Below are 57,671 nucleotides of genomic sequence, written 5' to 3' on the forward strand. Positions count from 1 at the left end.
GAATTTATGGGGATGAATATGGTTACTATGAGGTGGGGAAATGGCAGCACTAATCGTCAGATGCGATGTTCATTCTCGGTTAGGATCCTAACTTGGAATTTATGGGGATGAATATGGTTACTATGAGGTGGGGAAATGGCAGCACTAATCGTCAGATGCGATGTTCATTCTCAGTTAGGATCCTAACTCAGAAATCATGATGATGAATATGATTATTTTGAGTTAGGGGAATGGTAACAATAATAGCCATAATCGGATCTTTTTCACTTTGGGGGAAGAGTGAATTTAATTACTATTTCTCTAATTTAATAATTAAAAAAACAAACGATTTATATTTAATAATTGAATTTTAATGTGATTTCTAAAATAGTGGTTAAAGGTCCTTTACAAAGAGAATATTACTTGATAAATATAATAGTCATTGAATTTATCTATATATATCAATAGGGTTGTCGATATGTCTCAAGTTTTGGTTTATTCTAAACGTAATCGTGAAATGAGTTATCTATCTACAAAAGAAGAACGTGAAACTAAGCTCAATAATTTTAAAGTGATCTACAATGAAATTTCAGATGAAGAAGCATTACGCAGAGCAAATTCTATTAATTTAGATGAAAAGAACAATGTTCCAAAAGTTCGTTTGAAAAGAAAAGATATTAAAGAAAAGAAAGAATGCCGAGTGCCAGGCTTATATGGCTGCAACCGCTATAAGTCAAGAAAAAATGAGACATTCAACGTATTCTAACGCTGTTCTTTTTTTGCACAAATCTAAAGCCAGTGGACTTTTATCAGACAAATGATGAAAGCCTTAAAAATTCCGTCATCAAACCTCGTGGCAAGAGAATTTGCCAAGACTGGCAAGCAATGTGCCACTACTGGCATTGAAAGTGCCAGTAGTGGCAGAAGAATTTCTGCAATAATTTAGACTTATTTGGGGTTAACCTTCATTTTTGTAAAAGCTAACCTTATATTAGAATTATAACTTTATAATAGTTATAACAGTTATAATAGTTATAACATAAAAAATTAAGTAAATAAAATTTAATTTTTTATGTTGAATTTTAATGTCAAGGTTTTTTAACTGAGTTTGTTTTTATTATATATAAATAAATTTAGAGTAATGATTTTTATCTATGCGTAATAATTTATTTACTCGATTTTTATTAAGGCAAAGGTGGTTTGCCTTAATTATCGACTTAACTAGTCAACTTTAGCGAGATGTAAACACCCCTGTAGTATCAACAAACACCATTTTCTGATACCAGACGGGAATGAAGTGTTTGCGGTCTCATAAAGTAGGGTTCGGATTTTTATGACACCTAACAGGTTGATGATACCAATTGTGATGCCAAAAGGAGTGAGTAGTGAATAGTATTGGACGGACATTCGCTTATTGTCGTGTATCGACTAGCGAGCAAACTGTGTCAAATCAGATCTTAGCTATCAGAAATGCTGGCTACGATGTTCAAGAACACCGAATTGTACATGAAACAGTTTCTGGTAGTGTGCCTGCAACTGAACGACGTGAGTTCAAAATGTTGATTGAGCATAAACTAGAGCCAGGGGACAAACTAGTTGTATTAAAGCTTGATCGACTTGGAAGAGATAACATCGATGTTCAGCATACGATCAGTATGCTGTTAGAAAAAGGTGTTACGCCAATTTCTCTGGATCTGCCGACCGCTGATCTAAGCTCGGCGGAGGGACGATTGATGCTGCAAATGTTCTCAGCATTTGCTGAATTTGAGCGAAACCGTATTCGAGAGCGGACGCTAGAGGGGCAGGCTAGGGCTAAGTCTGAAGGTAAGCGTATTGGTAGACCAGAAGCACTAACCACAACTCAAAAAGTCCAAGAATGTAGGGCAAGAGGGCTGAGCCAATCCAAAACAGCTCATGCTCTAGGCATCTCCGTCCCTACGGTCAAGCGGCATTGGAACAAGCGGTTAACTGAAAGTATTCAATGAAGAACAATGTTCTATGATACCGAGAGGCGGAGATCTACCAGTAGTAGTTATTAGCTAAGAGGTTTTAACGATATTGCAAGAACCTTGTTCTTGCTTAGAGCAAGGCTACTAAGATATCCCGCTGATATTTGATACAAGAACATTGTTCTGACTGGAAAATCGGATAACCTCTCTGTTAGTAAACGACGCTGATAGAAAGGGATGCTTGTGAGCTTATTCATCAATACTCAAAAACTAACGGTAGCAAAAGAGGATCACTTAACTGAGTTCTTCGCTGCGGCGTTAGGGTCTTCAGAAAGTTTCAGTCGAGCGTTTGTTAGGTTGATTTTTGGAGACGAAGATAACAGATTGATCTGCAAGGTCGAAACCCAAGTTATCTATCCTGGATGCCGACCAGACATGCGTCTGATATTAAGTGATGGTTCAATTGTTCTTTGTGAAAATAAACTCGATGCTGCCGAAACGATCGGTAATGTTGAGAGTGGCAACCTTTTACAATTGGAGCGATATCTGCAATTGCCTGTGGATCATGTGATTTATATTCGCTCTGAGTTACTGCCGCCTTCATACCAAGTTACGAGCCATCCTAAGTATCTATCGCCGATAGAAAGGCCTCATTATTTGTGGCGTGATATTTACCCTTTGTTATGCGAAGACTCCAATCCAATCGCCAAAGAATTACGAGATGGTTTTAAGAGCATGGGATTTGTTCCTGCTCACCCAGTGATTGGCGATCTGACACGTAATGCGCCAAGAGAACAGAGAGAGAATTTCTCTAAGTTTTGGATGCCGACAACGACTGCGGCCATTCAACAAGGTTGGAAAGTAGCAATTGGAGATGTAGTAGAACGATACTTTTACCATGAAACAGCAGAGCTAGCTCGGGAGGTGTTCGTAAGTCCAATAAACCCTACCCGATTTCTGATTCGTTACACACCGCAAATATCTCAATGTGACGCTCTATTAAGTGCACTAGATACCGTTGAAAGTGAAGCCGAAGCACTAGTAGTGGTAACGAAAAAACGGTACCACGAGCGAGTGGAATGGTCACTGTTATAGATGTTGAAACTCCTATGAACAATGTTCTACCAGCTCAACTAAAAACAGTGGAACAGATAGAGTCTAAGCTCAAAGCGTATGTATTGCCTTATCTCACGCTAGCTTTTAAGTAACACCTGTTTTGATTTTATGTGAATAACTATCTCGACAGTGAGATGATGTTTACTTGGAACAATGTTCTTATCGCAATCTTAAAATAGTAAAGATTGGGTATTTGATTAATCAATAAAAAACTGTGGAAGAACAATGTTCCGAATGATAAGTCAGAGAACCTTTCTTTTAATAAGAGAGGCTTCAGAGAGTAGTGCTTGTGGAGTTAATAATTAATACTCAACAACTAGCCTTCTAAAAATATAATTAATTAAAAGTCCTGAAGAGTAGTTTTGCAATTAATAATAAAAAGGCCGAGATAGACTCGACCTTTTTATCCAACGCTTAACCGCCAGTTGGCGCGGAAGTAACTATCTATTAGCGGATAAAATAGTGATACATTTACTTGTATTAAAACTAATTTTTCTTTAAGCCACCAGTGAGGTGGAAGAAATTACTTTTACTTTTAAAGGTTAAGTAATATTAGTTTAAATATATCTTTAAGCCACTTTCTAGATAGAAGCTCTGCTTCTTGTTACGTGATTTAATATAAAAGATTGTTTTTTCTTAATCAAGAGTTTTTTCAACTTGACTCAAAAGTTTTTTATGTATAATAAAAACTATATTTTTCAAGTGGGTGGCTCGTAATTAATATGATTATACTATGAGCTTATTTAGCACAAAGTTGTATTGACTCAAGACTTTATTCAACCCCTGATTATATAGATCACTATAGCAGTGAGATTCTCAACTCAGAACAATGTTCTCTGAGTCGCGAGTGTTGCAAACGGTATTGGTGAGCTTGCTATTGATACTGCGAGAACACTGTTCTCGCTTAAATTATCAAAACCTAAAGATTGCGTATTTGATTAACAAATAAAAAATGCTTCGAGGAGAACGATGTTCTACTCAAAGCTTGTTACTCGCGACTTTGGGTAGCTGAATTAGTCTGCTTTTTCTACAACCATGCCACTTTGCTCTGCAAAGTGAATCAATCGAGTGATATTGCTGAGGCTCCACTGGTTGGTGATGGCTATCACCTCGTCGTTAGGCAGCGTAATCAGCGCGTCCTCATCGCTGTGGAAACGGCTAATTCTACCTTGAGGGATATCATCCGCTAGGATGGCAATGCGTCGTCTTACTGGTTCGTTAAATGCGTTGAGCACATCATTCAGGCTTTGCGGCTGATGCTTCTCAATCCAGTCAGTGACTAACGCTAGGGCTAGGTGACGCTTTTTATAGGTATGACCGTTATAGCGATACTCTGAGTAATCTTTTTCGCCTTTTTGAACGCTTGTGCGCTGCTCGGCACGCTTCTCGCGGAACTTCACCTGGTACTCTTCTACCTCGGGTACAGGGATGATCTGTTCGGCATTGATCAGTACATCTTCTTTGTAGCGATAGGGCGTGAGGCGCACACAACTGATATCTATGCCTTTGTCACGCAGCCACAATACAGAAGTGGTGAGTTCTTTACCGAAATCTGCTGAGGCTAAAACGATTCGAACATCGTTACCAAAGTCATCCAAGCTGTTTTCATCAAGATCGACAAACTCCAGAATGGCTTCACGGGCCTCAATCTCTTGGCCTTCTTTCTTCAGGTATTGGGCATAGTAGTCACACGCTTTATCGAACGTCATGGTAGAGATCATTGCGGCATAGCGTAGAGCTTGAAGTTCCATATGCGCACCGATTTCATCCCGCTTAAGCTCAATGACCACTAAGTTGGCATTTTTATCGATGGCTAACAGGTCAATACGGCGACGGCTGTCTTCCCAGTCTGAAAACTCTTCTGATATCACCAAACAATCAGGAGCGATGGCATCGATACAGCCTTTCAGAGCTTCTTGTAAATCGTGGCGCTCTTGCAGCCCTTCGGCTGCAAAGGTGGTCGGTGTCAGTGCGGTGAGGTTTTTGTTGGCGATATTGTAAAGACTCATAGTTATACTGCTTGTTCGACAATAGCATCAGTTAGATGTAGTTGAGTGGTTTGAGACTGTCTAAGGAGGCATTTTAACTGCTCACAAATCTTAATTAGGTCACTTATTTTATTAACTATGCGTTTCTGTTCCTCGACTGGTGGTAAAGGGTGAATATAGCTGTTTAGCTTTGCCCCAACGAAATGCTTTATTGTCGCACCTGTAAAATAGTTATCTAGAACCCCATTTGTGGCATCTACCGTTAAACAAACTTGTAAGTACTCAGGTAAACATTGACCTAAAGGTCTTGCTCGGTGTAGTGCTTTTTGAAAATAAATTTCTTGTTTTTCATCTTCCCAAATCGCACAACGCCCAGGCTCTCCCCCCTCACAAATCAATAAATCCCCTGGCAATACCAAAAACTCTTCTCTTTCTGAATCCTCGATTTTCATAAGCTTAACATCATCAAGATCAAATTTATGCCATTGCACATTTGTGTTGCGAAGATACGGGAGAGGGGCCCCAACATTCTTGGACTTATCTAGCATTTTTCCTAGTCGTGAGGTAGCTACATTTCCAAACCTACACCATTCCCACCCATTCGGTAGTTCAAACGGCTTTTCATCTTCAGCAATCGGCGGCAGTGCTTTTTGCTTCTTGATTTTCTTATCTTTGAGTAACTGTGCTTTTTCTTCCGCAATTCTTTTCAGTAACTCAGAAGCAGGCTCATCACTTGGATCTTGTGGAACTAGCTTACCCATTACCGCCAGTTGCAGAATAGTTTGCTTAAGCTGGTCGATACTCTCTTCGGTGGTGAATAAGGTATCGAAATGCTCGCTGATTCGCGCCCAGTTTTGCATCAACTCGTCAGCATCAACGGAGTTGGTGAGTGTATCCAACAGGGTTGTTAGCAGCACTTGGTGCGCTTCGATACTGGCTTCGGTTTGTTGTTCTAACTGGTCGCAGAGCGTCATTAGCTCATCGACTTTGGCGACGATGCGGTGTTGTTCATTGCTTGGAGGAAAAGGTAAAGGGTTCTCTGAAAAAAAGTCTTTAGGGACTCGTTTTTGTCCTGCAGAACCTGTCATCTTCGTTTCGCCAACTTTCAGGAATATAGGAGCCTTTAAGTACAACAATACAAATAGTGGGTTAATGCAATCTGATAGAGGACGAGCCACGTGCAACTCGGTAGTTCCCGCACCAACTCCTCCTTCAAGGCCCGAGAATACCGCGGCTTTGCTGTTCTCAAAACATGGTGTGATCTTAGCTAACGCAATGTCACCATCTTGAAAGTGCGTGTAGCCTTTTTTGATTTCTTTCCAAATTCGCTTTTCAGAACCATGTGAACCATCATAGTTAGTCGTAATTAGTGGCATAGGCACAAACGACACTTCAGCATCATCATCGGTTGTGCTATTTCGAGGGCTAATTTCAGCTATTTCAGAAATCCTTGTCCATGCCCAACCAGTTGGTGTATCAAAAAGTTCTTCGTCTTTGGATACTTGCCCTAAAGACTTTTGTTTCTTAATCTTCTTCGCTTTCACCAACTTTGCTTTTTCAGCCGCAATGCGTTCAAGCAACACTGAAGCAGGCTCATCATTAGGATCTTGAGGAACAAGCTTTCCTCGCACAGCTAGCTCTAGAATCAGCTCACGCAGCTTCTTAACGCCATACAGTTCTAGCTTCTTGCTGCTACCGCGACCAGAGGTCGATTTGGCTTTTACTGCCGAAGTCCAAATATCAATATGCTCGGTAATCAGGTTTTCTACAGCCATTATTGTGCTCCACCTTGCTTTTTACCTTGAATGGTAGAGCTAAGAGCATCGCCGAGAATGCCTTTCAGTTGGTCACGCAGTGCTTTGATGTCTTGTTGCTGTTGTTGATAGTTCGCCAGCAACTCTTCAGGGTCATGGCTGACGACTTCGTCCTGATACGGGTTTTTAATATCAAGGTTAAAGTTGCGCTCGATAATATCTTCAATCGATACCTTCCAAGCTTGCTTGGTCTCGATACGGCTAGCGAACCCATCGGCCTGATTACCCCACCAATCGATCTCTTGCTGGAACTCTTCAAACTTCATTGGTTTGGTTTTGCTGTAGTTCTTCACGCCTTCTGGGTAAGGGTGCTCATAGAACCACACTTCTTTGGTAGGCTTACCTTTGGTAAAGAACAGAATGTTGGTCTTAATGCCCGTGTATGGGTTGAACACGCCATTAGGTAAGCGAACAATCGTGTGCAGGTTACACTCTTCTGTTAGCATCTTTTTGATTTTGGTTTTTACACCTTCACCAAACAAGGTGCCATCAGGTAACACTACACCAGCGCGACCCTCTTTATCCAATACTTCGACAATCAGCTGCAAGAACAGATCGGCGGTTTCACGAGTTTGCATTTCGGCAGGAAAGTTCTTTTCAATCCCGTCCTCTTCTGTGCCGCCAAACGGTGGGTTAGTCGCAATCACATTGATATTGCTATCCCAACTTGAAAGCGGCTTATTGAGCGTGTTGCCATGCTTAATCTGCACAGGGACTTCGATGCCGTGGAGCATCATATTGGTGATACACAGCAAATGTGGCAGTTGTTTCTTCTCTACACCATGGATTTGCTTTTGCAGCGTTTGGTGGTCGGCTGCGCTTGTCACGTAGTTCTCTTTAACGTGATCGAATGAGCAAGCCAGGAATCCGCCCGTACCGCAGGCGGGATCCATAATCTGCTCACCTAGTTTAGGGTCAAGACGATTGACGATAAAGCGAGTCACTGCGCGAGGGGTGTAGAACTCACCCGCATTACCTGCACTTTGTAGGTCACGGAGGATTTGCTCGTAGATGTCACCGAACAGGTGGCGTTCTTTAGAGTCAGTAAAGTCGATCTCGTTGAGCTTGTTAATCACTTGGCGCAGCAGTGTGCCATTTTTCATGTAGTTGAAGGCATCACTAAAGGCTTCTTTCACCACGAAACCGCGTGGGTTGGTGTCTTTCGGCGCAGTAAGGTTTTTTAACGTCGGGAATAGGTCATCATTGATGAATTCCAGCAGCTCATCACCTGTAATGCCTTGGTTATCTGCCGCCCAGTTACGCCATAGGTACTTGGCTGGGATGGGTTCGCGGTAATCATCTAACTCGAACTCTAGCTCTTCCTCTTGAGCATCAAACACTTTAAGGAATAAAAGCCACGACATTTGACCTAGACGCTGCGCGTCACCATCAACACCCGCGTCTTTACGCATGATGTCTTGAATAGACTTGATAACTGAACTGATTGACATGGAGTTCTACTGCTAATTGACTGAAAAAATTGGGGCTGATTATAGCAGAAATGGGTCGAAGAAAATGAACTTATCGCTATGAAACTATGTTTGTAATTGTGGTTTAATAATGAATCAGTGATATAAATTAAATAATAAAAAATATAATCAGGTTGTCTAGAAAATGAAGGTTGAGTGTCCCCATTGTCACACTGACAATGTTATTGAATATGCAGAGAATATCTCGTGTGAGAAGTGTGAAAAAAGCTTTAAAGGCTTTAAATTTAGTAAACGGAAACTGGTGTCTGCCAGTACGGCATTGGTCGTGGGCGTGGTTGGTGGTTATAAGGTGAATGGTGCTTTTGATGAAGAGCGTTACCCATTAGAAGTAGAGTATGCCATCGTTGATACCTGCATAAACTCGTCAAAAAATATGGTGTCGGTGAGTTGGTATGAGAGTAAGCGAGAAACGTGTTTATGCGCTCTTTCACAAACGGAAAAGTCTGTGCCGTATTCCGATTACAAATCTGATCAAAACTTGTTTTTGAGTAACTTCAAGCTGAATGCGAGAAGTTGTTCATAATAGAAAAATGAGGCAGCTAGACTGCCTCATTTATATCTAATGTGCTTAGCGTTTAGGTGTGTTGCCACGACCTTTGCCTGAAGGCTTGCCAGTTGTGCTTGGGTAGTTTGGATTACCTTTCGGCGCAGTTTTTGGTGCAGAACTTGGTTTTGCCATGATGGTTACTCCTATTTACCTTGTTTTTGGTTGTTGGCAGCAGCGCGTTGAGCGCGAGCCGCGAATGAATCTTTAGAGACTTGTCCGCCATTTTGTTTTGCTTGATTCGCTTGAATACGAGCAGCGGCTTCAGGGGTCATTGGTGCTTTGTTTTTAGACATAATATTTTCCTTTTCGTTTATGAATGATTGTCTCCGCTGAGACCATTGCATAGTAACTAGTAGGGTAGGGACAAATGGGGACAACCCAAAAACAAAAGCAAATTCGAACTATGTTGGATGCGTTAGGCTGGAGCCATAAGCAACTGGCCGATGTATTATATGAAGAGCTTTATTGCTCTGATTATGAGGAGCTTCATGATGTAGATCCCGAGGCTGTGAGCAAATTTCAACAGACGTTAAAAAAGCAACTTCAACGTCCTTCTACACCAGAAGATAGGCTACAACAGTACGTAAAAATCGTATCAGAACACCCAGAGTTTATTGCTTTGGGATTGGGAGTTGTTGTGCCTAAATACGTAGGACACACATGTTTAAATCAATGCCTTATAGATGGGCTTTCCGAGATCTCCAACACACTAGATAATGAAAATGAATGCATAGATGTTTAATATGTTAAATAATGTTCAAGTTATGAAATTGTTTTAGGTGGGGAATATTAGGGAGACGCTGTGTACAAGGGGCATTGGTACGATGTTGTGGGAAAAGAGAGAACGGATCTTAGAGCTATGAGCCTTGATTTCGACTCATTAAAGTTGGCTATAGATGAAGCAATGAGCGTTTTGCCTGATACAAAATTGATCGTAATTAATGAGAATTTAGGCTGGGGTCTTATCTCTATCGAGGAAACCAAGCGGATGCTAATTTGTAAGGACTAGAAAGTTACCTTGCTATGCAGCTAAAACGAACTTTGTTGCTTTCTTCACTGTTTGATTTATAAGCATCCCGTATCATAAAGCGTCTATGATACTTAAAGAGGTGCTTTGCATGACTTGCAGTTGTTGTAACAAACGTTTGAACGTAGGAATGATACACAAGAGAGATCCCCACACGGGCCAAAAATTTAAGTCCTGCCCCCATTGTTCTGATGCAAATGGAGGAGAGCATGTTTTTCATCCCTATCCATCGTCCTTTGGCAAAACTCCTGCTAGAGTGACGGCTAGGAACCCCGAAGGCTACCAGAGCTACTGTATCGATTGTCGCCGCCTAAATAAAGGTGAGCTATCTCATACATATATGAATGGAAAAACGTGCAGTAGTCTTGTTTAGGAATCGAATGAATTTATCCCAAGATGATGCAGTAAACTGGCTATCAATGCTCGATTCTGCGAGCGTTGATTTGCTAATAACAGATCCTCCTTATGAATCTCTAGAGAAACACCGAAAGATCGGTACGACAACAAGACTTAAAGTCAGTAAGTCCTCAAGCAATCAATGGTTTGAGATATTCCCAAATGCAAGATTTGAAGAGCTACTGCGCGAAGTTTATCGTGTGCTCAAGAAGAATGCGCATTTCTATCTTTTCTGCGATCAAGAAACGATGTTCGTCATTAAACCGATTGCGGAAAAAGTCGGTTTTAGATTCTGGAAACCAATTATTTGGGATAAGGTTAGTATTGGTATGGGTTACCATTACCGTGCTCGACACGAATACATACTGTTTTTTGAAAAGGGCAAGAGAAAGCTTAATGATTTGAGCATACCTGACATACTGACTCATAAACGGGTCTATAGAGGGTATCCAACTGAAAAGCCAGTAAGTCTCTTGGAAGTTCTGGTCGCTCAAAGTAGCAGAGAAGGCGAGCTAGTTGTTGATCCGTTTTTTGGCTCTGGCTCGACCTTGGTTGCAGCTAAGAACTTGAATCGTCAGTGTAAAGGAAACGATATTTCCTCGTCTGCCCATGAGCATATCAGTCAGCGTGCAGATTTTGGTTCCTGATGGCTAACAAAGTGTAACGGCTACCAAAAGGTAGCCTAGTAGCAATGCTAGATTTGTTATTACACAGGCTTTCCCAGCGACGAGATTGGGCATCCTGGTACTTGAGGGAATTGTTCTATAAGGTTATTGACGTCATCAAACCAGCAAGAACTTGGGCCAATTTGTTCAATTAAAAACCACATGACACGGATCACTCCGTAAAGACGAGACAGCGTATTACTGTTTTCCTTTATGTCTTCGAAAAACTCGTGAGATGTTACTTTTAAAACTTTAGAGGATTGTTGGTTCCAGATCCTAGTATGGTGAGCGCATCGGTTACGTAAAATGTTCATTTCCATAAGCCAGGCTCGTAATACATCGGTTTCAGTTTTATCTTCGATTCCTAATCTTGAACAGATGCGCTGGCGATATTGATCTTTGAGCATACCGTAATACTTGGACATTGTTCCAAAGTCCCAAGCTTCGATAACTACCCAAAAGGGCATTTCTTTCTCGTTCTTTTTGTGCCAAACAATACAGTCTTCTTGGCTTCTTTCAATGAGTTTACTGTGTTTGTTTTGCCATTCTTCCCAAAGGCTTGGTCTATGTCCTCGCTTCTTGAGAAATTTGCCATTGATGTAATCAGAATCTTTCCAAGCTAATGGTTCAGGAATATCCTTCCCCGTACCTGGCTGTTTCTTTTTGCCTCGGCCCAACTCATGTGCGATGACTGAACGGACAAATATCTCTATGCGCTCAAGGCCATCAAGCATTGCTAAGCGGAGTTTTTTATCAAAAAGGTAAAGATTGAACACTTGATCAAACTCGGTGCCTTGTTGAAAGTGATTGAGCCGCTTTGGTCGTTTTAAGTGTTCACACTGGATGGGTTGATATGATTCGTCTCGTTCGATAACTCTTGCTGGATACCAAAAACCACTCAGTCGGTAATATCCCACCTGTGCGAGCTTTCTTATGGCTCTTTCACGATTGTCTATCACCATGCCTCTTTCGATGAGAATATCGATGAGTTCCTCATAGTGCTTAAACTGCTTAGGCGGGGTTAGTGGCATCCTGTGTCCTTGATTTTCCTTGCTGTAAAAACGAGAACGCCCAGCCTTGATTCCAAAGTCATCTCGAAAGATAACTTCAGAAACAGGGGACTGGGCACTATTGCGATGAAGTATTGTCTATCTGATGTGTATAGTCAATGTGAAATAGTTCACATAAATCTTCTATATTAAGTAGTGTTTAAACACCAAAATACAATATCTATGTTTTTTATGGTTATTGTTTTCTATATATAGTGTATTGGGCGATTATTCAATTTGTGACGAAAATCTTATGCAGATTGATAAATCTCAGCTTCCAATTCAGAAATCGCTTCTAAGTATTGCTCTTTTCCGCCAAAGCACTTTTTGACGATTTCAGCAGGGCGTCCCATCTCGTCAAAAGGCTTAACTTTGAGTACATGAATATTTTCAATCTCTTGAACGCCTTCGTCTGCGTACTTGTCTAGTAAGTTGTTCAACACCTGCTGAGCCGTTTCACCGTACTTAGTGAAGTAGTTGCGCTTTTTGACGTTGTCAGCGCGTTCTTTTCTGGTGAGTGCTGGTTGGTCATACACAACATGACAAATCATGTCGAATGGGTCGAGATCTTTGCCGACTTCCAGCTCTAATGCTTCCCAGATGATGCCTTCTTCTGCCAGTTCATCGATGATTGCTTGCTTTTTATCGGCATCTTGCCAGCGCTTAACAAAGTCATCCATTGAGGTGAACTGTTTTGCCATCGTCTTGCGGGTATAGTCTTTGAATGATTCAGTTACGAGTTTACCGTCGGCATCGTAGTATTGAACACGCTCGGCAATGGCTTTCACCGTTACACCGTTGACATGGAACTTTCTAACTCGGTTTTCATCCTGCCAATCATCATCGGAATTGCTACCGTTAGAAGGAGATGAACCTGAGTCGTATGGAGCTTCTGGTTCTTGGATGCTTTCAGGGTCGATATCTTCCCCTTCAAATGGATCATCTTGTTCAAGCTCATCCTCACCATCAATGATCTCATCGAGTCCTTCATCGGCATCGAAGTCTTCTGGTTTTGTCTCTTTAACTCGCTCAGGGACACCATCAAAGCGCTCATCAGCGAACAGTTCAGTCGCCTTTTTAAAGTCGAGAATGGTAAACCACAGCTTTCCGTAACGATCATCAATACGAGTACCGCGCCCGATGATCTGCTTAAACTTAGTCATCGACTGAATGCCCTGGTCAAGAACAACCAGTTTACACGTTTTTGCATCGACACCTGTTGTCATAAGTTCTGAGGTGGTTGCGATAACAGGGTAAGCCTTTTTGGGGTTGATGAAGCTATCAAGCTGAGCTTTGCCGATTTCATCATCACCTGTAATTTTCATTACGTATTTTTCATTCTTAGCAACTTGCTCAGGGTTGCAGTTGATTAGTGCTCGGCGCATACGCTCTGCGTGGTCAATGTCATTACAGAACACAATGGTCTTAGCCATAGGATCGGTGCGCTTGAGGTAGCTGGTGATGGTCTGTGCAACAAGTTCTGTTCGCTCATCAATGACCATAGTTCTGTCGAAGTCTTTCTGGTTATAGATCCTGTCTTCGATAACTTCACCATGTTTATCGACTTGTCCTTTGGTTGGTCGCCAACCTTGTAAATCTACATCGATGTCCACACGCACAACTTTGTAAGGGGCTAAGAAACCGTCTTCAATTCCTTGTTTTAGAGAGTAGGTATAAATGGCATCGCCAAAGTACTCGGTGTTAGACACGATATCGGTTTCTTTTGGTGTCGCGGTGAGCCCTATTTGAGTCGCAGAACCGAAATACTCAAGAATCTCGCGCCATGCGCTGTCCTCAGCGGCACTGCCACGATGGCACTCGTCAACGACAATAAGGTCAAAGAAATCAGGATCGACCTGTTTGTATGCTTTTTGGTGCTCTTCTGGGCCAGTCAGAGCTTGATACAGAGCTAGGTGGATTTCGTAAGCGGGATCGACTGTTCGACCAGTGACTTTGGTCATAGCGGTGCCAAACGGCTGGAAGTCGTTGGTCTTAGTTTGATCGACCAGAATGTTTCTGTCCGCTAGAAATAGGATGCGTTTTTTGGCTCGGGACTTCCACAGTCGCCAAATAATCTGGAATGCAGTGTAAGTTTTGCCCGTACCTGTTGCCATAACCAGCAGAACACGGTTTTGTCCTGCTGCGACCGCTTCCACAGTTTTGTTTATCGCCTGTAGCTGATAGTAGCGCGGAGACTTACCGCTACCATCATCATGGTAATCTTGAGTAATGACTGGAAGGTGCTCGGTTTTGTAGCCTTTCCAAACGCAGTACTTGTCCCATAGTTGCTGAGGTGTCGGGAAGTCTTCAAGTCGAATTTCGGTTTCGAGCTGAGTTGGGTTGGTTTTGTCGTGGAAGATAAAACCGTCGCCATTTGAGGCAAAGACAAAAGGGACTTCAAGTAGGCTGGCGTAATCTAGACCTTGTTGCATACCTTTGCCGATTTCATGCTTATTCGCTTTTGCTTCGACAACGGCTAGAGGCATGCTCGGTTTATGGTAAAGGACGATGTCCGCAGACTTAACCTTTTTCCTCGCTGCTGCCTGACCACGAACAATGACCTTACCGTCACGCAGTTTAACCTCTTGACGGATTTGAGACATATCATCCCATCCTGCATCTTTGATAGCGGGAAGAATGAATTTCGTGATGATGTCGGTTTCAGATAGCTTTGATTTATTGATTGTCGATTCCATGCGATTAGCCAGCTCAGTACAAATGCATTTCATGACTATACCAAAGGATGCATAAAAGCAGAAAAGATACTGACTTATCAGTGAAGTGGGTAACGGTATGCATGAAATACCAGATGCTATTCGTGGAAATAGTTATCCCGTTATGCAATAGCATAACGGGAAGTCAGTTAAGCAACGATATCTAGAGACTCGGTACTTAATCTAGTGTAGCTACGCGCCCTTTGAGTCAGAGAGATTTTCGCTTTATTTGTTGTTCCGCTAAATCTACCGATTTCAAAACCCAGAGACTTCATGAGTTGCCCAAAATACAGCATCTTTTTATTTGTCGTGCTGTTTTCGTTGAGTGATAGTGGGATGTGAGTATCTTTGTGCAGTGTCCAATTGACTAAGTCCCGATTTTCGATCATCAGATTAACAAACCCCAAGATCTGCTCCCTATGGATCATGATAGAAGGTGATTGAGAATTAAGCTGGTGTCCGTTGAACAGACCCTCATTGATTAAATTCGCCAAGCGGCGATATGTTGAGTACTTGCTGTTATCTTCGTTTGGCGCTGGAACAGAAAATAGCTTGTCGAAGAGCTTTCTGTTCTTAGAAAACAGGAAATGAAACTCGACATCTTCTTTCGTGACTTCAGTCAAATGATAGTAGCTTTTGATTGTATGCTTCGAGATGGCTGCGTTGTCACTGGCTGTGCGCTTATCAGCCATCATAAGCCGCTTCACGTCATGCTGGGTTAAATCGACAGATTGCATAATGGCGTTGACCAACGCCTCTCTGTAAGCTTTTAAATATTGCTTGTTCGTTTTAGACCCACAGCTCTGTGAGTACACTGAGGATGGTAGCGAATCAACATGAAAGCCGAGTTCCTTCAATGTTAGCCATAGATGTAGCCCCAGAGGTGCGGTGAACTGTGATTTCACGTTACCGAATGCAATCTCTAGGTGGTCTGTTGGCGCTGAGTGAATATTCGCATTGTAGACTCTTGCCCTTGTCGGGCGGCAGAAGAAGTCTTGATGGGCATCTACGGTGAACCAAATCTCCTTTGCTTTACGGAATCGACGTGCGAAGTTAACTAGTTCAAATGGATTTAGTGTTTTGTCACAGAATACGACAACTCTATTGGCAAAGTTTTTGACGATTGAGAAGCCTGACCCTAGACAGGGAGAAGCGATAATCGCTTTGTATTTGGAGATTTCTTCATTCGGGTTAGCCAGAAAAGCACGTTGTGCGTCCATTCCTTTATTCTCCCCGTGAATGACTAGCACACCGTCGTTTAGAGCCGCAGTCTCACTATCTAAACCTTGTTTGTCCTCATAACCAAGTTGTTTAACTACTCCTCGAAGTGTCACGAGCGAGTCAAAGAGAAACACCTTGTCCTCCAACAATTTGGACTTGAGATCATCCTGACTATAAAGATACTGATTTTTATCTGTGATAACTGCTTCAATTCCCAGATATGGGTTTTTGTCGCACTGGATTAAAGTCACGTCACCTCGTAAATCCTTCAAGAAGCCTAAACTAATATCGGAAAGATCAGCATCGCCCACAATGACTTGTGGAATGGAGCGAATAATCTCAGACAAGCAATGAAAGACGCGTTGTTTAGGCATTTGTAGTGAATGCTCCGAACACACGACAGTTGAAATTACTTTCTCAAACTCATCAATAATCAAGGTATCAGCATTGTGGCAATATGCTTGGATATGTGCTTTCCACACACTATTGACGACTAATCCCATCGCTTTCGACTGTTCAAGCTGAGTCAAGTTTTGAGTGGTATAGCTGACCGCATGATTTTGAATGCAGTATTGTTCTACTAAAGCCATCAGGTGAGAAAGATATACCACGGATTTATTGTTTTGCTCAGCTAGCTGAGTAATAGGGCCAAAGACGTGTTTCGTTTTACCAGTCCCTGTTGCAGATTTAATCGCAAGGGTTCGCTCATTGGCTAGCGCTTCACACACTTCTGGACAGTCGAGAGTTGAAGTACGGATTGTTTTCGTCGGCGTTCTAAGCTTCATAAAATCTTGAACTGACGAATGATAGTGGTGTAGCTGTAGTTCAAGGCAATCTAAAACTTTACTTAGGAAATTATTGTCTTTGTGAAGATAGAAACGGTAAGTTCTCAAGCATGATTTAGCATCGGAACAGATCAGAGGAATTGTACGGACTAGTTTTTTAGCTAGCCAGTCAATGATTTCGTCACCCCGCATGCCGCAATTCGTCAACTGATAGCAAAGAGATAGATACTGGATTGTATCGTTGTAGTCTTTCAGACAGTAGTGTCTCTTTGACGCTAAATCATAAAGATCACACCTAGCGTGGCGATAATTAATCATCATGAAATCTACAGCTTGATCAGGGAGCTTTTTTGAATCAATGATTAACTTGATGCTATTGAAGCCAGCATCACGGTAATAGCGGATAACTTCAGCCAGGTTGTTTTTGTCGTTGCGAACAGCAACGACCCTGTACTTGTCATGATCGAAGCTTAGAGACTCGCCGCTAAGAATAGCGACTGAGCAGGACTCTGTTGAACGAACCAGTGTATGTTCTGAGGCTTGAGATTGCGCGATAACGTTCATTTATTCTTATTTCCAGTGAGAACGTAAAAGTGCAAAGTTTCTAAGTAATATATATAACTAAAGAACTCTGCACTTTTACCAGCATGCTAAAGCATGCAGTAAACAATTGATTTATTTGTGCTTAGTGAGAGTTTTTAGTTATGCGGCTAGTGCATAGAGACTGTTGTCGAAAAGAGACTGTCTTTGCTCAACAAGATGAGAAACGGTTTGCTGTAGATCTTTGCCCAATGCCATGGCTGCGATAATTGCATCGACTTCATGAGATAAGAAACCAACAGAGTTTGCACCAAGTGGAATTGAAGGTGGGAATGTTCCATCATTGATTTTGCGATGGAGAGTCGCTCTTGAGAATGGAACGCGCTGTAGAACGTCAGATTTACGTACGATTTTTAGAAGAGGAGTTGTATTTACAGACATAACGATAACCTACATTAATTCATGTCTAGTACTAACTTTATATTCCAATACTTACACTGATCCACGGAAGTTTATTATCAGTGAAGGAACACCTAGATGGGACTGAAGCCTATTGGGTTACAGACTCATTCCTTAACAATTAAAGGAAGGTATTCGTATGTAATGGAATAGTGAAGACTTCAAAAAAGGCTCCGAAAGTTAAGTTAATACCAAAACAATAAACAAATAGTTAAACCGAAGTTTAACGGGAATAAGTTACGTCGCCGCGTAGCGGACTTTAAATGTCTGTTTCCTATGTAAAAATTAAATATTTAGACGCGATTTAAAATAATGTGGGTGATTCTCATCGTCAATACAAAATCACCCATATTTCGTTTATAGTGTGACTTGTGTCACTTATTTTGATGGTTTTGCAATAGTGTTAGCAGTTTTAGAAGCATCGAATATGAAGTTACTCCACCATTCCATGATCTTGCGGCGTTCTTCCAAGTATTCAGCATTGTTGTAGATGTCACGAATCGTGTTCTTGTCTACGTGTGCTAAACACAGCTCAATAGCATCTTTGTTGAAGCCCTGTTCGTTGAGCGCTGTACTGCCAATTGAGCGTATACCATGGCTCACCAACTTTCCCGCCATACCTGCACGTTTCATTGCAGCGTTGATACTTTGACTGTTCATGTGTTTGTCTGCTGAGCTAGCGCTTGGGAAAACATATCGTTGACCGAATGATATAGGCTTCATAAAGTTCAATAGCTGTAATGCTGCGTCTGAAAGAGGGATCTTATGGTCGCGTTTCATTTTCATTTTATCTCGACCAATGATCCAAAGCCTGTTTTCGAAATCTATCTCATTCCATTCGGCTCTAGCGCACTCATTTGGGCGGGTTAGCGTGTGAAGCTGAAACTCAAAGGCGCACCTAGTGGTAAGCTTGATATTTGCCAATGACATTTTTTGCATAAGAATATGTAGCTCATCAGGCTTTATCGTAAGCATGTGTTCACCTTTTGGCTTTTTGAAAGCTTTCCAGATGTTTTCGAACCGATTGAATTCAACTTTGCCGCAGTGTTGTGCATATGTCATAACTTCATTCAAGCGCTGACAGACGCGTCTTACTGTTTCTAAAGCTCCTTTCGCTTCAATAGGTCGTAATGTTTGAATCACTGTTTGAGTAAGTAATTCGTTAACAGGCATATTTCCTAAATTGGGGAAAACGTGAAGCTCAAGAGAGCGCCAAATGTCATCTGCATAATCATCTGACACATCGTGTTTCTTCACTTCAAACCATTCTTCAGCGACAGCTCTTAACGTGTGAGACTGTGCTACCTGAGCAGTAAAACGTTGGTTATCTCTGTGAGTTTTAGGATCAATGCCTTCAGCGACCTGTTGGCGCATTTCTCTTGTTTTCTCTCTCGCGGAAGCGAGAGTGATATCAGGAAATGCACCAAGACTGATGTTCTTACGTTTTTTAGTAGTTGGATGGATATAGTTGAAAATCCAAAGTTTTGCGCCATTGGGCTTTACACGTAAGTACAGACCATTGCCATCGGCAAGCGAATATTCTTTCTCTAAGGGCTTAGCTTTGGTTACTTGAGTCGGTGATAAGGGCTTGATTTGCTTAGCCATTTTAATAGTTCCTTTCTGATGTAACACTAATTTGTGTTGTTATTGGTTAGTGTTACGCAGAATGTTACTAAATGACTGAGATTAAGTGAATCTCGATGAGACGCCCTGAACCACTTAAAGCTAGATAGGACAAGGGTTTAGAAAAGAAAACGGGACGTCCTGAGACGTCCCGTTACTAGTGATTGGTGGAGCTGGCGGGAGTTGAACCCGCGTCCGAAAACCGTTCATCATTGGTACTACATGCTTAGTCGATCTTTAATTTCGCCACCCACCTGCGAACCGACACGCTAATGAATGACTAGCCTGAATTAAAATTCGCCGTTCATCTCTCAGGCGGGAGAATCCGGGCTAGCGCGTTTGGGTTTGATCCCTCGTTGATCCCCGTCTTACGTGCGGAAGCTAGGGCGAGAGAGCTCTTAGCAGGTTATTAAGCTGCTAGTGCGTAGTTTTCGTCGTTTGCGACTATTTTTTTGCGGTTTGTTAACGAGGCCTACCGCACCTCGGCATGCACCTCAGACTTCTGAATTCCCGTCGAATCCTAAATCAGCCCCAGGTAATATTCGCATAGTAACAGAAAAGCATTGGCTGTCCAGTACTATGCGTTTAAGTGGTCAAGATTAACGCAGCGCGCTCTTCATTACGCGTGCTTTTTCTCTTGCCCAGTCTTTTTCTTTTAGATCCGTACGTTTATCGTGCAGCTTTTTACCTTTTGCTACGCCAATTTTTAGTTTCACCCAAGAGCGAGACCAGTACAGTGAGAGGGCCGTTAATGTCATACCTTCACGGTTTACACGTCCGAATAGATTATCCAGCTCACGACGACTCATTAGTAGTTTACGCACACGTGTAGGGTTCGCCACAACGTGTGTCGATGCCTGATTTAAAGGAGTGATTGTCATGCCACTCACAAAGGCTTCACCGTCACGCATAAATACGTAACTTTCAGAAATATTGGCTTTACCTTGGCGAAGGGCTTTCACTTCCCAACCTTGGAGCTCCAAGCCAGCTTCGATTTCATCATCGATGAAATACTCGTGGCGAGCTTTTTTATTCAGCGCGATAGTATTGCTACCCGCTTTTTGTTTCGTTTTTTTCTTTGCCATAATAGCGTCATTATACGGGTTGGATATCGGATAGGAAATCCTTTTATTTGCGCAATCGTGGAATAAAAGTAAAATTGGCGAGTAGCTTTAAATCTGTACATGTATCGATAGGAGTATGTATGAAGCAAGTCAGCCGTTCTGCGCTTGTGTCTTTTAGCGCCGAACAGATGTTCAATCTGGTTAATGATGTTGCTAAATACCCTGAATTTCTGCCTGGTTGCTCGGGCTCTAGAATCATTGAGTCTTCGGGGAATGGTATGGTGGCTTCTGTCGATGTGGCGAAGGCTGGAATCAGCAAAACGTTTACGACTTCAAATGAGTTGATCCCCGGTCAGGCAATTATGATGAACTTGGTGGATGGCCCGTTTAAGACGTTGCGTGGTGGTTGGATTTTTACCGCGCTAGATGAGCAAGCTTGCAAGGTTGAACTAAAGCTTGAGTTTGAATTCTCAAGTAAAATGATTGAGATGGCCTTCGGTAAGATTTTTAACGAGCTTACTAGTAATATGGTAAATGCATTTACTAAACGCGCAAAACAGGTCTACGAGTGTTATGAGTATTGAGTCAGATATGATTCACGTTGAGGTTGTCTATGCTCTTCCTCATGAACAGCGTGTATTTAACTTAGTGGTAAATAATCACGCAACGGTAGAAGAGATCATTCGACAATCCGGTGTATTGGAGTTGTACCCTGAAATTGATTTGTCCAAGAACAAAGTGGGTGTGTTTAGTCGTAACGTGAAGTTGGATGCGACCGTTCGAGATCGAGACCGAATAGAGATTTATCGTCCGTTACTCGCCGATCCGAAAGAGATTCGCCGTAAAAGGGCGGAGCAGGCTAAAGCCGAGGGAAGTGCAGACCCAGTCACCGGTGGCAAGCCTAGTTCTGTACGTAAAAATAAGCAGGATTAATATAAACCCAATAGCTCATGTGAGTTACTCAAAGTTTGACTAACGTGATTTCTATATAATAAAAAACCTCCCAAACGGGAGGTTTTTTTGCAAAAGTCAGTTTACTGAATTTGCTCGTAAAATGCGTCACTTTTTGGAAAGTCACCACTGATGTCTGCGAGTGTGCCTTGGTCATTAAAGTTTACAATCAGATCTTTCTGTACTGGTTCGCCATGGCCAGGAGTATGATGATAGATGTAATACCAAGTGTTTGGATAGCCGTTTTCAATAAGCATTGGCGACCCTAATACGAAGCGAACCTGTGCTTTAGTCATCCCAAACTTTAATTTATCAACCGCACTTTGTTCTACATAGTTGCCTTGGTTGATATCAATACGATAAACCAGTCTTTCCAATACCGAACATCCTGTCAGCAATGTCATTGCTAATGGTACGGCAACTAACCACTTCTTTAATTGCATAATAATTTCTTAGTAACCTTTAAAATACTGCGCTGATAATAAACAAGCTCGACGCAGATGTAAAAAGCTATGCGTCGTATGGTAGACAATCTGACAACGAATTTTGAGTTGAGTTGCATTTATTCACCGATATTAGGCGGTAAATGTCACCACATGACGTATTAGTTAGGTGACGAAGAGCAAATTTCAATCGGAAGTAGGGTGATGGACGCTTTCAGCGGTGAGCAAAGCCTAGTGACTCGTTAGTCGGTTTTGGCGAATTCGCGTAATGCATCACCTGAAAAACGATAATACTCTTTTTCATGAATTAGTGTTGCACCAATTGAGCGGTAAAACTGACCTGCGGTAGGGTTACTACTTTCAGCTGTCCAGTCCAACCTTTGGCATCTACACTTGATCGCCAAAGATGCCAGATACTTCATTAACTTGAGACCAACCCCTTTTCCTCGAACCTTCGAAGATACGAACAGATCTTTTAAGTACATCTGCCCTGAGAGTTTTGGGGCAGGGAACATGATGGTATAAGATGCAAAGCCTACGACGTCATCATTATCGTAAACCGCAATGATATGAACGCCAGAATGTTCAGAGAAAACTTGGTTCTTTAGATAATGGACCAGATCGTGTTTTGATGAAGCTTTTTCTTTGAAGTAGTAATGTTCTAACTCAATAAAAATAGGGATGAGATCTAAGCAGTTGGTTTTGTGTATTGCTCTGATATCCATTTCTCATCCCTTGTCGATTTATTAAGCGGCGATAAGCAGTTCTTTTGCGTTTGCCAACGTTGAGTCGGTTATTTGACTACCCCCAAGTAAGCGAGCTAATTCTGCCACACGTTGTTGTTCATCTAATGCGTGCATTTGGGTTTCGGTTTGGCCTGCTTTGGTTTGCTTAGCTACAAACATTTGTTGATGGCCGCATCCGGCAACTTGAGGGAGGTGAGTGACACACAATACCTGAGTAGATTCGCCAAGCTTGCGTAGCATTTTGCCCACTACGGCAGCTGTTGGGCCACTAATACCTACGTCCACTTCATCGAAGATTAAACTTGGTGTATCTACTTTCTGAGCGGTGATCACTTGGATCGCTAGAGAGATGCGTGATAGCTCACCGCCTGACGCAACTTTTGCTATAGGTTGTAATGGTTGTCCCGGGTTGGTCGATACTAAGAAGCACACGCTGTCCATGCCAAGCGGCGATGGGTGCGTGTTGTCATTGCTAACTTCGATACTGAATACTGCTTTCTCCATGCTCAATTCGTGCATGCTTTGTGTGATCAGTTTGTTCAGTTCTTTTGCGTAACGGCTGCGTGATTTGTGCAGTTTTTCTGCTTGTGTTAGAAAGCTTTGGTACTTGTGTTCTACTTCTTGAGCAAGTTCATCTAAACGTTCATCGGAGCAATCTAACGCTTCTACTTGGGCCAGAAGATCTTGATGATGCTGGTAGAGTTCTTCTGGCATTACGTGGTGTTTACGAGCTACAGACATCACTTTAGAAAAACGTTCTTCTACATAAGCCATACGAGCTGGATCAACATCGATGCCATCTAAGTAGCTGCGTAATTCATTCTTCGTTTCTTCAAGTTGAATCATTGCTTCTGACAGCATGTTAGGTAGCTCAGATAGCTTTTCATCTAATTCGGCTAATTGAATTAGGGAGTGATTGGCCGATTGCAAAATACCAAGCGCATTGACTTCTTCACCTTCGTAAATAAGTTCGATGGCTTGCTGACAGGTAGTGGCGAGTTCACCACTGTTGGATAGTCGTTTGTGCTCTTGCTCGAGCTCTGCAAATTCTTCTTCACCTAGCGATAACTCATTCAGTTCTTTGATTTGGTATTCAAGCAACTGTTTTTGCGCCTGGTTTTGCTGGCTATTTTCTTTTAGCTGCTTGAGGTTATTATCCGCCTGACGCCAATGCTGGTAAGCACTTCGTGTGCTTTTTAGTAGGTTTAAATGCCCAGCATATTGGTCGAGCATGGCCATTTGGTGCTCACTTTTCATCAATTGATGATGAGCGTGCTGCCCATGGATATTGATAAGTAGCTGCCCTAGAGATTTGAGCTGTGATAGTGGAACAGGGCTACCATTAATGAAGGCTCTTGAGCGGCCTTCTTTTGTGATAATACGACGCAAAATACACTCACTGCCATCTAGCAGATCGTTATCTTCTAACCAACGTGTTGCATGTAAGTTGTTGTCCAATAAAAAAGCGGCGCTAACTTCGGTTTTCTCTTCACCTTGTCGCACCATGCCGGCATCGGCTCGTCCGCCTAAGCAGAGCCCTAAAGCATCAATAGCAATGGATTTACCCGCGCCTGTTTCACCTGTAATGGTGGTCATGCCCTTAGAAAGCTCGAGTTGTAAAGACTTAACAATCGCAAAATTATTAACACTTAGATGAGCCAGCATTTTATTTACCTGTATAACTGAACAATACTGTATAAGAGAACAGTATATACTGTTTCTTTATACAGTAAAGTCGGGTAAGGAAAATTTTCTTTGTAGGCTGTTTTTTTGTGATGAAGTGGGAAAAATGAGCCGATGTGATTACAACGACTCATTAAAGTTGAACAGGTTACGGACGAGTTGGGTTAATCGTTAGTGGTTCTAGTGTGACGACTGCATTCACACCTGCACCTGGGTGATCCACGTATGAAGTGTCTTGCATTAGAGTGTAGTAAACGTCGACGAAGTCATCATCATTCGTGAGTACACCATCGGGGATAGTGTCGATGATCTTGTTCGTGATTTGCGGAATAATCGCGTAAGCCTGAACTTCTGGATCTGGAATCGCTTTCAATACTTCTTCGGCAACTTGAACAAGGAGTTTTGCCAATTGTTTATAGTCTGTGCCGTCATCTTGCTCCATGAGCACAATGTCTGCCGCACCCCAGCGGTAACGAGACCAGTGAATAATGATCTGATTTGGATAGTAATCTTGGTTATCGTAGTCTAAGTATGGAAGCTCCACCAAATCGAGAGTAGGTTCATCACGACTTGGATTGACGCCCGTTACGATAGCGTAGATTTCTGCCTTGCCAGAGATCCAAGGTTCTTTGTCATCGGCTAGACGGATCTTTTTCAACTGCGTGGTTTGAATTGGAGCCGCTTCGCCCACTGCGCTACTTGACAATAGCGGTGTATTTTGGCGTTGTTCATCAGCAATATATGGTTGAACTAAAGCTGGTTGACCGAGTTTTTTCATCTCAGCTTGCATAGCTTGCAAGCCTGCTTTTAGCTCTGCAGAGCTATTGTTATCAACGACAAGTACAGGTACCTCAGGGAGCTGGTAAACATCGAGTTGATGGATGTTGCCATACACATCAAATGCTTCGATGTATTGCCAATTCTCATCATCACCACTTGGTTCAAATGCAAATAATGGCTCGACCTCGCCACTTTGCCATGCTGTTATCATGGCTTCATTTGCCAAGCGAACTTCTAACAACTGATCAGAGTATTCAGAAATACCTTTCCAGCTACGAATTTGAGTGTCAGCTTGTACAAGCTGGCGGCTGAACTCTGAGTTAGGGTTTTGCTTAACAAATGCTGATACAGACACGTTAGTCTGTTGCGGAGTAATATCTCTTCTCAGCATGGGTTCAATGGCAGCATAATTCTCACTCAATTGTTGAGCTAGGGCCCGTTTCGTCTTAGTGATATCTTCCGCTTTTGCGTTGGACACACTGTTGACTTGCGTTTCCTCTGATTGGCAGCCAATAAGTGCTAATGTACTGAGAACAGACAGAATGATGGTTTTCTTCATAATATGTCCTTTATTGATTGTATGAAATAGAGTTAATACTCTATTCATGGTGAGAATATCACCGGACATAGATCATTGAATTTGCTTTTCTATCTTTTGTGTAAAGTTTGCCCACAGGATCAAAATTTATAAGCTTCTCTTTAATGATGACAAATATCGTGTCGCCTCACTACTTTGTGTCTATTTCTTGTCTAAGAAAGCCAAAAGCCAGTAGCAATTAAGCTGCTGGCTTTTTTATTGAAGTTATTGCCCTGAGTAACAAGTGTTAGAACAATTTACTAGACCAGCCAAGCTTATTCCGTAAGACGTGATAGTAGCTGTAGTCTTTTGGATGGATGAGCTTTAGTACATTTGGACTTTGATAGATGTGAATTTCGTCGCCAGGGGTAACTGGAAGTGAGACTTGTCCATCACAGCTAACTTCTTGTGTTCCACGGTTTTCTGGTGATACCACCAATTTAATTCGACGTTTTCCATCAACCACCAAAGGTCGACTCGACAATGTATGCGGGAACATTGGCACGAGTGAAATGGCATTCAAGCTAGGAGAAAGAATTGGGCCGCCGCCAGAAAGTGAATATGCCGTCGAGCCAGTCGGAGTGGAGACAATCAAACCGTCGGCCCGTAAAGAGAAGGCGAAGCTTTCATCAATATACACTTCAAATTCAATCATATGAGCAATTTGCCCTGGGTGAAGTACGGCTTCGTTTAGCGCAGCGTTATGGCTCTTTATTTGTCCGTGGCGGTGTACTTCCGCCTCTAAAAGAAAACGCTCCTCTTCAATATACTCACCGTCGAGTACCGCTTGCAGAGACGCTTGGAAGTCGTCTGGGTTCAAGTCAGTTAAGAAGCCCAAATTTCCGCGGTTCACGCCTATAACTGGTACATCAAATCGGGATAAAATTCTTGCTGCACCTAGCATGTTGCCATCGCCACCAACCACAATGGCTAGATCGGCATTTTTTCCTAGTTCAACTAAGCTAGCAAACTGACTCTGTGGGATATCATCCAGTATTGCGGCAAGGCGATCGTCAATGAATACTTTATAGCCCTCAGAGGTCAACCATTGGTACAACTCTTTATGAGTTTGAATTGCTTGTTGATCTCTTGGTTTTCCGATAATCGCGATCACGTTACATGGATTTTTCATAGCATTTCCGCATTAAAGAGGCTTGAATCAGGAATCTTCATCCCCATAATAATGGCAAGTCACCTAAATATGCGAATTTTTATGTGGTTAAAGCCCGCAAAAACGCGCATGGCTTTAAGGGCATTATGTTGAATTCTGGAGATATCATGAGCAACGAAGAAAACAAAGTTACAGAAGAAGAGCTTGATCAAATCATCGAAGAGGCTGAAAAAGTAGAAGCTGAAGCACAAGAAGTTGAAGCTGAGCTTGAAGAGCTTGGTGATGAGACAGACGCTAAGATTGCTCAACTAGAAGCGGCACTATTGTCTAGCGAGGCAAAAGTAAAAGAGCAACAAGATGCGGTGTTGCGTTCTAAAGCTGAAGTAGAAAACATGCGTCGTCGCACTGAGCAAGAGATCGATAAAGCACGTAAGTTTGCGTTGAACAAGTTTGCAGAAGAGCTGCTTCCTGTTATTGATAACCTAGAGCGTGCAATTCAAGCGGCAGATACAGAGAATGAAACTGTGAAGCCGTTCCTAGAAGGCGTTGAACTAACACATAAAACGTTTGTAGACGTTGTCGCGAAATTTGGCTTGAAAGCAATCAACCCTGAAGGTGAAGCATTCAATCCAGAGTTCCATCAAGCGATGTCGATTCAGGAGAGCCCTGATCATGAATCAAACACTGTTATGTTTGTTATGCAAAAAGGTTACGAACTAAACGGCCGTGTGATTCGTCCGGCAATGGTAATGGTTGCTAAGTAACTTTAACTCCCTGTTTTTTTTAAATATAAAAGCGCCCATCATTTTTGATGGGCGCTTTTTTGTTTTAAACATAAATGACTGCATCGAACTTCGTTGTGTGTCGATAAATGAAAATTTGATCCCCTTCATATTTTTTCCTATTGGTTAATTATTTTCCTATAGGAGATTTTCTCTCATCTCGCTGCGTGTTTATTAACGGAAAGGGCTATAAGTGATTGTAATCATTCGCTGTGTGAATGTTTGTTCTGCATAGGAATGTAAATATAGTCATTTTTTCTAAAACAATTTCGTTAACAAAAATGTAAATTATCACTTTATTTTGTAACTTCGGTGTGTATGATTTGCGACTAATGCTTTAAAAGTAAGCATATATAACTACAAAAATGTAAATAGTAAACACAACATATTGGAGATTTATAATGGATAAATCGCTTTCTAGTAAGATTTTTATAGGCTTGTTTGCCGGCCTTGTGCTGGGGACAGCAATTCAGTACTTATTTAGCGGTATTGCGATTTTTGATACATACCTACTTGGAGCAGCAGAAGGTGTTGGCGGCATGTTCGTCTCACTGATCAAATTGCTTGTTGTTCCTTTAGTTTACGTTTCAATCGTATGCGGCATTGTTGACTTGAAAGACATCAGTGCATTTGGTCGTCTTGGTGGAAAAACCTTTACCCTTTACATTCTTAACACCATCATTGCGATTACGGCGGCTTTGACTGTCGGCTTGATCTTCCAGCCAGGAGCGGGCGCTAATCTAGCAGGAACGGTATCTGAGGCTGTACAACTGACAACGACAGAGACGCCGGACATTTTCTCTTTAGTTGTTAACATTGTTCCTAGCAACCCTGTACAAGCGTTTGCTAGCGGCGACATGCTGCAAATCATCTTTATGGCAATTTTGACGGGGCTTGCAATTCAAGCTTTGGATTCTCGTGGTGGCCCGGCTATTCGCACATTCAAAATGGCAAATGAAATCATGATGAAATTGGTTGGATTAGTGATGAGTCTTGCACCATATGGTGTGTTCGCACTAATGATTCAACTAGGTGCAACGCTAAACGCCAATACATTAATGTCCGTTGCCGGTTACGTGGCTTTGGTGGTTGCGATGTTGGTGTTCTGGATCTTCTTCTTCTACCCAATGGCAGTGAGTATTGCGACAGGAACCTCTCCAAAGACTTTCCTACGTGCAACTCGTGAGCAGATTCTTTTCTCTCTATCTACCGCGAGCTCAAATGCGACTATCCCGGTAACGATGCGCACACTGACAGAAAAGCTTCAGGTCTCTAAATCGGTTGCTGGCTTCGGTGTACCACTGGGCGCAACGATGAATATGTCTGGTGTGTCTATCTATATTGCTCTCGCAACGATGTTTGTTGCGAACGCTTTTGGCCAGCCAATTAACACCGCAGACATCTTTACACTTGGCTTAACTATTCTTCTGTTATCTATTGGTGCTGGCGGCGTTCCTGGGGGCGGCGTGGTAATGGTAGGCGTTTTGCTTCACCAGCTAGGTTTACCACCTGAAGGTTTGGCAATCATTGCAGCGGTCGACCGTATTAATGATATGTTCTGTACATCATCTAACGTTGTCGGCGACACGGCAGTGAACACCATTGTTGCAAAAACAGAAGGTGAGATAGGTAAAGAAGAAGGTGTTGATGCTGAGCCTGCTCAAGCGAACGCCTAATACCTTGAATAATTTATTTTAACCCTAATATTGAAGCGAGCTCTTATGAGCTCGTTTTTTATTTAGGAAGAGTCGGGCATAAATAAATTTATCTGGGAAATGACGTTTTGTTGCGCTACAGCAGTGTGACGAGTTCCCAACTAATCAGAAAGAAACACATAAATTTCGAAAAAAGACGCTTTTTTTTAATTCTGCCCTTGAAAAGCATTTTGCCGCCCTTATCTATGTGGCATAGAGAAGCAAACATTGATTATTTTTGTTTGTGAGCAAGGGTTGAAACCCGATTCTCCTCCCCCCACATTGGGGTTATAACCAAACGAAAATAGAATTTATTCGGAGATAGCCAGATGGGTAAAATCATTGGTATTGACTTAGGTACTACTAACTCATGTGTTGCTGTATTAGACGGCGACAAACCACGTGTAATTGAAAACGCAGAGGGCGAACGTACTACTGCATCGGTTATTGCTTACACTGACGGTGAGACGCTAGTAGGTCAACCAGCGAAACGTCAAGCAGTAACTAACCCAGAAAACACGCTATTTGCAATTAAGCGTCTAATCGGTCGTCGTTTTGAAGACGAAGAAGTTCAGCGTGACATCGAAATCATGCCTTATAAAATCGTTAAGGCTGACAACGGTGATGCTTGGGTAGAAGCGAAAGGCCAAAAAATGGCAGCTCCTCAGGTTTCTGCTGAAGTTCTTAAGAAAATGAAGAAAACTGCTGAAGACTTCCTTGGTGAGGAAGTAACTGGCGCAGTTATCACAGTACCTGCTTACTTTAACGATGCTCAGCGTCAAGCGACAAAAGATGCTGGCCGTATCGCAGGTCTAGAAGTTAAACGTATCATCAACGAACCAACGGCAGCTGCACTAGCTTACGGTCTAGATAAGAAAGGCGGCGATCGCACTATCGCGGTATACGACCTTGGTGGTGGTACATTCGATATTTCAATCATCGAAATTGATGAAGTTGAAGGCGAGAAAACATTCGAAGTTCTGGCAACTAACGGTGATACTCACCTAGGTGGTGAAGACTTTGATAACCGTCTAATCAACTACTTGGTTGATGAGTTCAACAAAGAGCAAGGCATCAACCTTAAGAACGACCCACTAGCAATGCAGCGTGTTAAAGAAGCAGCAGAGAAAGCGAAAATCGAGCTTTCTTCTACTTCTCAAACAGACGTAAACCTACCTTACGTTACTGCAGATGCAACTGGTCCTAAGCACATGAACATTAAAGTGACTCGTGCAAAACTAGAATCTCTAGTTGAAGACCTAGTACAACGCTCTCTTGAGCCATTAAAAGTAGCTCTAGCTGACGCTGACCTATCAGTAAACGACATCACTGACGTAATCCTAGTTGGTGGTCAGACTCGTATGCCAATGGTTCAAGCGAAAGTTGCTGAGTTCTTTGGTAAAGAAGCGCGCCGTGACGTAAACCCTGACGAAGCAGTAGCAATGGGTGCTGCAGTTCAAGGTGGTGTACTTGCTGGTGACGTTAAAGACGTACTACTACTAGACGTAACTCCACTGTCTCTAGGTATCGAGACAATGGGTGGCGTGATGACTAAGTTAGTTGAGAAGAACACAACTATCCCAACTAAAGCGAACCAAGTTTTCTCTACAGCGGAAGACAACCAGAGCGCGGTAACTATCCACGTTCTACAAGGTGAGCGTAAGCAAGCGATGTACAACAAGTCTCTAGGCCAATTTAACCTAGAAGGCATCCAGCCTGCACCACGTGGTATGCCACAAATCGAGGTTACTTTTGACCTTGATGCGGATGGTATCCTACACGTATCTGCGAAAGACAAGCAGACTGGTAAAGAGCAGAAGATCACTATCCAAGCTTCTGGCGGTCTAAGCGATGAAGACATCGAGAAAATGGTTCAAGAAGCAGAAGCTAACAAAGAAGCGGACAAGAAGTTCGAAGAGCTAGCAACTGCACGTAACCAAGCTGACCAAATGATTCACGGTACTCGTAAGCAAGTAGAAGAAGCTGGTGAAGCGCTACCTGCAGAAGAGAAAGAGAAGATTGAAGCAGCAATTTCTGAGCTAGAAACAGCACGTAAAGGCGAAGACAAAGAAGCTATCGATGCTAAAGTTCAAGCACTAATGACTGCTTCTCAAAAGCTGATGGAAATCGCTCAACAACAAGCTCAAGCGCAGCAAGCACAAGGTGCTGACGCAGGTGCACAGTCTAAAGAAGACGACGTTGTAGATGCTGAGTTCGAAGAAGTTAAAGACGACAAGAAATAATATTTCTTAACCAGATGGCTGCATAAGCCATCTGGGGTCGATAAGACTTCGTGTGCGGGCGTTTGGGGCAACTCTTACGCCCGTCTGTTTGTAAACGCTGTCTTTCTAGTTAAGTATGTTGCAGACAAGTGCACTTACCTAGAACGATACAAACACCAAGCGGTGAATCGATGCCGTTTGTAGTAATTAACTGGTGACGAAGAACATGTCAAAACGTGATTTTTACGAAGTATTAGGCGTAAGCCGTGATGCCTCAGAGCGCGATATCAAAAAGGCGTATAAGCGTCTAGCGATGAAATTCCACCCAGACCGAAACCAGGGTGATGATTCTGCGGCGGACAAGTTTAAAGAAGTAAAAGAAGCGTACGAAGTTCTGACCGACCCTCAAAAGAAAGCGGCGTACGACCAATACGGTCATGCTGCTTTTGAACAAGGCGGCGGTGGTTTCGGTGGCGGCGGCTTTGGCGGCGGCGGTGCTGATTTCGGCGACATCTTTGGCGATGTATTCGGTGACATCTTTGGTGGTGGTCGTCGTGGCGGTGGTGGCCACCGTGCCCAGCGAGGTGCTGACCTACGTTACAACATGGAATTGACGCTAGAAGAAGCGGTTCGTGGTGTAACGAAGGAGATCGAAGTACCGACACTAGTACACTGTGATACCTGTGATGGTAGTGGCGCGAAGAAAGGTTCATCTGCTGAAACATGTGGCACCTGTCATGGTCATGGTCAAGTACAGATGCGCCAAGGCTTCTTCGCAGTGCAACAAACCTGTCCTACCTGTCACGGTAAAGGTAAAATCATTAAAGACCCTTGTAATGAGTGTCATGGTCAAGGTCGTAAGCAGAAAACAAAAACACTTAACGTTAAGATCCCTGCAGGTGTTGATACTGGCGACCGTATTCGTCTATCTGGCGAAGGTGAAGCGGGAGAAATGGGGGCGCCTGCTGGCGACTTGTATGTACAAGTGCACGTGAAAGAGCACCATATCTTCGAGCGTGATGGCAACAACCTATACTGTGAAGTGCCAGTAAGCTTTGCGATGGCAGCTCTAGGTGGTGAAGTTGAAGTACCAACTCTAGATGGTCGCGTAAGCCTAAAAGTACCTTCAGAAACGCAAACAGGTCGTATGTTCCGCATGCGTGGTAAAGGTGTGAAAGGCGTTCGCGGTGGCGGTGTTGGTGATCTTATTGTGAAGTTGGTTGTCGAAACACCAGTAAATCTAAGCTCACGCCAAAAAGAACTGCTCAAAGAGTTTGAAGAGTCTTGTGGTGGTGAAGCGGCGACAAAGCACAAGCCTAAATCAGAAGGCTTTTTCAACGGTGTGAAAAAGTTCTTTGATGATTTAACCAGCTAAGACGTTAGTGAAAAAAACAAATACAAAGGCCTGCTAAAATGCAGGCCTTTTTGCATCTCGGTGTTCTTGCTAGTTCCAGCAATCACTTGGTTCTTCGACATTTGTTGACGTTAAAGTAATCGTTTTAGAACCAGTCAAGCACTCGTCGTCGTCTTGTCCAAGAGGTGATTTTGCTGTTGCTGTAATGGTATAGGCCGTACTTGCAGAGCTAGCAATATCGAAAGAAAATCTATCTGTGTCTGAATCGCATAGAGTGCATGTGCCTCCAGAGATAATATGACTCCAGTCGTACCCACCATCATAAGATGTCTCTAGCTCTAGCTGAATTCGACTAAGATCGCTCAAGGCAACCGCCCTATGAGACTTGATTACATGATTGGTGTAAGAAGGGTAGGCGACAGCCGCAATGATCCCGACAATCACTACAGCTACCAGTAATTCGATCAATGTCATCCCTCCCAATCTTTTTTTGTAGCTGTTACAGCGAGAAATTCGAATCATCACGAGTAGTTTCCTTTTCACTTTTCCGCCTATTTTTGGCAGGTGATAGCATCTGTGCAAGATGAATTACGGCCCTTTTGCCGTTTACATAGGAATTTGGGAAATGCCTCGCGGGTTTACGTTGTTGGAGCTTCTTATTACTGTTGCTGTACTGAGTATTATATTGGCGTTTGCAGCTCCATCTTTCCAAAATGTTTTTGAAACCAACAAAATGCAGCGCTTAGCTAATGAATTGCATGGCTTTGTTATTGAAGGCAAGTCTGAAGCAGTATTACGGCGTGAAAGACTTTGGGCACACATCATCATGTCTGGGAGTTCATCTAGTGACGGAAACTGGCGTATTGATTTGACAGATAACGGAGCTGAGGGGGCTGGGACTGTGTTGTTCTCTTTATCAGGTAAGCCGTATGACGGTATTGTCGTTACACCTAGCTACGATTCAGACCAAATCAGTTTTGACGACGTTTATGGCCGACCATCATCAGGAAGCTTGAAGTTTCATCCTGTTGGTGAATCATCAAAAGTCTTAAAACTTATTTCTCACACTTTATCTGCTCGCGTGCGAGTGTGTAGTGATAGCAACAGTACAGAATATTACGGTTATTCAACTTGCTCTTAAAAGGATGATTATGTTTAAACAAAAAGGGGCAAGCCTTGTTGAGTTTATGATCGCATCGGCACTTGGGCTTATTTCTCTTGCTACAGTGGGGTCAATCTATGTGAGTGGTCAAAGGGTGATAATGGAACGGTCCAAAGAGCTAATGTTGTTACAGAACTCTGAAAGTGTTGTGCAAATGCTCAAGAGTGACATTCAGCGTGCTGGTTTTGATGGTAACGATGGCAATTCTATAAAAATATCTGGCTCATCAAACACAATTTACACTCTCGATGATGTTGATAGAGGGGTGATTGCTTATGCTTATTACATAGGTGTTTCTGGCGCTGGCGCTAGCTCTTTTCCTTTATATAAAAACGTAGCTTATGAGCAACGAGTTAGCACGCCAGAGTCGCTATTTGTTTGTGAAAAAAAGCAAACAACGATATGGGATGTTGATGACGTGATTAACCTTGCAGGCACTGGTTCATGTAAAAATCTTTTTGATAAGAAAGTTATTCACGTTAATCGTTTTGACCTTACTAGTGAACTGTTAGAAAGCACTGATGCAAAAAGTGTACTGGTGACCGTTACATTGGGAACCGAATTGAAAGATGCGACTGATATTCACACTCAGCAGTCGTTTACTGCGATGCAAAGGAACTGGCAGTAATGAAGAAACAACAAGGTGCAGCTGCGTTGTTAGTTGTGAGCGTATTGCTAGTTGTGGCATTAATGATGTCTCTCGGTAGCTATAAATCCCTCTTTTACCAAATTAAACGAGCCAATAATCAAATTGAAGCAAGACAGGAACATTGGCGTGCAGAAGGAGGGCTAGAGTGCGTCTATAGCAAGACAAAAATAAATAAAACATTGCCAACTAATGTGAATGATTGCATCACAGCTATGGGGCTTGATGCCTTAACATATTCCTCGGGCTCTTCAAGTCTAGTGACTTCAACGATAGGTAATCGGGAAATTAAAAAGACCATTAAACTACCTACAAGCAGTGGGGCTGGAGCGATAAAATCTAAATCCGACCTCGTGATTAATGGCTCATATACGAGCTCTCCAGATCCGAGTAAAAGTATCGGTAATAATTTCTGGGAATGCACTTCTGTTCTTTACTACAACTTTTTTTATGCAACAAGTGTAAACACTTTTCACCCCTATCAGCTATCTGATAAGCCTTATTCGAGTTTCCCTGACAGTCCTGCAGGACAAGAACAAAAGTGCGCATCTACTCACTATAGTTGGGGAACAAGTGTTGCTGCATCTGAGAGTGATTATCGTCAGTCTTCGGATATGGATCCGTTTAAAGATGTATTTGATGTCCCTCGAAGTGAGTGGTTCGATGTGATGTCGGATAATTCCCTGTTCGGATATGTACCCTTGTCATTAAATAGTATGAAATTGAACTCAAAAGCAGATCTCCCTTCTCCTGTATTCAACGAGACATGCGCGGAGGGGATTGTTAGCAATATCGAAAATGGGAAAGATCTTATTTGGGTTTATGGTGGCTGTGAAATTAATACGGCCGATTTTACGAGTATAAAGAACGCCATAGATAATAGCCTGGGTGGGAGCGGGATAATTCTAGTCGTTCAAGACGGTATTTTTTCTACGATAGGCACGCAGGATTTCAAAGGAATGCTTTACCACTTTATTTCTCCGCTGTATACCGAACCTACAACTGGGGCTACATTTGATTTTACCGACTGGTCTGGCTCTGCCAATGATGCCGAATTGGATGGCGTCATAGCGGCTTTAAAAACAACAGTGCCTATGGAAAAGGCAAAGGTTGGCTATTTTCAGCACGGTGCATTTAACCCGTTAGGAGGATTTGTCATGGATGCACCAGGAACATTTGCACTCTTTAATGCCGCGTTATCATTCCAATACAATCGCGATGTAATTGAGGAGCCTCAAGAGAAGCTGAAGAAAGCACATTGGAAAAAGGGCTCTTGGAATGATCTCTAAACAAAAAGGTTTTAACCTTCTTGAAGTTCTAATTTCTTTTCTGCTTATCGGTGTTGGGGCTCTAGGTTTAACTAAGCTAAACGTGTATCTAGAACGCGAATCCGAATATGCCATAAAAAGTATTGAAGCACTGCGTCTAACAGAGAACCAGCTTGAATGGTTCCGAACGCGTGGTGCTTCGGATGCGCTTTCTACGATTTCTACTGCCAGTTTTGCCTCTATCGTGACAGGATCTTCCGCCACTGGAGCGTACACGGTGGAGTGGGATGTGCCACCTGCTACTGTATCAGGTTCACTAAAGACGATCATCATCACAACAAGTTGGGAAGATAGAATGGGGCAGACGCAATCCGTTCAGCTGAAAACTATGATTTCACAGTACAGTGAATTCGAAAACTAAGTTCAATTGCATACATGGGCTGAGACAAATGCGGGTGTAATTCCTGTTTGATACCGGATTTGTCACGGTTAATAAATGGTTTTTGAACTGTTAATTGAGTTGATGTGCTACTGTTTTTATTATGTTTAATTGAAGTGGTGTTTTTGCAAAATATGTCTCCAATTATGAAAAAAAATCTAGAACCTTGTGCTTTCTCCATTAGTGTTTACTAGAATACTCGTTGGATAGTAGGTCGTTATAATTATTCAAATAGGCCTTGGCACCAACATCATTCACTATGGAGTTACCATGAGTAACCAAGCTGTAAATAAGGCACCATCATCGAAGCCGAGCGGGATGGAGCGCTTTTTAAACTTTATCGAGAGGACAGGTAACAAAATTCCTGATCCTGCGATTTTGTTCTTCTGGGCATTGATCATTACTTGGGCGGCGTCAGCACTTTTGTCGAATGTATCATTCGATCTTCCAAACCCTCGAACGGGCGAAGCTCTTAGTATCACCAACTTACTTACGGGCGAAGCGCTAGCAAGTTTCCTTGCTAACATGGTGACGACGTTTACTGGCTTTGCGCCACTGGGTATCGTACTTGTCGCAATGCTAGGTGTGGGTGTTGCAGATTCTTCGGGCTTTATTACGACGGGTCTTAAGAAGATGCTGAACTTCACGCCAGCTAAGCTTCTTACTCCAATGCTTATTTTGGTTGCCATTGTATCGCATACTGCGGCAGATGCAGGCTATGTTCTGGTTATTCCTCTTGGCGGTATTATCTTCCATGCGGCAGGTCGTCACCCTTTAGCAGGTATTGCGGCAGCATTTGCAGGTGTATCTGGTGGCTTCTCTGCAAACTTTATCCCTTCAGGTATCGATCCGCTATTGGCTGGCTTTACGCAAACTGCGGCGCAGGTTCTTGATCCTGAATATGTGGTTAACCCATTAGCGAACATCTTCTTCACTGGCCTATCCTCTATCATTATTGTGGGGATTGGTTGGTACGTGACAGAGAAAATCATCGAGCCTCGTTTATCAAAAATGCCAATTGATGATGATGCGGAAACCGCGCCAAACCTAGGTTCATTTACTGAACTGGAATCAAAAGCATTCCGTTATGCAGGTTGGGCAATGATGGCGGGTATTGCTTTACTTGTTGCAGCGTTAATTCCAGAAACATCAGCACTTCGCTCGCCTGAAGGTGAAATTACTGCCTTCTCAGCACCGATAATGAAGTCTATCGTGCCGTTGATCTTTATTCTGTTTATCATTCCTGGTTACGTTTACGGTAAAGTGTCTGGAACGTTCAAGACCAGCAACGACATTATCAAAGCGATGGCTGATACTATGTCAACCATGGGCGCATACATTGTTATGTCATTCTTCTGTGCTCAGTTCCTATCTGCATTTGCTCAGTCAAACATCGGTACGATGCTAGCGTTGTATGGCGCAGAAGGCTTAAAAGCGATGAACCTACCAGGTGAAGTGACCATCATCGGTATGATCCTTCTAACCGCGTCTGTAAACCTACTTATTGGTTCGGCATCGGCAAAGTGGGCTTTAATTGGTCCAATCCTAGTGCCAATGCTAATGGCGGTTGGTATCTCGCCTGAGCTGTCTCAGGCGGCTTACCGTGTGGGTGACTCTGTATCGAACATCATTTCGCCTCTAATGGTATTTTTCCCTCTTGTTGTGGTTTACTGTCAGCGTTATGTGAAGTCGGCTGGTATCGGTACGCTTGCGTCACTAATGATGCCATTCTCGATCGCAATGCTGATCGGTTGGTCTATCTTCCTAGTTGCTTATTGGATGGTAGGTATCCCGCTAGGCATTCAAGCTCCTTACACTTACACAATGTAAAAACGTGTAGGGTGTGAAAGCCACTAATTGGCAGCCGAAAAGCGCAGGTCTTCGATCTGCGCTTTTTTGTTCTCGCACAACAAACATCGATAGGTCTTGTAACTAGGTTTTTTGGGGTTGCAGACTTTGTCCCGTGATGTGTTGCTGTAGTGAAACCGAAGTTGGTGATAAAATTCCTGACTTCAATCGTTTTTTGTTTCTTTGGAGCCTCCTTTGTCTAACCATCCGTTTTCCCCTCAAGATGAATTGTTTATGCGCAGAGCGATGGAGCTTGCTGAGCAAGCAGAAGCTGAGGGGGAAGTACCTGTTGGCGCAGTGCTTGTCAAAGATGGTGAAATTATCGCTGAGGGGTGGAATCGCTCTATTGGTACTAATGACGCTACCGCACATGCTGAGATCCAAACGCTGCGTAAAGCAGGCCAAAAGCTAGAAAATTACCGCCTTCTGGATACGACGTTATATGTAACACTTGAGCCATGCCCAATGTGTGCCGGAGCCTTATTGCATAGCCGCGTTAAGCGGGTTGTTTTTGGAGCGCCAGATTTAAAAGCTGGAGCTGCAGGAACAGTGCTTAATTTGTTTGAAAGCCAAGCCGCTTACCATTACGCCTTAGTTGAAAAGGGGCTGCTAGAAGATGAGTGCCGTACTCAGCTACAAGCGTTTTTTAAGCGCCGCCGAAAGGAAATTAAAGCGAAGAAGCAAGCACAAAAAGCATTAGAAAATGGAGAGAGCGAACAAGGTAGTAGGAGTAGTGAGGGCTAGCAAACACCTACAACGTGGTAGATGTTTGCTTGGACGCACTAGTGATTGACTAAATGTACAAAAACACGATTACGTGAACTTACTTTCTTTTTCATACATGTCAGTTTACGTTTACGTCGGATAGCAGCTACTGTGTTATTTAAACGCTTTGACTGCACTCTACGTCTTCTCATATTCAAAACCTCCTGCAGACAAGACTTATACCAGTAAAGTGCGGCTCATCGATGCTTGGCAATAGGCTCGATAATCGCACTAAACATTGTATGGTTTAAACGTTCTTCATTTGACTTCTGCATTGCACAGAGCCAGCAAACAATTTCAATACGATGCTTAATAATAGGAGTGACGTTATTTCGGCAGAGTGTAGCCGAAAGCGCCGCTTCATCAAGTGAGCTAAACCATGTGGTTGTAAAGTAATCTGTTACAAAGCAATCAGTTTTACTAACGATGAAGAAAAGGCGACCAACCAAAGGAATGGTTGAGTGTGGTTGGTGTCACTCAGAATATTGGAGTCTAGATAAGTTTTCGTTAGGACTCAACAAAAATGACGAGCTTCATAGGCTCGTCATTTTTTAGTTTACCGCGGGTTTATTCTTCAATGCTTTCTTGTTCGGTGTCTTCTTCAACCGTGACGTCAGAAGCGCCAGAGACTTGTTCTACGACGGTCTCTACTGCGCCCGATATCAAAATGTCGGGGTTGAGCGGCGGAATCACTTGCAAGTCATCGCTATTCTCATCAATCGCTGGCTGTTGGCTGACATGACCAATGATGGATTGGTAGTAACGTCGAATATTTTCTACGTAATTACGCGCTTCATCGCCTCTGGCGTACCCATAGCGAGTTTGGCTGTAATAGCGCTTCTGACGCAGTAAAGGCAGCCTATCTTTTACATCGGCCCAAGCGTTCGGATCGCCACCTTGTGCTTTGGTGAGTCGTCGTGCGTCCATCATGTGGCCGTAACCAATATTGTATGAAGCTAACGCAAACCATATTTTTTCATGCTCGTTAATGCTATCAGGCACGCGACTTACAATACGACGTAAGTACTCGACACCACCACGAACAGATTGCTCAGGGTCTAAACGGTTTGTTACCCCGACGCTTTTCGCTGTTGGCAGAGTCAGCATCATCATCCCCCTAACACCCGTTGGCGATTTTGCTGTTGGTTTCCAGTGTGACTCTTGATAAGCCAATGCTGCAATTAATCGCCAGTCGAACTCTTCGCTGTATTTTTGGAATAAAGGTGCCCATTTAGGCAATTTGTCATCCAGAGCTCGAATGAATGCGCGAGTATCAACGTAGTCAAATGCTTCAATATGACCAATGTACTTTTCTTCGAGAGTGGACAGTTCTCCTGATTGTTTGATGTTACCGAAAAACTCTATCAGCATCGCATACAAGCTTTCGTCTTCAGAACGTCGAGTAAACCAAGACACTGGTTGATCTTCTGTAAGTTCAAACGCGAGCGCAAGATCGGGGTAAAGGCGTTGAGCTAGGGAAAGTTCTACCGAATCAGTCACAGTAAAACGTAACTCACCCGTCGATACGTATTTGAGTAAGTCTCTCGTGTCAGCATCACCAACAATTTCAAACTGAAGTTCTGGATACTGCTTCTTTAACGCTGTTAGGGTCGGAACATATTGCGATTGTTCAACGATCTTTAATGTTTGAGCGCCTGCATTTGTATCTTCGTCGGACTCGTCGTCTTTCGAGGCTTGGTATTCAATGAGTTGTTCGATATCACGTGGTCGAAGTTGCCCTTTTTTATATACCACTTGTTGGCTTACATAATAATAGGCAGGGCCTGGTCTAAATCGTTTGACTGCTTGTGACGTTTGATTTAAACCCGTAGCGATGATATCGATATCTCCTTTCTTAAGAGCAGGAAAAAGCTCAGCCTGGCGAAAGGCTGGTTTAATCTCGAGTTTGACGCCGAGCTGCTCCGCAAACTGACGCGCCAATTCGTAATCCAACCCTGCGGGACCATCGGGACCTATGTAGTAGGAAAGCTGATTGTTTAGCGTGCCAACACGAAGCACACCACGTTCTTGAATTTTTTCAAATTCACTTTTGGGCTCCGACTCAATCTGGCAAGCTGAGAGCAAAAGAACAGAAACTAAAATTAGAGCACTGCGCTTGAGCCGGTTGAAGTGACTTATTTGCATTAATAGGTACATCTTGGAAAATTTCTATTTGCCTTTATATCAAAGCGAGCTCATGGGGCAAAGTGAATCACACACTTATAACGTGACATTGTGTGTTTTATCGACATTTTAGTTGTAATTCAAATTTGACAAAAAAAATGACGCAAACGGTTGCTTTTGGTGTTACATCACAAAAACAATTACTATATAATGCGCTCGCAATGACGAGGTGGAATCGGCATAGGTTCGACAGGGCTTATTTTAAGTGTCTGAATTTATTCCAATATCACCTTAATCAATTGCATAAGAGACCTAAGCACATGAGAATTTTGCGTGGCTCCCCAGCTCTTTCTGAGTTTCGTGTTAATAAACTACTGGAACTTTGTCGTGAACAAGATCTGCCTGTAACTGGCATTTATGCCGAGTTTATGCACTTTGCCGATCTAAAGTCAGACCTTGATGACCAAGAGTTAGAAAAACTTGAAAAGTTACTAACTTACGGTCCAACCATCGAAGAGCATGAGCCTGAAGGTCTTCTACTTCTTGTCACGCCTCGTCCTGGCACTATCTCGCCTTGGTCTTCTAAATCTACCGATATCGCTGTTAACTGTGGCTTGGATAAAGTAAAACGTCTAGAGCGTGGTACGGCTTATTATGTCGAATCTTCAGTTGTTCTCTCAGAAGCTCAAGCTGACGCTGTTAAAGCGTTAATTCACGACCGCATGATGGAAACAGTATTCACAGAATTTGAAGCCGCATCAGCATTATTTACTGTTGCAGAGCCTAAGCCTGTCGCACATGTTGATATCTTAGCTGGCGGTCGTCTTGCGCTTGAAGAGGCAAACGTTTCCCTTGGCTTGGCACTCGCAGAAGATGAAATTGATTACTTGGTAGAGAACTTTACTAAGCTTGGGCGTAACCCAAACGACATTGAATTGATGATGTTTGCTCAGGCGAACTCAGAGCATTGTCGCCACAAAATTTTTAACGCAGATTGGACTATCGACGGGGTAGATCAACCTAAGTCTTTGTTCAAAATGATCAAAAACACTTTTGAAACGACACCTGACTATGTACTGTCTGCATACAAAGACAACGCAGCCGTTATGACAGGTTCTAAAGCGGGGCGTTTCTTCCCTGACCCTAAATCTCGTCAATACACGTACCACCATGAAGATACGCACATCTTGATGAAGGTAGAAACGCACAACCACCCAACGGCAATCTCTCCATGGCCGGGCGCATCGACTGGCTCAGGCGGTGAAATCCGTGACGAAGGCGCGACGGGTATCGGCGGTAAGCCAAAAGCGGGTCTGGTTGGTTTTACAACCTCTAACTTACGTATTCCTGGTTTTGAACAGCCATGGGAAACCGACTTCGGCAAGCCGGGTCGTATTGTAAATGCGTTAGACATCATGCTTGAAGGCCCTCTAGGAGGCGCGGCATTCAACAACGAATTTGGTCGTCCAAATCTATTGGGTTACTTCCGTACTTACGAAGAAAAAGTCACTTCTCATGCGGGTGAAGAAATTCGTGGTTACCACAAACCAATCATGATTGCTGGTGGTATGGGTAACATCCGCGATGAACACGTACAGAAGAAAGAGATCCCTGTGGGTGCGAGCCTAATCGTACTTGGTGGTCCGGCAATGAACATCGGTCTTGGTGGTGGTGCGGCATCTTCCATGGCATCTGGTCAGTCAGCAGAAGATCTGGACTTCGCTTCAGTACAGCGTGAAAACCCAGAGATGGAACGTCGCTGTCAGGAAGTGATCGACCGTTGTTGGCAGTTAGGCGACGACAACCCAATCGCATTTATCCACGATGTGGGTGCAGGCGGTATCTCTAACGCATTGCCTGAACTTGTCGACGACGGTGAGCGTGGCGGTAAGTTCCAATTACGCGATGTACCAAACGATGAGCCGGGCATGAGCCCACTGGAAATCTGGTGTAACGAATCACAGGAACGTTACGTTCTAGCGGTAGCGCCAGAAAACATGGAAGCATTCGACGCAATCTGTAAGCGTGAACGCGCACCGTATGCAGTGGTGGGTGTAGCAACAGAAGAGCGTCATCTAACGCTAGAAGATTCTCACTTCGACAATACGCCAATCGATATGCCAATGGATATCCTGCTTGGTAAGCCACCGAAGATGCACCGTGACGCAACCACACTAAAAGTGGAAAGCCCTGCCATTGTTCGTGATGGTATTGAGCTTAATGAAGCGGTGGATCGCGTACTTCGTCTTCCTGCTGTTGCAGAAAAAACATTCCTAATTACTATCGGTGACCGAACAGTAACGGGTCTGGTTGCTCGTGATCAAATGGTTGGCCCTTGGCAGGTACCAGTAGCAAACTGCGCAGTAACAGCGGCAAGCTACGACACTTACCATGGCGAAGCAATGTCGATGGGTGAGCGCACGCCAGTGGCATTACTAGACTTTGGAGCATCGGCTCGCCTAGCCGTTGGTGAGTCACTAACTAACATTGCGGCAACAGACATCGGTGATATTAAACACATTAAACTGTCTGCGAACTGGATGTCTCCAGCGGGTCACCCAGGTGAAGATGCGGGTCTTTACGAAGCAGTGAAAGCGGTTGGTGAAGAATTGTGTCCTGCTTTAGGTTTGACTATCCCAGTTGGTAAAGACTCCATGTCGATGAAAACCAAGTGGGAAGAAAACGGCGAGAGCAAAGAAGTCACATCTCCACTGTCGCTAGTTATCACGGCATTTGGTCGTGTGGAAGACGTACGTAAGACCGTGACTCCACAACTACGCACTGACAAAGGAAATACTTCTCTAGTTCTTGTTGACTTGGGTAACGGCAAAAACCGCTTAGGTGCGACAGCATTGGCACAAGTATACAAACAGCTGGGTGACAAACCTGCTGACGTAGATAATGCAGAGCAGCTAAAAGGCTTCTTTGATGCAATGCAAGCGTTAGTACGTGATGACAAGTTAGTGGCCTACCACGATAAAGGCGACGGCGGTCTGTTTGTTACACTGGCTGAGATGGCGTTCGCGGGTCACTGTGGCGTAAAAGCGAACATCGCAGAGCTGGGTGACGATGCGCTAGCCGTTCTATTTAACGAAGAGCTAGGTGCGGTTGTTCAAGTTAAGAATGATGATCTAGATTCAGTTCTATCTACTCTGGCGGCAAACGGCTTAGAGGCATGCTCACATGTGATTGGTTCTGTTGAAGCTTCAGACGACTTTGTTATCACTTCTGGTGATGCAGTTGTGCTTGAACGTTCACGTACCGAACTACGCGTTATCTGGGCTGAAACAACGCATAAGATGCAAGGTCTACGTGATAACCCAGCGTGTGCAGACCAAGAGCACGAAGCTAAGAAAGACAACTCTGACCCTGGTCTAAACGTTAAGCTCAGCTTCGACGTAAATGAAGACGTAGCAGCACCGTACATTGCGAAAGGTGCTAAACCTAAGATGGCAATTCTACGTGAGCAGGGCGTTAACTCCCACGTCGAAATGGCAGCAGCGTTTGACCGAGCTGGTTTTGAAGCAACCGACATCCATATGAGCGATATCCTAACAGGCCAAGCGGTACTGGATGAATACCATGGCCTAGTAGCTTGTGGTGGCTTCTCTTACGGCGACGTACTAGGTGCGGGTGAAGGTTGGGCTAAGTCTATCCTGTTTAACGCACAAGCTCGTGAACAGTTCCAAGCCTTCTTCAACCGTGAAGAGACGTTCTCTTTAGGTGTATGTAACGGTTGTCAGATGCTATCAAACCTGAAAGAGCTGATCCCAGGTGCAGACTTGTGGCCACGTTTTGTGCGCAACGAATCTGAGCGTTTTGAAGCGCGCTTTAGTCTAGTTGAAGTTCAGAAATCTGATTCTGTATTCTTCGACGGCATGGTTGGTTCGCGTATGCCAATCGCGGTTTCCCACGGAGAAGGGCGTGTAGAAGTACGTGATGCAGAGCACCTAGCAGCGATTGAAGCATCAGGTACGGTTGCGGTTCGTTACGTGGATAACCTCGGTAACCCAACACAACAATACCCGAACAACCCGAATGGTTCGCCAAACGCGATTACCGGTTTAACAACAGCAGATGGTCGCGTAACTATCATGATGCCTCACCCAGAGCGCGTATTCCGCACAGTTGCAAATTCTTGGGCTCCGGAAGGTTGGGGTGAAAATGGCGCTTGGATGCGTATGTTCCAAAATGCTCGTAAGAATATCGGTTAATTAACCAAAGGTTAATCTAGCTTAAGTAAAGCGTTGGTTGAGAGATCAGCGCTTTCTTTTTTCTTATCACTCTTTTTTCTTCGTCACTCTTTCTAGTGACTTGGCGAAACGTTGCTTTGTTCTGCCTCTTCTTTGTCATCTATTATCTAGCGTAAAAAACTTGCAGCGTTTAGATTACTTTTATGCTCTAATACCGCGCTTACCAAGGGATGGTGTTAAACAGCTCAGCTTAGATGGAGTTATCAAGTTGACCGAATCCCTGATTGATCCCTAAATCCCTTAGGAAATGAAAGAAATGTCTAAGAATCCAAAATTTGCTATCCGAGTCACTGAAAAACGTAACGGCTGGAGCGCAGAAATCACTCGCCAAGTGACATCTCGTAAGACTGTAGTATCAAAGCGTGAAACAGGCTTTGACAGCGAAGAGAAAGCACAAGCTTGGGCTGAACAAGAACTGGCTGGGTTTATCCAAAACCAAGTGGTTCGTAACGAGCGTAAAGCAGCGCAACGTCAAGAGCGTGAAGCAGAACAACTAGCGGCAAAAGTTCGTAAAGAAGAAGCCCGCAAAGCACGTGAAACCGAAGTAGACACTGACGAAGAATAAGTTTAAATCGGTGAGATGGTGACGTTACCCATCAAACAAATAGTGAAAATGCCCTGAGTTTTGTCTCAGGGCATTTTTTATTTATATCGGCTAAAAACAATCCGATGATACGGACAGGCTAAACGTGCCGTCTTCAGGGGCTGCAAATTGTTTATTGCCAGGAAGAAGGTGAGGGTTATTAGCATAAGTGCGATGTGTCGATTTGACCTTTGCAGAATGTCTTTCCGGTAAATCAAAGTGTTGTAAGCCGTCAGATAGATCGTTTGCTTCACCGTAGTCGAAATGTGTTGCGACGTCTTTGGGCTGCTTGGCGTAACGACAGTGATCCGGCTTACCATCTTCGTGCCAAGTTAAAGAGTTAGTTTTTGCATCTAGATTCAGGTTATTTGCTGTTGGCTGTGCGTAAAAATCTTCTGAAACTTGGTGCTTGCTTTGTTCTTGTAAGTAGTCTGCAATGTTCTCAGAAGCTTGCGCTAGGCTACCTACAGGGAAGAAGCAAATCAGAAGAAGCCGTGTTTTTAGATTGTTCATAATGTGTATGCAAGCAAAAGGAAATGATAATACTGATAAATAAAACGGCGTGCAATTATGGCCATTGGATACGATATAACAGGGCAGTTAATGTCTGCCCTGCATCTTTTAGGTATGGTTAGTATTGATAAGTGAGGTGCAGTTTGACTTCGCGACCAGGCGAAGGCACGCCATTAGATAGGTATGCTTCGTAGTAACGATCGGTTAAGTTTTTCACAACCGCGCCAACGCTCAAGCCTTCGACTTGTTGTATTTCCCAAACCACGTAAGCGTTTTGTAGCGTGTATTGCTCACTTGGCGATTTCACTTTTAAATTATTACCGCTTGCCTTGGTTTTGGTTTGCGCATCATACCAACGGACTTCCCAGCCCGTACGTAAACCAGGAATCCATTCGTAACCCAAACCCAGATTAATGTTTAATGGCGGTACATCAGGATGATCATCATCTGAACCTGTAGAGTCAGATAGGCTACCTTTGTTTTTGCCGCGAATGTAACTTGCTGAGAAATTACTGTAGAAATCTTCAATCCGGTATTGTGAAATTAGCTCAAAGCCATAGTTTTTAAAGCCATCTAGGTTTGTATTCCAGCTTTGTAACTCAGTAGTATTTTTGTCGAGGTTTTCGCCCGTTCGTATATCAACTGTGTCGCTAACATCGTTATAGAACATAGTTAACTCTGTTGCGAGGTTATCGCGAGAGTTCACCAGCCCTTCCGTTAAGTTGATAACGCTTGCTTGATAAGCATGGATACGAGACACGTCCAGATTCAAAGCAGTAGCCGTAGCGGTAGCTCGCGCATATTGCACTGAGTAGATGTTATCAACGGTTGGTGCTTTTAAAGCGTAGGCGTAGGAGGCGTTTAAACGCGTATTATTGCTCGCATCAAAGTCGATATCCAAACGTGGGCTAAAGCCTTTATGCGTCGTTTCACCGTAGTTATGTCCGGCAGCTGGATCATTATAATCCGGCGCTGCGTTCCCTTTTCCTTCACTCTTGATGTATTCGTAACGCAGAGAAGGTGTGATTGTTAGGCGGTCTGTTGCTTGATAGTGATCAGCAATGTAAGCGGCATAAATTGACTGCGTGCCAGATGGTTCGTAGTAAGGGGTGTACCAACCGTAGTTTTTCGCTTCATTACTGTCGTATGATGCGTTGAATACCAACGAGTCTCTATCGGTTTTTTGATATTGAAGCCCAGTGACTAGAGTGTGGTCTCCGAATTGCGCTTGGTTAAACACATCAACGTAGTCACGCTCGTAACTCAGCCATGACTCATGACCGTAACTGCCAACAGAAACGAACATTTTCTCGAATGCTACGTCAGGGCGAACCCAATGACGATCGTTTTCGGAACGTGCCATTTTGATATTGAAATCAATATACGGGTTAGTCGGCATGTAGTGGTAAGAGATGGTTGTGGTGTTGTCCGTGTATTTGTTATCGACGGTGTAAGCGTATTGGGCTTTTTCTAATGAGCCGTATTTCTTGATATTGTATTCGGTGATGTTAGGCATTTTTCCGCGGCGGTTAGCCCAAGGTTTACGACCTTCATCTTTGTAGCGAGTATGGCTAATTTCAAACTCGTGATCGTTATTTTCATAACCGACCTTTACGAGCATGTTTTCTTGCTCATAACCTGAGTAATCTAGCGTTTCACCACCTCCGACTTTAATGTCATCAGAATCTTTTACCGAGCCATTCGCTAGAAAATAAAAACCAGTATCGTTTTTACCATAGAGTGTTAGTGTGTAGGCGTTCTCATCGCCGTTGGTGTTGTATGCACTTGAGATGCGAGCACCAAAGTTTCTTTCGCCGTACAGGAGATCATCGACACTTTTGGTTTTAATGCGAATGGAGCCACCAAACTTCCCGTTGAGTGCTCGATAGTCGTGCGCGCCCTTGATAATTTCTGCTTCGCCAATTAAGAACGGATCAAAAAAGAAGGTACCGTAGCGGTATTGTTGAAAGCCAATTGGAGCGCCATCGACAAAGACGGCGATATCGCTTGGATCATCAAAACCACGAATGTTAATACGTTCGCCACCAGAACGACCGCCACCATCTATTGATGCACCGGGAACGGCATCGATCATTGAGGCAAAATTAGAGTACTGTTGCTCTTCAATCTCTGACCAATTAATGGTGGTTTGCGCAGGCTCAGCAATGGTAATAGGTTTGGCATAACGAACGCCTATGACTTCAAGCTCTTCATTTGGCGCTGTCTCGGCATATGAATAAAGAGGGAAGAGCAAAGCCAGTGAAATGAGATTTACTTTGAATGGATGACTTTTTAATCGTTTCATATTGATGATTTATAGTGTTTTTATGAAGCTCGGATTATAAGAACATTATTACGATTAATAAATGATAATGAGATTAATTATCAAATGTGTTTTTGCGATGGATTGTAAAGTTTTTTATCCATTCGTGGAAACTACGATAAGTATCGTTAGCTTACATAAAACAAAAAGCCCAGCATCATGGATGCTGAGCTTATTGGCTTTTAAACAAGATAGTGCGAGCACTGTTGCTCCTTTTGAGCTAATCAGGCGCCTACTTGGTAGGAATTACTGAGTTTCTAACGGTATCTGTCCGGTGGTCAGCGGCTCGGCATCGAATTCAGTGAGGCCTTCAATATAGCTTTCGACTGCTTGCTCTAAAGCATTATCACCTTGGTTAAAATAGGCAAGGTGGAAAATTGCATCGCCTTCGTTCACCAATGGTAATGTTTGTTGACCGATAACCAAACCACGCTTCGGGGCTTTTAGTTCTATCTCATCATGACCAAGAGGAGAGCTAATATAAGCGAGCGTTTCCCCCTGTTCTACTTTGTCTCCCAGATTAACGACAGTACGCAAAATGCCGTTACCTGACGCGCGAACCCAGCTGGTGGACTTCGCTATGATAGGCTCAGGCAGCTTTTTCCTGCTCGCACGCAACATACCAATGGCTTGCATTACGCGCCGAACCCCGAGTACACCAGCGCTTATCGAAAGTGGATCAAAGCGCAATGCTTCGCCAGCCTCGTAGGTGAGCACTGGAATATCACATTTTTCTGCTTCACTGCGTAAAGAGCCATCACGCAATGCTGAATCAACAATCACTGGCGTTGCAAATGCTTGAGCAATACGCAGAGTTTCTGGGTTGCTTAAGTTTGCGCGGATCTGTGGTAAGTTCGTGCGATGAATTGCCCCTGTGTGTAGATCCAAAATGTAGTCACAACGCTTGGCAATGTTGTTAAAGAACCCGTGTGCCATACGAGATGCAAGTGCGCCTTTTTCACTGCCAGGAAAGCAACGGTTGAGATCTCGTCGGTCGGGCAAGTAACGAGATTTATGGATGAAACCAAAAACGTTAACGATAGGTACTGCAATGACAGTGCCTTTCAGTTTTTGTGGTTCCAGTTGGTTAATGATCTGACGAACGATTTCTACGCCATTAAGCTCATCACCATGGATAGCGGCATTCACCATTAACACTGGTCCTTCTTGTTTCCCATGGATGATTTCCACAGGAATAGATAAAGGCGAATGTGTATATAGCTTCGCTGCTTCAAATTCGATCTCTAATCGTTGTCCTGGTTGTATTTGATGTCCTAAGAGCTCAAATACTTTGCTTTTTTTACTTCTGGCCATAAACCATCTCTGTCAAATGCGTCATCAGCAATGTAACAATTGCTGCAAAATCGCACTAATCATTCTCATTAAGGACACGACAAATTACTTTAATCGTCATGCGTGAAATTTTGGTATGTGTGAAGTTTTTGTTTTCAATATGATCTTTTCTATCAGTTTAATACATAACAAGCCATAGAGAAGAGAGCGCAATAATAGCCTTAAAAAATGTGACTGTATTAAAAATAATACTGTTCATGGAGGACAAAAAAACGGACTTTTAACCCTACTTTTTATCCGATAATATCCGCGCCGAATTTGAGGTTTCACACTTTCTAACTAGAGGTTTTGATGAAAAAGGCAATTGCTAAAATTGGTGCATTGACTGCGGTAGCAGTTTCACTTTCAGGTTGCGTAGGTAGTAATGCCGTGACAGGTTATGTCATGGGGTTTAACTTGAAAGCTGTTGACAACCGTTACGCTCGAGGTGGCCTAAATATGCTTTTAGCGCCTGTTTATGGTGTCGCGATCGCAGCGGATTATATCGTGTTTAACTCTCTAGAATTTTGGACGGGTAAGAACCCGTTAAATGGTAAGCCACATATCTTCGATACAAAGGTAGATACTTACATTGATGTAAACCACCAGTTAGATAAATCGTTAACGACGGCACCAATTGCACCATTAGCGGATAACCGTGTCATTGAGCAGGGGCGAATGCAGCAAATCGATGAGAACACTGTTCAAATGGATATTACTTACAGTAACGGTGAAAAGGCGACACTCATGGGTGTACGCGATGGTGAGTTTGTTACTTACTACATTGATGGTGAAGTTGCTGCACAAACCTCAATGGATGAGTTAGCCGCTTACGCGCAAAACCGTGTGTAGTTGGGTTCAACTAAACCAAAAAAAGGGTGCCGTATGGCACCCTTTGTCGTTTTTCGTGATTGAATTATGCTTTCTCTGGAATCGCTTCTAAAAGCGCGACCATCTGTTCCCAGTACAACTGAACAGTATCAATCTTCACTTTCTCATCTGGAGAGTGAGGGAATTTTATTGTTGGACCGAAAGAAACCATATCCATGTGTGGGTATGGTTCTTTAAATAGGCCACACTCAAGACCAGCATGGATGACCATGATGTTCGGCTTATGACCGTAAATGCCTTCATACATATCACGGAAAATTGCCATGATCTCGGAATCTGCATCTGGCTTCCAGCCAGGGTAAGCGCCTGAGAACTGAATTTGTGCGCCTGCTAGCTCAGTAATCGAGCGCAGCATGCTTTCCACTTGGCTACGGCCAGAGTCAATGAGAGAACGAATCAAGCAAAGCACGGTGACTTTATTTTCTTCTGTGCTGATCACACCAACGTTTAGAGAAGTTTCAACAACGCCTTCCACCTCATCACTCATACGGATTACGCCGTTTGGACAAGCGTTAAGTGCCGCAATGAATCGTTGCTGATCGGCGATTGAAAATACTTGCGCGTCAGTCGTGATCACTTCATTAAAGGTTACGATACCTGTTTCGATTTTACCCAATTCAGTTTTAAGCAGCTCAGTGTAGTGGTTGAACAGCTCAGCAAGCTTGTCTTGGTTTTCGACAGGAAGCGCGACAGTAACAAACGCTTCGCGAGGGATTGCATTACGTAAGCTACCACCACGGAATTCGACTAAACGTAAATCAAGCTCTTGAGCATGACCGGCAAGGAAACGACCAAGTAATTTGTTGGCATTACCGCGACCTGTGTGAATGTCACAACCTGAGTGACCACCTTTTAGGCCTTTCAGCGTCAGTTGGCGTGTTACAAAACCTGCAGGCGTTGATTCTCGAGAAATATCGAAAGTCATGGTGCCATCAACGCCACCTGCACAACCCATGTAGACTTCGCCTTCTTGTTCAGAGTCTGTATTTAGAAGAATCTCACCCTCTAACCAACCAGCTTCAAGGCCAAATGCGCCAGTCATGCCTGCTTCTTCATCAATCGTCAGCAGAACTTCGAGTGGACCGTGCTTAATATCTTTAGATGCCAATACAGCAAGGCAAGAAGCCATACCAATACCGTTATCTGCACCAAGCGTCGTGCCTTTCGCAGTTACCCATTCGCCATTGATGTAAGGTTGGATTGGATCTTTGGTGAAGTCGTGTTCAGTGTCTTCGTTTTTCTGCGGCACCATGTCGATGTGTGCTTGAAGTACAACAGCCTTCTTATTTTCCATTCCTGGTGTCGCGGGCTTTTTGATGAACACGTTACCGGTTGGATCACGGCGAACGTCAAAGCCTTGCTCTGTTGCCCAGTTGATAATGTACTGTGCTAATGCTTCTTCATGTTTCGATGGATGAGGGATAGAACAAATCTTATCGAAAAACTGCCAAAGTGGAGCAGGTGATAAGGTACTGATCTCAGAATGGAACTCAGACACGGATGACTCCTTTTGATGTGCTTTGCCAAATATATACCGTAAAAATATTATCAAGGTAGCATTAAATGCTATACGATTTGGCCTTCAAATTGCCGTTAGCATACCACCAGATAAAGAGTACGAGTAGTCGCGATCACAAGGATTTCTCTCAGAACTGTCACAGTTTGTGAATACAATAACAAGCACTATGTGTTCTCTATCATATATTCTGAAAGTGGCTTTATTTTTTAATTCATAAAATTGTAATTTAATTACACATAAACTTTGATAAAGGTCAATTTGTGCATTTTTTGTGATTCCAATCACTAAAATGCTTGTAATTAAATTTCTTGGTGGTATATTTGTAACCAGCTTCTGAGAGAAGAATGAAATGCTCAAAGGATGAGTCCGTTTTATCGCCTCCAAGGAACCGAGAAATCAACGAATGTTTAATTGATTTAAAAGGTGATAGTTATGAAAGGTTTACCAAGTACAATGTTCTGGAATAGCAAGTCTGTTTACACCGGTAACTTTGTATACCCAACAAGCTTTGGCTACTAAGTGAAGTCAACGCATGTGACTCGAACAGTTTGTTCACCCCTATAAATTGGAATTTTTTTTCAGTGATAGTGCTGACATGATTCACCGCCACCCAAATTGGGTGGCGTTTTTTTATCTCTATTTTCTCTTCCTGACTCACTTATTGCCATCAAAGCCTTCTTCTATTCCCCATTCTTCGGTTTTATCGACTTTTCCATCAAATCTGTTAGATACCATGTTTAAAATGGGCCTTTTTCATCTGAAAGTTTAGTACATTGCTCAGTTTTTATTCTCTTTTAGAGAACTGTGTTATCTGGGTTACCTATTGTTTTATAAGAATATATTTCTTTGCTTGCTATGATAGATTAGAGAATGTGTTTCATATCCAAAGAAAAAAAACGCATTAGAGTGAAGATTCTATCTAGAATTTGCTATTTGATAACTTTATAATTCCCGCCAATCGATTACGCAACCGTTTACTTTTTACCTTTACAGGATTCGATCATGCTCGAGAGGCTTTTTAAACTCAGTGAAAATGGCACAAATGTGCGCACTGAGATCATTGCAGGTGTTACGACCTTCCTAACTATGGCTTACATTATTTTTGTAAACCCAGCGATCCTGTCGGATACCGGTATGGACCGTGGCGCCATTTTTGTCGCGACTTGTCTTGCTGCCGCAATCGGCTGTTTTATCATGGGATTTGTTGCCAATTACCCAATCGCACAGGCACCAGGAATGGGCCTGAACGCATTTTTTACTTACTCTGTTGTATTGGGAATGGGTTATACGTGGCAAGTTGCGTTGGCGGCTGTATTTGTTTCTGGCCTTCTGTTCATTCTTTTAAGCGTATTTAAGATCCGTGAGTGGATTATTAACTCGATCCCGCATTCTCTACGAACAGGTATTTCAGCTGGTATTGGTCTTTTCTTAGCGTTTATCGCATTAAAAAATGCAGGTATCGTCGTTGATAACCCAGCGACATTAGTTTCTATGGGAGAGATCACATCATTGCCATCTGTATTGGCCGCGATTGGCTTCTTTCTTACGATTGCACTGGTTCACCGTGGTGTGAAAGGTGCGGTGATGATCGCCATTCTTGGCGTTACAGCGCTTGGTCTTCTATTTGGTGATGTGCAGTGGGGCGGTATTATGTCAACGCCACCAAGCATTGCGCCAACTTTCATGCAACTGGATTTCTCTGGTTTGTTTGAAGTAGGCATGATTTCCGTCGTATTTGCTTTCCTATTTGTCGATTTATTTGACACCGCAGGTACGCTCGTTGGCGTTTCTCAAAAAGCTGGTCTAACTGATGAGAATGGCAACATCCCTCGTTTAAACAAAGCGTTACTTGCAGACTCAACAGCAACGTCAGTAGGTGCATTACTTGGTACCTCCAACACGACATCTTATATTGAAAGCGTTTCTGGTGTAGCTGCGGGTGGGCGTACTGGTCTAACAGCCGTGGTTGTTGGTGTACTCTTCCTACTTGCTCTATTGTTCTCACCACTTGCGGGTATGATCCCTGCTTATGCAACGTCAGGTGCGCTATTCTATGTGGCGATCTTGATGCTGTCTGGGCTAGTAAGCATTGATTGGCGTGACCTAACTGAAGCGTCCCCAGTTGTTGTGACTTGTTTAGTTATGCCGCTAACATTCTCGATTGCAGAAGGTATCACGTTAGGCTTTATCGCATACGCGGCGATCAAGTTATTCAGCGGTAAGGGCCGTGAAGTGTCGATGAGTGTATGGGTGATGTCAGCCATCTTCATCGTTAAATACCTCGTCGGTTAATTTCTCGAGCAAAAAGCCAGTGTGGATTTATTCACGCTGGCTTTTTCTTTTTTACGTTGTTCACAGAAGACGGTTTTTCTGCGGAATAGGCAGAGAATTTTGATATCACCGTTGGTATTAGCGGTGTGTTTCGGTAGAATAATCGTTTGCGCAGCTTGAAATCCTCGTCTCCAAACATTTTGGAGAAGTTAGTGAGCATTCCGCTTTTGAGTGACTTCGCTAGATTTTGAGGATGCATATTTTCAAATTATTAGGTTATTACAATGAGTAAAAAATTCATTATCACTTGGGATGCAATGCAGACTTACTGCCGTGAACTGGCTGAGAAACAAATGCCAGCTGAGCAATGGAAAGGAATTTGGGCGGTAAGCCGCGGCGGTTTGGTTCCTGGCGCTATTTTAGCTCGTGAACTGGGTATTCGTTACGTTGATACAATCTGTATTTCAAGCTACGACCATGATCATCAGCGCGATATGACGGTACTAAAAGCACCTGAAGGTGATGGCGAAGGTTACCTAATCGTTGAAGACCTAGTAGACAGTGGTGATACAGCGCGCAAACTACGTGAGATGTATCCAAAAGCGAAAATGATCGCTGTGTGTGCGAAACCATCAGGCAAAGAGCTGCTGGATGATTACGTTGTAGATATTGCTCAAGACACTTGGATCGAGCAGCCTTGGGATATGTCAATCCAGTATGCTGAGCCAGTAAACCGCAAGCAAAAATAAGCGCGGTTAAAGAATATTGAGAAATGCCCCTTTATAGGGGCATTTTTTTTATTATGATATTAAATCATGCTAATAGCCTAGGGTTCTTCCTATGTCTGAAGACGTCAGTAAAAATCTTTCCGAAACTTTGTTCGTGAAACATAAGCAAGCAAAAGAAACCTCCGCGCTTACCCAGTACATGCCGACCAGTAAAAAAATACTTGATGAACGAGAAGCGCAGGGTGATCGTGCTTGGTATCGTCATTTGCGTCGCTTGCAATGGGCTTGGCAAGGATTGTCTCCGATCGAAATGGAAGGCGTACTGTCCAAAATTGCTTCATCATCTCACTCGCGAACCAATGATGATTGGTTAGACACTGTAATGGGTTATCACAGTGGTAACTGGACATTTGAGTGGATCAAGCTTGGTATGGATCATCAGAAGCGAGCAAATGAAATGCAAGGAGAAGAGGCAGCGGATGAACTCTTCACTGCTTCTTTGTGTTTTAGTATTGCAGGCTACCCACATTTAAAAAATGACAACTTGGCATCGCAAGCTCAAGTTCTGGCAAACAAAGCGTATTCTGACGGCGCAGAAAAAACTAAGTACACCATCAAGCAAATTGAAGTGCCTTACCAAAATCGCAAAATCATCGCGAACCTCCATTTACCAAGAACGGATAAACAGTTGCCTGTGGTCATGGTGAGCGCTGGTTTGGATACTCTACAAACCGACATGTGGCGTTTGTTCCGTAATCGTCTTGCACCGCGAGATATTGCGATGTTAACCGTGGACATGCCTTCAGTAGGGCATAGCTCTCATTGGCCCTTGACCGAGAATTCAAGTTGCCTACATCAAGCGGTATTGAATGAGCTTTACTCGCTACCTTGGGTTGATCATCACAAAGTGGGGTTAGTTGGGTTTCGTTTTGGTGGTAATGCCATGATCAGACTCTCTTTTGTCGAGCAAGAAAAGATCAAAGCTTGTGTCGCTCTAGGCGCACCCGTACATGATATTTTTACTTCCCCTAAGAAGTTACAAAAAATGCCGAAGATGTACCTAGATCTTTTGGCTTCCCGTTTGGGGAAAAATGCGGTTGATATTAATAGCATGGCTGGTCAGATGATGGCGTGGTCATTGAAGGTTCAGGGCTTCCTGAGCAGTCGAAAAACCAAAGTGCCTATTTTGGCTTTGAGTCTTGAGGGCGATCCAGTGTCGCCACACAGTGATAATCAACTTGTTGCTCTATTTAGCCAGTATGGTAGAGCGAAAAAAATCAGTTCCAAAACAATTACAAAAGGATATGAGCAATCCCTCGATTTAGCCATAAAGTGGCTAGAAGATGAATTATTAGGGTGACAATTCTCCTAAATTAGTTAAGAGTGATATATCTGAGCAAAAAATAAGCTCATGATAATTAAAAATAATAATCATTCTTGGGTGTTTACTTTTAACTATGAAAACGGAGATTCATATGTCAGAGACGACTCAGGGCCCGACTCACTTTCGCTTGATGTCAAAGTTGAAGGCGATAGGGCCTTACCTGCGCGAACCACAATCGCAAGAAGGGCGCTATTATTTTGATTGTTTATCTGTATGTGTAGACGACAAAAAATCGCCTGAGAAGCGTGAATTTTGGGGCTGGTGGATGGATTTGGAATCCATCGAGGGAGGTTTTACTGCTAAATATCATATTGGCAAGTACAACAAAGAAGGGCAATGGGTATCTGAAGCCCTTCCCAAAAAAGTGGTAGAGGAAGTGTATCTCACGCAGAGCACATTCCATCAAAAGCTGGTTGATACTTTAGAAGAACACTTCAAATTAGAAGTCGAATATCACACGGAGTCTTTCGATTTCGCTTAATTTGGTTGTTTTCATTTAATACCAAACAAAAAGGTGCGAAAACGCACCTTTTCTCTTGTTAATTCCCTATTTGATTGTTAAAACATCCTCTCTTTATTTGTTTTTCACTTCAGAAGACATCATGACAACGAATCAACAAAATGCAGTTGTTTCACAACCACAAACTGTCGTTGTGAAACTGGGTACAAGTGTGCTGACAGGCGGCACTCTGGCACTCGACCGTGCACACATGGTTGAGTTAGCACGCCAGTGTGCTGAGCTTAAAAAACAAGGCCATTCAATCGTAATGGTTTCGTCTGGTGCGATTGCAGCAGGCCGTGAGCATCTTGGTTACCCCGCATTGCCCAACGAGATGGCGAGTAAGCAGTTACT

The 57,671-nt window shown here is 43.2% G+C and carries 47 protein-coding genes and 1 other RNA gene (1 of these 48 running past the window's edge); 26 read left to right on the forward strand and 22 right to left on the reverse strand.

Annotated features, from left to right (window positions below):
* The first annotated feature begins 457 nt into the window (after positions 1-457).
* From R7Z47_RS15400 to R7Z47_RS15410, 3 genes are all read left to right on the forward strand, one after another.
* A complete protein-coding gene (locus tag R7Z47_RS15400; protein WP_025506638.1) occupies positions 458-745 on the forward strand; it encodes a hypothetical protein in 288 nt (95 codons plus the stop codon).
* Between the two features lie 628 nt (positions 746-1,373).
* Positions 1,374-1,964 (forward strand): recombinase family protein, encoded by a 591-nt coding sequence (locus R7Z47_RS15405; RefSeq protein ID WP_123016600.1) that lies wholly within the window; start codon positions 1,374-1,376, stop codon positions 1,962-1,964.
* 207 nt (positions 1,965-2,171) lie between these two features.
* Positions 2,172-3,023, forward strand: a complete 852-nt coding sequence (locus R7Z47_RS15410; RefSeq protein ID WP_248487391.1) for a hypothetical protein — start codon at positions 2,172-2,174, stop codon at positions 3,021-3,023.
* A gap of 1,034 nt (positions 3,024-4,057) precedes the next feature.
* On the opposite strand, the gene R7Z47_RS15415 is transcribed toward R7Z47_RS15410, so the two are convergent.
* Genes R7Z47_RS15415 through R7Z47_RS15425 form a run of 3 tightly spaced genes read right to left on the reverse strand, consistent with a single transcriptional unit; the run spans position 4,058 to position 8,297 of the window.
* Positions 4,058-5,053, reverse strand: coding sequence for a hypothetical protein (locus R7Z47_RS15415; RefSeq protein ID WP_140307457.1), 996 nt, complete (start codon positions 5,051-5,053; stop codon positions 4,058-4,060).
* A gap of 2 nt (positions 5,054-5,055) precedes the next feature.
* The gene (locus tag R7Z47_RS15420; protein ID WP_140307458.1) at positions 5,056-6,807 is read right to left on the reverse strand and encodes a restriction endonuclease subunit S; all 1,752 of its coding nucleotides are present in this window, start codon (positions 6,805-6,807) and stop codon (positions 5,056-5,058) included.
* Positions 6,807-8,297 (reverse strand): N-6 DNA methylase, encoded by a 1,491-nt coding sequence (locus R7Z47_RS15425; protein WP_318130223.1) that lies wholly within the window; start codon positions 8,295-8,297, stop codon positions 6,807-6,809. Before R7Z47_RS15425 ends, R7Z47_RS15420 begins: the two co-directional genes overlap by 1 nt.
* A gap of 163 nt (positions 8,298-8,460) precedes the next feature.
* Here R7Z47_RS15425 and R7Z47_RS15430 point away from each other — a divergent pair, with 163 nt between their 5' ends.
* Complete coding sequence (locus R7Z47_RS15430) at positions 8,461-8,859, forward strand: hypothetical protein (RefSeq protein ID WP_011079925.1); 399 nt, start codon at positions 8,461-8,463, stop codon at positions 8,857-8,859.
* A gap of 167 nt (positions 8,860-9,026) precedes the next feature.
* On the opposite strand, the gene R7Z47_RS15435 is transcribed toward R7Z47_RS15430, so the two are convergent.
* Positions 9,027-9,176, reverse strand: coding sequence for a hypothetical protein (locus tag R7Z47_RS15435; RefSeq protein WP_017790133.1), 150 nt, complete (start codon positions 9,174-9,176; stop codon positions 9,027-9,029).
* 74 nt (positions 9,177-9,250) lie between these two features.
* Between R7Z47_RS15435 and R7Z47_RS15440 the strand changes: the two genes are divergently transcribed.
* Both R7Z47_RS15440 and R7Z47_RS15445 read left to right on the forward strand, forming a co-directional pair.
* Positions 9,251-9,625: an elongation factor Ts gene (locus R7Z47_RS15440; protein ID WP_114322581.1), complete on the forward strand. Its 375-nt coding sequence runs from the start codon at positions 9,251-9,253 to the stop codon at positions 9,623-9,625.
* 665 nt (positions 9,626-10,290) lie between these two features.
* A complete protein-coding gene (locus tag R7Z47_RS15445; protein WP_141179871.1) occupies positions 10,291-10,953 on the forward strand; it encodes a DNA-methyltransferase in 663 nt (220 codons plus the stop codon).
* A 59-nt stretch (positions 10,954-11,012) separates the two neighbouring features.
* On the opposite strand, the gene R7Z47_RS15450 is transcribed toward R7Z47_RS15445, so the two are convergent.
* The 7 genes from R7Z47_RS15450 to smpB form a co-directional block, all read right to left on the reverse strand.
* A complete protein-coding gene (locus R7Z47_RS15450; protein WP_140307086.1) occupies positions 11,013-12,002 on the reverse strand; it encodes an Abi family protein in 990 nt (329 codons plus the stop codon).
* 269 nt (positions 12,003-12,271) lie between these two features.
* The gene (gene hsdR, locus R7Z47_RS15455; RefSeq protein WP_140307088.1) at positions 12,272-14,716 is read right to left on the reverse strand and encodes an EcoAI/FtnUII family type I restriction enzme subunit R; all 2,445 of its coding nucleotides are present in this window, start codon (positions 14,714-14,716) and stop codon (positions 12,272-12,274) included.
* Between the two features lie 167 nt (positions 14,717-14,883).
* Positions 14,884-17,304, reverse strand: a complete 2,421-nt coding sequence (locus tag R7Z47_RS15460) for a DEAD/DEAH box helicase (protein WP_140307087.1) — start codon at positions 17,302-17,304, stop codon at positions 14,884-14,886.
* 138 nt (positions 17,305-17,442) lie between these two features.
* The gene (locus R7Z47_RS15465; protein WP_000115789.1) at positions 17,443-17,721 is read right to left on the reverse strand and encodes a helix-turn-helix transcriptional regulator; all 279 of its coding nucleotides are present in this window, start codon (positions 17,719-17,721) and stop codon (positions 17,443-17,445) included.
* A 396-nt stretch (positions 17,722-18,117) separates the two neighbouring features.
* Positions 18,118-19,344, reverse strand: coding sequence for an integrase domain-containing protein (locus tag R7Z47_RS15470; protein ID WP_140307089.1), 1,227 nt, complete (start codon positions 19,342-19,344; stop codon positions 18,118-18,120).
* Positions 19,345-19,527: 183 nt separating this feature from the next.
* Positions 19,528-19,895, reverse strand: a transfer-messenger RNA (tmRNA) gene (gene ssrA / locus R7Z47_RS15475).
* 66 nt (positions 19,896-19,961) lie between these two features.
* Entirely contained in the window at positions 19,962-20,447 is a 486-nt protein-coding gene (gene smpB / locus R7Z47_RS15480; protein WP_005381642.1) for an SsrA-binding protein SmpB, read from the reverse strand.
* 119 nt (positions 20,448-20,566) lie between these two features.
* Here smpB and R7Z47_RS15485 point away from each other — a divergent pair, with 119 nt between their 5' ends.
* Positions 20,567-21,010 (forward strand): SRPBCC family protein, encoded by a 444-nt coding sequence (locus tag R7Z47_RS15485; RefSeq protein ID WP_005381641.1) that lies wholly within the window; start codon positions 20,567-20,569, stop codon positions 21,008-21,010.
* On the forward strand, positions 21,000-21,359 hold the full coding sequence (locus tag R7Z47_RS15490) for an RnfH family protein (protein WP_005381640.1): 360 nt from the start codon (positions 21,000-21,002) through the stop codon (positions 21,357-21,359). The genes R7Z47_RS15485 and R7Z47_RS15490 overlap by 11 nt, the downstream gene beginning before the upstream one ends.
* 101 nt (positions 21,360-21,460) lie before the next feature.
* Here R7Z47_RS15490 and bamE read toward each other — a convergent pair whose 3' ends face one another.
* The 5 genes from bamE to nadK form a co-directional block, all read right to left on the reverse strand.
* Positions 21,461-21,820, reverse strand: a complete 360-nt coding sequence (bamE, locus tag R7Z47_RS15495; RefSeq protein ID WP_017820585.1) for an outer membrane protein assembly factor BamE — start codon at positions 21,818-21,820, stop codon at positions 21,461-21,463.
* A 242-nt stretch (positions 21,821-22,062) separates the two neighbouring features.
* On the reverse strand, positions 22,063-22,545 hold the full coding sequence (locus R7Z47_RS15500) for a GNAT family N-acetyltransferase (protein ID WP_086046555.1): 483 nt from the start codon (positions 22,543-22,545) through the stop codon (positions 22,063-22,065).
* A 21-nt stretch (positions 22,546-22,566) separates the two neighbouring features.
* Positions 22,567-24,231 carry a DNA repair protein RecN gene (recN, locus tag R7Z47_RS15505; RefSeq protein ID WP_005383750.1) on the reverse strand — a complete coding sequence of 555 codons (1,665 nt, stop codon included), beginning with the start codon at positions 24,229-24,231 and terminating at the stop codon, positions 22,567-22,569.
* 166 nt (positions 24,232-24,397) lie between these two features.
* Entirely contained in the window at positions 24,398-25,588 is a 1,191-nt protein-coding gene (locus tag R7Z47_RS15510; RefSeq protein ID WP_005383752.1) for a DUF3103 domain-containing protein, read from the reverse strand.
* A gap of 265 nt (positions 25,589-25,853) precedes the next feature.
* On the reverse strand, positions 25,854-26,738 hold the full coding sequence (nadK, locus tag R7Z47_RS15515) for an NAD(+) kinase (protein ID WP_005381631.1): 885 nt from the start codon (positions 26,736-26,738) through the stop codon (positions 25,854-25,856).
* 146 nt (positions 26,739-26,884) lie between these two features.
* Here nadK and grpE point away from each other — a divergent pair, with 146 nt between their 5' ends.
* From grpE to dnaJ, 4 genes are all read left to right on the forward strand, one after another.
* Positions 26,885-27,481: a nucleotide exchange factor GrpE gene (gene grpE, locus R7Z47_RS15520; protein ID WP_021034134.1), complete on the forward strand. Its 597-nt coding sequence runs from the start codon at positions 26,885-26,887 to the stop codon at positions 27,479-27,481.
* Positions 27,482-27,900: 419 nt separating this feature from the next.
* Complete coding sequence (locus R7Z47_RS15525; RefSeq protein ID WP_005381625.1) at positions 27,901-29,175, forward strand: dicarboxylate/amino acid:cation symporter; 1,275 nt, start codon at positions 27,901-27,903, stop codon at positions 29,173-29,175.
* A gap of 347 nt (positions 29,176-29,522) precedes the next feature.
* A complete protein-coding gene (dnaK, locus tag R7Z47_RS15530; protein ID WP_005381623.1) occupies positions 29,523-31,436 on the forward strand; it encodes a molecular chaperone DnaK in 1,914 nt (637 codons plus the stop codon).
* Between the two features lie 205 nt (positions 31,437-31,641).
* A complete protein-coding gene (gene dnaJ, locus R7Z47_RS15535) occupies positions 31,642-32,790 on the forward strand; it encodes a molecular chaperone DnaJ (RefSeq protein WP_005381620.1) in 1,149 nt (382 codons plus the stop codon).
* Between the two features lie 69 nt (positions 32,791-32,859).
* On the opposite strand, the gene R7Z47_RS15540 is transcribed toward dnaJ, so the two are convergent.
* On the reverse strand, positions 32,860-33,291 hold the full coding sequence (locus tag R7Z47_RS15540; protein WP_213901735.1) for a type IV pilin protein: 432 nt from the start codon (positions 33,289-33,291) through the stop codon (positions 32,860-32,862).
* A 103-nt stretch (positions 33,292-33,394) separates the two neighbouring features.
* Here R7Z47_RS15540 and R7Z47_RS15545 point away from each other — a divergent pair, with 103 nt between their 5' ends.
* The 6 genes from R7Z47_RS15545 to tadA all read left to right on the forward strand — a co-directional run bounded on the left by R7Z47_RS15545 (position 33,395) and on the right by tadA (position 38,876).
* The gene (locus tag R7Z47_RS15545) at positions 33,395-33,910 is read left to right on the forward strand and encodes a GspH/FimT family pseudopilin (RefSeq protein ID WP_064353664.1); all 516 of its coding nucleotides are present in this window, start codon (positions 33,395-33,397) and stop codon (positions 33,908-33,910) included.
* A 10-nt stretch (positions 33,911-33,920) separates the two neighbouring features.
* Positions 33,921-34,559: a PilW family protein gene (locus R7Z47_RS15550; RefSeq protein ID WP_262606887.1), complete on the forward strand. Its 639-nt coding sequence runs from the start codon at positions 33,921-33,923 to the stop codon at positions 34,557-34,559.
* Entirely contained in the window at positions 34,559-35,866 is a 1,308-nt protein-coding gene (locus R7Z47_RS15555; protein ID WP_262606888.1) for a hypothetical protein, read from the forward strand. The genes R7Z47_RS15550 and R7Z47_RS15555 overlap by 1 nt, the downstream gene beginning before the upstream one ends.
* The gene (locus tag R7Z47_RS15560; protein ID WP_031780848.1) at positions 35,856-36,266 is read left to right on the forward strand and encodes a prepilin-type N-terminal cleavage/methylation domain-containing protein; all 411 of its coding nucleotides are present in this window, start codon (positions 35,856-35,858) and stop codon (positions 36,264-36,266) included. The genes R7Z47_RS15555 and R7Z47_RS15560 overlap by 11 nt, the downstream gene beginning before the upstream one ends.
* A gap of 288 nt (positions 36,267-36,554) precedes the next feature.
* Positions 36,555-38,114: an AbgT family transporter gene (locus tag R7Z47_RS15565; protein ID WP_017820592.1), complete on the forward strand. Its 1,560-nt coding sequence runs from the start codon at positions 36,555-36,557 to the stop codon at positions 38,112-38,114.
* 213 nt (positions 38,115-38,327) lie between these two features.
* A complete protein-coding gene (gene tadA, locus R7Z47_RS15570; RefSeq protein ID WP_031780849.1) occupies positions 38,328-38,876 on the forward strand; it encodes a tRNA adenosine(34) deaminase TadA in 549 nt (182 codons plus the stop codon).
* 588 nt (positions 38,877-39,464) lie between these two features.
* Here tadA and mltF read toward each other — a convergent pair.
* A complete protein-coding gene (mltF, locus tag R7Z47_RS15575) occupies positions 39,465-41,042 on the reverse strand; it encodes a membrane-bound lytic murein transglycosylase MltF (RefSeq protein WP_031779069.1) in 1,578 nt (525 codons plus the stop codon).
* Between the two features lie 299 nt (positions 41,043-41,341).
* Between mltF and purL the strand changes: the two genes are divergently transcribed.
* Both purL and R7Z47_RS15585 read left to right on the forward strand, forming a co-directional pair.
* Positions 41,342-45,235, forward strand: coding sequence for a phosphoribosylformylglycinamidine synthase (purL, locus tag R7Z47_RS15580; protein ID WP_213906113.1), 3,894 nt, complete (start codon positions 41,342-41,344; stop codon positions 45,233-45,235).
* Between the two features lie 295 nt (positions 45,236-45,530).
* Positions 45,531-45,839: a DUF3622 domain-containing protein gene (locus tag R7Z47_RS15585; RefSeq protein ID WP_025998700.1), complete on the forward strand. Its 309-nt coding sequence runs from the start codon at positions 45,531-45,533 to the stop codon at positions 45,837-45,839.
* Between the two features lie 90 nt (positions 45,840-45,929).
* On the opposite strand, the gene R7Z47_RS15590 is transcribed toward R7Z47_RS15585, so the two are convergent.
* The 3 genes from R7Z47_RS15590 to R7Z47_RS15600 all read right to left on the reverse strand — a co-directional run bounded on the left by R7Z47_RS15590 (position 45,930) and on the right by R7Z47_RS15600 (position 50,007).
* On the reverse strand, positions 45,930-46,370 hold the full coding sequence (locus tag R7Z47_RS15590) for a hypothetical protein (RefSeq protein WP_005381599.1): 441 nt from the start codon (positions 46,368-46,370) through the stop codon (positions 45,930-45,932).
* Positions 46,371-46,488: 118 nt separating this feature from the next.
* Positions 46,489-48,675, reverse strand: a complete 2,187-nt coding sequence (locus R7Z47_RS15595; protein ID WP_053306531.1) for a TonB-dependent receptor domain-containing protein — start codon at positions 48,673-48,675, stop codon at positions 46,489-46,491.
* 264 nt (positions 48,676-48,939) lie between these two features.
* Positions 48,940-50,007 (reverse strand): succinylglutamate desuccinylase/aspartoacylase family protein, encoded by a 1,068-nt coding sequence (locus R7Z47_RS15600; protein ID WP_222712424.1) that lies wholly within the window; start codon positions 50,005-50,007, stop codon positions 48,940-48,942.
* Between the two features lie 330 nt (positions 50,008-50,337).
* Between R7Z47_RS15600 and R7Z47_RS15605 the strand changes: the two genes are divergently transcribed.
* On the forward strand, positions 50,338-50,877 hold the full coding sequence (locus R7Z47_RS15605; RefSeq protein WP_005381596.1) for a DUF3332 domain-containing protein: 540 nt from the start codon (positions 50,338-50,340) through the stop codon (positions 50,875-50,877).
* Between the two features lie 64 nt (positions 50,878-50,941).
* Here R7Z47_RS15605 and R7Z47_RS15610 read toward each other — a convergent pair whose 3' ends face one another.
* Positions 50,942-52,414, reverse strand: coding sequence for an aminoacyl-histidine dipeptidase (locus tag R7Z47_RS15610; RefSeq protein WP_042521203.1), 1,473 nt, complete (start codon positions 52,412-52,414; stop codon positions 50,942-50,944).
* Between the two features lie 1,023 nt (positions 52,415-53,437).
* On the opposite strand from R7Z47_RS15610, the gene R7Z47_RS15615 reads away from it, so the two are divergent.
* From R7Z47_RS15615 to proB, 5 genes are all read left to right on the forward strand, one after another.
* The gene (locus R7Z47_RS15615) at positions 53,438-54,727 is read left to right on the forward strand and encodes an NCS2 family permease (RefSeq protein ID WP_005381592.1); all 1,290 of its coding nucleotides are present in this window, start codon (positions 53,438-53,440) and stop codon (positions 54,725-54,727) included.
* A 263-nt stretch (positions 54,728-54,990) separates the two neighbouring features.
* On the forward strand, positions 54,991-55,455 hold the full coding sequence (tet(34), locus tag R7Z47_RS15620; protein ID WP_005381590.1) for an oxytetracycline resistance phosphoribosyltransferase domain-containing protein Tet(34): 465 nt from the start codon (positions 54,991-54,993) through the stop codon (positions 55,453-55,455).
* 91 nt (positions 55,456-55,546) lie between these two features.
* Positions 55,547-56,794: an esterase FrsA gene (gene frsA, locus R7Z47_RS15625; RefSeq protein ID WP_054579045.1), complete on the forward strand. Its 1,248-nt coding sequence runs from the start codon at positions 55,547-55,549 to the stop codon at positions 56,792-56,794.
* Between the two features lie 115 nt (positions 56,795-56,909).
* A complete protein-coding gene (gene crl / locus R7Z47_RS15630) occupies positions 56,910-57,299 on the forward strand; it encodes a sigma factor-binding protein Crl (protein WP_005381584.1) in 390 nt (129 codons plus the stop codon).
* Between the two features lie 121 nt (positions 57,300-57,420).
* On the forward strand, positions 57,421-57,671 hold the 5' end (the start) of the coding sequence (proB, locus tag R7Z47_RS15635) for a glutamate 5-kinase (protein ID WP_005383771.1). Its footprint extends 889 nt past the window's final position; 251 of the gene's 1,140 nt are visible here — the first part of the coding sequence; it begins with the start codon at positions 57,421-57,423; the stop codon falls past the right edge of the window.

Source organism: Vibrio sp. 1641 (assembly GCF_033339995.1).
GTDB classification, from domain to species: domain Bacteria; phylum Pseudomonadota; class Gammaproteobacteria; order Enterobacterales; family Vibrionaceae; genus Vibrio; species Vibrio alginolyticus.

Coding starts and splice junctions, on each gene's coding strand:
- R7Z47_RS15400 (WP_025506638.1), top strand. CDS start 458: ATGTCTCAAGTTTTGGTTTATTCTAAACGTAATCGTGAAATGAGTTAT.
- R7Z47_RS15415 (WP_140307457.1), bottom strand. CDS start 5,053: ATGAGTCTTTACAATATCGCCAACAAAAACCTCACCGCACTGACACCG.
- R7Z47_RS15420 (WP_140307458.1), bottom strand. CDS start 6,807: ATGGCTGTAGAAAACCTGATTACCGAGCATATTGATATTTGGACTTCG.
- R7Z47_RS15425 (WP_318130223.1), bottom strand. CDS start 8,297: ATGTCAATCAGTTCAGTTATCAAGTCTATTCAAGACATCATGCGTAAA.
- R7Z47_RS15430 (WP_011079925.1), top strand. CDS start 8,461: ATGAAGGTTGAGTGTCCCCATTGTCACACTGACAATGTTATTGAATAT.
- R7Z47_RS15435 (WP_017790133.1), bottom strand. CDS start 9,176: ATGTCTAAAAACAAAGCACCAATGACCCCTGAAGCCGCTGCTCGTATT.
- R7Z47_RS15440 (WP_114322581.1), top strand. CDS start 9,251: ATGGGGACAACCCAAAAACAAAAGCAAATTCGAACTATGTTGGATGCG.
- R7Z47_RS15445 (WP_141179871.1), top strand. CDS start 10,291: ATGAATTTATCCCAAGATGATGCAGTAAACTGGCTATCAATGCTCGAT.
- R7Z47_RS15450 (WP_140307086.1), bottom strand. CDS start 12,002: ATGCCACTAACCCCGCCTAAGCAGTTTAAGCACTATGAGGAACTCATC.
- hsdR (WP_140307088.1), bottom strand. CDS start 14,716: ATGGAATCGACAATCAATAAATCAAAGCTATCTGAAACCGACATCATC.
- R7Z47_RS15460 (WP_140307087.1), bottom strand. CDS start 17,304: ATGAACGTTATCGCGCAATCTCAAGCCTCAGAACATACACTGGTTCGT.
- R7Z47_RS15465 (WP_000115789.1), bottom strand. CDS start 17,721: ATGTCTGTAAATACAACTCCTCTTCTAAAAATCGTACGTAAATCTGAC.
- R7Z47_RS15470 (WP_140307089.1), bottom strand. CDS start 19,344: ATGGCTAAGCAAATCAAGCCCTTATCACCGACTCAAGTAACCAAAGCT.
- smpB (WP_005381642.1), bottom strand. CDS start 20,447: ATGGCAAAGAAAAAAACGAAACAAAAAGCGGGTAGCAATACTATCGCG.
- R7Z47_RS15485 (WP_005381641.1), top strand. CDS start 20,567: ATGAAGCAAGTCAGCCGTTCTGCGCTTGTGTCTTTTAGCGCCGAACAG.
- R7Z47_RS15490 (WP_005381640.1), top strand. CDS start 21,000: ATGAGTATTGAGTCAGATATGATTCACGTTGAGGTTGTCTATGCTCTT.
- bamE (WP_017820585.1), bottom strand. CDS start 21,820: ATGCAATTAAAGAAGTGGTTAGTTGCCGTACCATTAGCAATGACATTG.
- R7Z47_RS15500 (WP_086046555.1), bottom strand. CDS start 22,545: ATGGATATCAGAGCAATACACAAAACCAACTGCTTAGATCTCATCCCT.
- recN (WP_005383750.1), bottom strand. CDS start 24,231: ATGCTGGCTCATCTAAGTGTTAATAATTTTGCGATTGTTAAGTCTTTA.
- R7Z47_RS15510 (WP_005383752.1), bottom strand. CDS start 25,588: ATGAAGAAAACCATCATTCTGTCTGTTCTCAGTACATTAGCACTTATT.
- nadK (WP_005381631.1), bottom strand. CDS start 26,738: ATGAAAAATCCATGTAACGTGATCGCGATTATCGGAAAACCAAGAGAT.
- grpE (WP_021034134.1), top strand. CDS start 26,885: ATGAGCAACGAAGAAAACAAAGTTACAGAAGAAGAGCTTGATCAAATC.
- R7Z47_RS15525 (WP_005381625.1), top strand. CDS start 27,901: ATGGATAAATCGCTTTCTAGTAAGATTTTTATAGGCTTGTTTGCCGGC.
- dnaK (WP_005381623.1), top strand. CDS start 29,523: ATGGGTAAAATCATTGGTATTGACTTAGGTACTACTAACTCATGTGTT.
- dnaJ (WP_005381620.1), top strand. CDS start 31,642: ATGTCAAAACGTGATTTTTACGAAGTATTAGGCGTAAGCCGTGATGCC.
- R7Z47_RS15540 (WP_213901735.1), bottom strand. CDS start 33,291: ATGATTCGAATTTCTCGCTGTAACAGCTACAAAAAAAGATTGGGAGGG.
- R7Z47_RS15545 (WP_064353664.1), top strand. CDS start 33,395: ATGCCTCGCGGGTTTACGTTGTTGGAGCTTCTTATTACTGTTGCTGTA.
- R7Z47_RS15550 (WP_262606887.1), top strand. CDS start 33,921: ATGTTTAAACAAAAAGGGGCAAGCCTTGTTGAGTTTATGATCGCATCG.
- R7Z47_RS15555 (WP_262606888.1), top strand. CDS start 34,559: ATGAAGAAACAACAAGGTGCAGCTGCGTTGTTAGTTGTGAGCGTATTG.
- R7Z47_RS15560 (WP_031780848.1), top strand. CDS start 35,856: ATGATCTCTAAACAAAAAGGTTTTAACCTTCTTGAAGTTCTAATTTCT.
- R7Z47_RS15565 (WP_017820592.1), top strand. CDS start 36,555: ATGAGTAACCAAGCTGTAAATAAGGCACCATCATCGAAGCCGAGCGGG.
- mltF (WP_031779069.1), bottom strand. CDS start 41,042: ATGCAAATAAGTCACTTCAACCGGCTCAAGCGCAGTGCTCTAATTTTA.
- purL (WP_213906113.1), top strand. CDS start 41,342: ATGAGAATTTTGCGTGGCTCCCCAGCTCTTTCTGAGTTTCGTGTTAAT.
- R7Z47_RS15585 (WP_025998700.1), top strand. CDS start 45,531: ATGTCTAAGAATCCAAAATTTGCTATCCGAGTCACTGAAAAACGTAAC.
- R7Z47_RS15590 (WP_005381599.1), bottom strand. CDS start 46,370: ATGAACAATCTAAAAACACGGCTTCTTCTGATTTGCTTCTTCCCTGTA.
- R7Z47_RS15595 (WP_053306531.1), bottom strand. CDS start 48,675: ATGAAACGATTAAAAAGTCATCCATTCAAAGTAAATCTCATTTCACTG.
- R7Z47_RS15600 (WP_222712424.1), bottom strand. CDS start 50,007: ATGGCCAGAAGTAAAAAAAGCAAAGTATTTGAGCTCTTAGGACATCAA.
- R7Z47_RS15605 (WP_005381596.1), top strand. CDS start 50,338: ATGAAAAAGGCAATTGCTAAAATTGGTGCATTGACTGCGGTAGCAGTT.
- R7Z47_RS15615 (WP_005381592.1), top strand. CDS start 53,438: ATGCTCGAGAGGCTTTTTAAACTCAGTGAAAATGGCACAAATGTGCGC.
- frsA (WP_054579045.1), top strand. CDS start 55,547: ATGTCTGAAGACGTCAGTAAAAATCTTTCCGAAACTTTGTTCGTGAAA.
- crl (WP_005381584.1), top strand. CDS start 56,910: ATGTCAGAGACGACTCAGGGCCCGACTCACTTTCGCTTGATGTCAAAG.